Genomic DNA, 41,757 nt, shown 5'->3' on the forward strand with positions numbered 1-41,757 from the left:
GAGGAAGCACCTCGTGGCGCGGCCGCGCGTCGTCGTCGCCACCTTGGCTATAGGCCTCCTCGGTCTCGGCGCCATCCAGCTCTTCACCACCCGCCCTGGCCACGTCCTCCTCGTCCGTGCCGGCTGGCGCGATCCCTTCCTCGAGAGACTCGCGGTGCAGCTGGACGTGGCGCTGGCGGAGCGCTTCGTCTCCATGGGACTGCTCCGCGCCGATCTCAAGTCACGGCGTCTCGCCGAGGAGCAGGGCAGCGTGCAGGAGTACAGCTTCCGCGCCCCGGCCCACCTGACGCCGACCCAGTGCAATCTCTGGCTCACCCAGAGCGCCATCGCCGCCGGCGCCGAGGTCCTTGCCGCCGAGGAACTGCACACCCAGGGCGGCGAGGTCAGCATCGCCCTCGGCTTCGCCGCGCGCATCACCCATCGCCTCCGCGTGCGCCCCGCATCCCGCACTCCGGAGCGGCCGGTGGCGCGTATCGCCCTCGTCATCGACGATCTCGGCCACAACTTGAACGACATCGCCGAAGGCATCCTGGATCTCGGTGTGCCGCTGACACTGGCGGTGCTGCCCGATCTGCCGCACAGCGACGACGTCTTCGCCGCCGCGGAGAAGCGGGGTTTGCCTGCGCTCCTCCACCTGCCGATGGAACCGGAAGGCCACGAGAATGCCGGCCGGCACCCGCTGCGGGTGGGCATGGAGGAAGGAGCGATCGACGCCTTGCTGGAGAAGTACCAGCGCAAGTATCCGGGCTTCGTGGGCATCAACAACCACATGGGCTCGCGGGCCACCGCCGATGCCGCCACGATGGGCGCGCTGAGCGCGGTGCTGGCGCGCCGGGGCCTGCTCTTCCTGGACAGCGCCACCACGGCGCGCAGCGTGGCGTTGCGCGCCGCCCGCGCCCAGGGAGTGTGGAGCCTGCGCAACGACCTCTTCCTCGACACCGACACCAAGTCTGCCACCACCGTGTCGGCGCGGCTCGAGCGGCTGGCCGCCTTGGCGCGGCAGCGCGGCGTCGCGGTGGGGATCGCGCATCCGCGTCCATACACGTTGGAGGCGCTCCGGGCCCTGGTGCCCCGTTTGCAGGCAGAGGGCATACGCTTCGTCACGCTGGAGGAGCTGCGCGGCACCCCCAAGCCTGCCACCTCCTGAGCCGCCCGCAGCGCTTGACTGCCCCCAGGCGGGCCCTATAATGGCGGGGCTCTGACGCCCGGGCGCGCATCCTGGTTCGATCCGGATCCCGCTCCTTCCGTTCGACGACTCAACGCGACGACGGCCGTACGCACCGATGGCCAAGGTGGGCCGCCGTGCGCCAGTGCTGCGACCGTCGAGAGGACGCATGGACCGCAACCTCACCTTCCGGCTCCTGGTCATCCTTTTCGTCGTCGGTGTGAGCTTGGTCCTGCTCTACCCGACCTTCCGGTACTTCTCGAAGTACCGGAAGCTGACGCAGGAACAGGTCATGGCTCTCTCCGAGGGTGAGCGCCGCGAGATGCGCTCGGTCCTGGAGAAGTCGATGAAGCTGGGGCTGGATCTCCAGGGCGGCATGCACGTGGTCCTCGAGCTCGACCGCGGCAGCGTCCGCGAAGCCGATGCCCGGGACGCCCAAGATCGGGTCATGGAGATCCTCTCCACCCGGGTGGACCAGTTCGGGGTCACCGAGCCCACGCTGTCGCGGCAGGGAACCGACCGCATCATGGTCCAGCTCCCAGGGGTGGAGGATCCGGAGCGGGCGAAAGGCCTGCTGGGCGACGTGGCACAGCTGGAGTTCCGCTTCGTCCGCGATCCCCAGGACATCGTCAAGGCGGTGCAGGCCATCGACGCCGTCCTCGCCTCGGAGGCGGCCACCGACACCACGCACACCGCCGCGACTCCCGGCGACACGACGCAGGCCGCCACCAAAACGCCCGGGAGCGCCGCCGCCACCGACACCGCCGCCGCCGAGGCCGCGGACTCGCTGCAGCTGCCCGAATTGCCCAGCGTCAAGGCCGCCGCCGAAAAGCCGGGTAATTCTTTCAGCAGCCTCTTCGTCACCCTGCAGTTCGGTGCCCTCTACGTTCCCGACGATGGCTTCCGCGTGCAGCGCGTGCGGGAGCTCTTGGCGGACAGCCGCGTCCGCGCCGCCATCGCCAGCGCGGTGCCGCGGGCCGAGTTCCTCTGGAGCAGCGAATCGGATCTGCACACCCAGGACGGCGTGCCCGTGCGTCTCCTCTATCTCGTCGGCACGGAGAAAGAGCTCACCGGCGAGTTCCTGCAGGATGCGCGCACCGGTCCCGACCCGGACCGTCCGGGCTCGATGCTCATCAACTTCCGTCTCGATCGCCGCGGCGCCCGCACCTTCTCGCGCCTCACCGCGGACCACGTGGGCAAGCAGCTCGCCATCATCCTCGACAGCGTGGTGAAGTCGGCGCCGAGCATCCGCAACCGCATCCCCAACGGCGAAGGACAGATCAGCGGCTCCTTCACGGACCAACAAGCCCGGGACCTGGCCATCGTGCTCCGCGCCGGCGCTCTGCCGGTGACGCTCACCATCGTGGAGGAACGCACCGTGGGTCCGACGCTGGGCAGCGATTCCCTGCGCCGGGGACTGATGGCGGGGGGCGTGGGGCTCGGCCTCAGCATCGGCTTCTTGGTGGTCTACTACCAGCTCTCCGGTCTGGTGGCGGCGCTCGGGCTCGCCGTCAACCTTCTCATCACCCTCGCCGCCATGGCGACCCTGCGGGCGGCGCTCTCGCTCCCCGGCATCGCCGGCCTCGTCCTGGCGGTGGCCATGGCGGTGGACGCCAACGTGCTCATCTTCGAGCGCATCCGTGAGGAGCTGCGCAAGTCCAAGACCGTGGCCGCCTCCATCGAAGCCGGCTACAAGGGGGCGCTCTCGGCCATCGTGGACTCCAACCTGACCACGCTCTTCGCCGGCATCGTGCTGCTCTACTTCGGCACCGGCCCGGTGAAAGGTTTCGCGGTGACGCTCTGCATCGGCATCACCACCTCCATGTTCACGGCCCTGTTCGTCACGCGCTTCGTCTTCGACCTCTTCACGCGCCGTCGTCGCCTGGAGAAACTGAGCATCTAGAGGCCCTCGGCCGCGGATCGGACCCATGCTGACACTGATCAAGGAAACGAGCTTCGACTTCATCGGCCGCCGCAAGATCGGCTTCATCATCTCCCTCGTCACCTTGGTGATCGGCCTGGGCTCGATCGCCTTCCGCGGCGGCCTGCGGCTGGGGGTGGAGTTCACCGGCGGCGTGCAGCTGGAAGTGGCCATCGCCGGGACCACGGCCGCCGACATCGCCGGCATCCGTACCGCGGTGAGCGCCGCGGGCTACGACAACCGCAGCATCCAGCGCGTCGTGTCCGGCGACCGCGCCTCTTTCCTCATCCACTTGCCCACCACGGAGGCCGCGACGAGCGCAGCCAGCGCCGGCGCCGAGGCCGCTCGTACCGTGGCGGCCACCAGCGCCGACGCCATCTTGCAGGCGCTGCGCCAGCATTTCCCCGACAAGACCGTGACGCTGCTCTCCCTCGATTCGATCGGGCCGAAGGTGGGAAGCGAGCTGCGGCTGGCGGCGCTGCAGGCGGTGTTGCTCTCCATCCTGCTCATCTTGATCTACATCGCCTGGCGTTTCGAGTGGCTCTTCGGCGTCGCCACGGTCATCGCCCTCTCCCACGATCTGCTCCTCACCCTGGGGCTCTTCTCGCTCTTCAACAAGGAAGTGTCGCTCTCCATCGTCGCCGCCTTCTTGACCCTGGCGGGTTACTCGGTCAACGACACCATCGTCATCTTCGACCGCATCCGCGAGGAGCTGAAGCTCAAACAGCGCCGCGAGAGCGTGGACAACATCTTCAACGGGGCGATCAACAAGACTTTGTCCCGGACGCTCCTCACCAGCACCACCACGATGCTCGTGCTCATCTCCTTGCTGTTCTACGGCGGCGACGTCATCTACGACTTCGCCTGGGTGCTGGCGATCGGGATCGTCGTCGGTACCTACTCTTCCGTCTTCGTCGCCGCGCCGCTGGTGATCGAGTGGTATCACCGCACGGCCAAGGCGGAGACGGAGCGCGTGAGCGCCTAGAGTTTCCGGTCGCTGCCCATGCCCGATGCCCTCGTCTCTTTGGCCAAAGCCTTGCTGCTCGCCGGCGGCGCCGCGGTGTTGCTGCTGCACGCCTTCGGCCTGCCGGCCAACTGGATCCTCCTCGGCCTCGCCGCACTCTATGGTTTGCTGACCCACTGGCACCCCGTGGGCGCATGGACCCTGGTGGCGCTGGCGGCGCTCGCGGGCTTGGCCGAAGGGCTCGAGTTCGCCGTCGGCGTCGGCTTCACGGCGAAGCGCGGCGCCACCCGCGCCGGCGTCCTCGGCTCCTGCCTGGGCGGTTTCGCCGGCGGCCTCGCTCTCGCGCCCGTGGTGCCGCCTCTCGGGGCGCTGGCGGGTGCTTTCCTCGGTTCGTTCCTCGGGGCGGTGGTGCTGGAATACCGAGCCCGGCGGCAGCTGGACCAGGCGTTGCGGGCCGGCAAGGCCGCTTTCATCGGCCGCGTCCTCGGCGCCTGCGTGAAAACCCTGTGTGGCCTGTGGATGTGGTGCGTTCTGGCCTACCGGATCCTCTTCGCTTCCTGAAATCCGGGAGTCAGGCGGTGCGCCGGCGGCCGTTGGGGCGCCGCGGACCCTGCAGGTTCCTGCCGCACCAGGCGCAGAAATCCCAGTAATCGCTGGCCACGGAAGTGCTGCAGTGGGAGCAGCGGTCGAGCAGCCGCCGACTGCGCCAGGGGCGCCGGCGCGCGTTGCACCAGGGACAGCGCTGCATGTGCGGCAGCAGGCGCACCTCGCCGCAGCGGCTGCAGCGCCCACCATAGTGCGGATCGCGACTCGGCACGGTGGAGATGTGGGCGAAGCGCGGGCCGTAGCACCAAGCGCAATAGCTCCAATCCTCGTGCACCCCGTGCTCGCAACGATGGCACACCTGGGGGAAGCGGGTGATGCCGGTGAAGGAGTTCTTGCGATAACCGCACCACGGGCAGACGCGCATGAACTCCGAGACCGCCCCGGAGCAGCGGTGACAGCGGAACGCCAGCTGCAGGTGCCGACCGTAGCGCGTTTCGAACTCGTGCTGTCGGTACGCCCGCCACGACAGCCGCCGCGGCCGCGTTTCCTCGGCGACCTCGCCGTTGGCCACGCCGGGCACGGCAGCGTGCACGGCGCGCAGCATGCTTTCGGCATCGCGGTAGCGATGTTCCAGATCGAAGCTCGCAGCGCGACGAATGACGCGCGCCAGCGCCGGCGGCACCCGGGCCATGAACAGTTCGTTGCGCTCGAAGGGCCAGCGCAACGGCCAGCGCGGCAAGGTGCGCGTCACCATCTCGTAGAAGACCAGGGCCAAAGCGAAAAGGTCGGAAGCGAAGGTCGGCCGCCCGTAGGCTTGCTCCGGGGCGCGATAACTCGGCGTGCCGGTCGCGGTCGTGTGAGTGACCGGACGGTCCATGAGACGGGAGACGCCGAAGTCGGAGATCTTCACCCGGCCGTCCCGCCACACCAGGATGTTCTCGGGCTTGATGTCGCGATGGATGATGCCGTGGGCGTGGGCGCACGACAGCCCCTGGAGGACCTGGTCGAGCACGTGCACGGCGTAGCGCACCGGGCGCTGGCGCGCGAAGGCCTCGAGGAGCGTCCGTTCCCCCAGCTCGGAGATCATCACGAATCGATCCCCCAGGATCTCGGCGGTCTTGAGACGCACGATGTTCTTGTGGTCCAGCCGCGAGATGACCCGGACTTCGTGGCGGAAAACGTTCTGGCTCAGTTCCGGCAGGGGCTGGGCGAAGACCTTGAGCGCCACGTGCACGCCCTCGACGGTGTCGTAGGCTCGGTAGACGCGCGCGAAGGCCCCCGCACCGAGGAGCTTCTCGACGCGGTACTTGTGCAGCATCTCGCCGCGACGGAGAGGCGCCGTGGCGCCCCGGGTTCTTGCCGATGCGTGTGCGGGCATGGACGTTTTCGAGTTCGCTGAGGGGTGAACGCGCTCTGTGGCGCGGCACCGATCCACTATACCCGATCCCGCCGCGCTGGCGGCGTCCTGGTGCGCTAGACTGAGGCGCCGCCAGGGAGGGTAGGTTCCATGCGCACCTGGCTCCGCCTGCTCCGGATCCCCTGGCTGCTGCTGTGCCCCTGGACCCCGCTGCTCGCCGCCCCCGGGCCGGAGGCGGCGGAGCCGTCCGCGGTCTTCGACAGTCTCGAAGCGGCGTGGGGGCGGGGCGACGTCCGGGGCGTGGTGGCGCTCCTGGGGGAGCGCAAAGTGTCGATCGCGTTGCCGGAGCTGGAGCCGGCAGCGGGAAGCTTCTCGCCCCGTCAGAGCCGCTGCATCCTGGAAGCGCACTTCGCGCGCCACCGCGTGCTGCAGTTCCAGTTCCTCGATCGTCGCCCGCCCGATGCCGGCCGGCCGCTCGCCGTGGCTCTCGCCATCCGCCGGTACCGCGCCCTGGGCAGCGGTCCGGTGCTGCAGGATCGGGTTCTGGTGATGCTCGTGCGCGAAGAGTCCCGCTGGGTCCTCGGTGAGATCACCGCCCTGCGCTGACGCGGGAGAATGCAGCTCCAGACGACATGCAACCACGATTCCTGAGCATCGCCGCCGGCTTGGCCGCCGCCCTCGGACTCCTGCTGGAGGCTGGAGGAGCGTGGCCGCACGACCGTGCGCCTGCGGCCTGGCACTGGCTCTTCTTGGCCGCGGCGGCCGCTGCACTCCTGCAGCTCGGGCTGCGACGAGACGGCAGTGCGGCCGCGCGTCTCCGCCGCCTCGCTTGGCTCGTGCCCGTCGGGCTCGGTCTGCTCCTTCCTTCCCTCCTGCGCACGACACCGACGGAAGCGTGGCTCGCCCGAGGGGATGCACGCCTGCAGCGTCGCTTCGAAGTGCTGCGTGCCCGCGTTCTCGGACTCGAAGCGAGCGCCCGAGCGCTGGGTGACTCCGCCTTGACCCTGGTGGATTCCATCCCCGTCGCTGCCGGTCCGGAAGCGCGGGTGCGGCTCTTCGACGCTCTCGAGGCGATGCAGCGCGTGCGCCCGGCGGCAGCTCCCGCCGCACCCAGCGTGCGCCTGTTCGACGCGCGCGGACAGCTGCTGGCCTGGGCCGGCACCACCCATTCCGGGGCGAGCGGCGTGCGGCTCACCTTCTTCGCTCCCGGGCCGCGAGAGATCTACTTCCGCCGTTCCGGCGCCGGCATCTTCCTCGTCTACGACCGGCAAGACGGCCGCGATGACGCCACCCCCGCCGATTCGGTGCACACCCCGCGCGTGCTGGTGGAGATCCCGATGTCGAGTTTCGGACGGCCACGGGGCGAGCCCGTCGCGAGTCGGGCCGGCGACGACGACGCGGTGGAATGGAACTATGAGGCCCGTCTGGTGCCGCCGTATCTGACGCAAAAGGACATCGAAATCCACGGCGACCCGGAGCGCGGTCTGCAAGGGGACTTCGTCATCCGCGGCGCCGACGGCGTGCCGCGCCTGCTCGGGCGCCTGAGCGCTCCTCCTCGTGACGACGAAACACTCCTCCAAGCGTCCCGCGAGCGCCGGATGCAAGCATGGCTCGTGCTCGTCGCCCTCGGCCTCGGCGCCTGGGCGGTGTGGAGCGAGACGGCGCGGCGGGCGCCCTGGGGATCGCTGTGGGACCGTCCGTGGCCGCTCCTCGCGGGACTGTGGATGGCGCGCCTCCTCCTCGGCTTCTTGCATCTGCCCTCACCCTCCCTGCAGGGGCCCGGGGTGCTGCAACCCGCCGCCTTCGCCATGGATGGTTTCTTCGGCGTCTTGCGCACGCCTCTCGATCTCCTCCTCACCGCCCTGGTGTTGCTGGCGAGCGCCGCTCTCCTTTTCGTGCAGCGTTTGCGCCGCCAGACGCGCCACCCGGAAGCCGCGCCCGCGGGCACGCTCCGCACCCTTCTCGGGTTGCTGGCGGCAGCCGCCAGCACCGTCCTCGCTGTCCGCCTCGCTGTCGCTGCGGCGGTGCGCGTGGCCCAGAACACCAGCCTGCCGCTCCTCGGCACCGCGCTGGACTTGCAATCGCCGCCGGCGCTCTGCCTGCACGCAGCGCTGCTTGCCGGTCTGGCAGCGCTCCTGCTCCTAGCGCTGCTCCTCGTCGCCAGGCTGACCCCACCGCGCCCGCCGCGCTGGCTCCTGGCCCTGGCCGCCGCCGGTGTGGCCCTCGCTCTCGGACTGCAGTCGTTGCCGCTCGCCGCGCTCGTGGGCATCGTGGTGCTCTGGGGCGGCGCGCGCCTGCACGCTCTCTTCCTCGACGAGCGCTTCACCAGCTTCAGCCTGGCGACGCTCGTCCTCGTGGCGCTGGCCGCGACGCTCACCAGCGAAGCCCTGCAGGGCGAGGACTTCCACGCCCGGGAAGAACACGTTCTCGCCCGCGCCGATGAAGTGCGCCGGCTCGTCGACGAAGAGCGGCCTTTCGTCTTGAAGCACGTGCTGCAGGACTTGGAAGCCGAGGCGAACCTGCTCGAGGAGCTGACCCCGGGGGACGCCACCGCCAGCGCCAGCGCTTACGAGATCTGGTCGGGAAGCTTGCTGCGAGGTCTGTCCTGGCCCTGCCAGGTACGGGTGTACGACGAGCTGGGCCAGCTCGCCAGCGAGTTCTCCATTGGCCTGCCGTACCCGCCGGAGCTGCCTACCCTGGACAGCCGCGAGCGCGCCAGCATCACCGGGGCGCACATCGAGCAGACCGAGATCGAAGCGCGCTCCGTGGGCGTGGTGCGTTTGTACCGCGGCTCCTTGCCGGTGCACGCCGGTCGTCTGGGACAGCTGCGTGGCTACGTGGTGATCGACCTCCCCTTCGCGCACGAGAGCCTCGTCCTCGCCGCGAACCCGCGCCTGAGCCCTCCCGAGCTGCTGCAGGCCGGTAGCGGCAGGGGCGTGGGACCGCGGGTCGGGGAAGCGCAGCTCTACCTCCTCGCCTGGTTGCAGGGGGGGTTCGTGAGCGAGAGCTCCACGCCCTATCTCGAGGTGGGAGAACCGCTACGCGACGCCGGCCCGGCGCATGCGGGCTGGAAGCGCCTGCGTCTCGCCAACGGCGCCTATTTGGCGACGGAGATTCCCGCCGGGGAACGCACCTTGCTCGCCGGTTTCCATCTGCTCTCGCCGCTCGAGCGCCTGCTGCAGTGGACGCAGATCGCCGCCCTCGATTTCGCCGGCGCCGTCGCCGTGCTCCTGGTGCTGATGGGACTGGGGCGCAGCCGCGCCGCGGCGCGGGCGCTGCCGGCGCTCCTGGTCCCCAAGCGCCTGGGATTCCAGCAGAAGCTCATGGGGGCGTTCCTGGTGGTGGCGCTGCTGCCGAGCGTCGTCGTGTCGTTGGCGACGCAGCGGATCATGGCGGAGCGCAGCAAGAGCCGTAATCGCGACGTCGCGGTGGACAAGGCGCGCGCCGCCGAGGCGGCGCTCACCAACGTGGTGCGCCGCGAGCTGCAGAGCGTTCTCACCAGCGAATACGTCGAATGGTACCTGCGCAACGCCACCTGGTACATGACGCCAGGCCCACCGCCGGCCCGGGACATTCCCAGTTTCAGCACCGTCACGGTGTTCAGCGGCAGGGGCAGTCCCATCCTGGACGAGACGCTGAGCGACTTCTCCGACGCGGAAGGCTTGGCGTTTATCACCGCCGCGCCGCGACGTGTTTTCGCCTCGCGGGATGGCGTCAACCACCTGGCCCTCGGGGCCCTGGAACCGGTGTGGTTCACCCCCGAGGCGCGCCCCGGCGCGGCGCCGCAACTCTTCTACCTCTATTACCGCCGCCGTCTCGACGACGGCATGCTGCGTGAACTGGTGCCCATCCTCAGCACCGACATCAGCGCTTTCCTCGGCCCGCGGCTGGTGGTGTCGAGCCAGAAGAGCCTGGCCGCTGCCGGGGTGCTGCCCTTGCTGCTGTCGCCTGCCGCTTACAAGTCGGTGCTGTTGCGCAACAATCGCTATGCCGTGGTGGAGGAATCCGCGGGAGAGCAGCGCTACTTCTCGAGCTATGTCCCCCTGGAAGATCGCTTCGGCGAACGCCTCGGCGCCTTGGCGGCGCAGCAGCTGCTGCAGCCCGACGAGTTCGCCGTCGAGGTGGATCGCACCCGCGCCCTCGTCGTCGGCTTGTCCACTTCCATGTTCGTGCTCACCTTGGCTCTGGCGGTGGCTTTCGCCGCCCGCATCTTCGACCCCCTGCGCAGCCTCATCGAGGGCACCCGGCGCATCGCCGGCGGCAACCTGGCCTTCCGCCTGCAGGCCCGAGGCCGCGACGAGATCGGCGAGCTGGAGCGCTCGTTCAACGACATGGCGGCGCGCCTGCAGACAGCACGTCTGGTGCTGGAGGAACGGCAGCGCTACCTGGAAGCAGTGCTCGGCAACATCGCTTCCGGCGTGGTGGCCACGGACGTGCAAGGACGCATCACCGCGGCCAACGCGGCGGCCGAGCGCCTCCTGCGCCTGCCGCCCGAAGGTCTCGAAGGCCGCACCTGGGGCGAGCTGGCGGCGGCAGCCAAGGACAGCGGCGTGCGCGACTTCTGGGCCCAGGTCGGTACGGGGGCCGAAGGCGCCATCCACGAGCTCAGCATGCGCCGCAGCGAGGGGCGCTTGACGCTGCGCCTCATCGTCACCGATCTGCGCCCGTCCGGCGTGGACGAATCCCTGGGGCGCGTCGCCATCTTCGAGGATCTCACCGAGATGATCCGGTCGAAGAAGCTGGCAGCCTGGGCCGAGATGGCCCGGCAAGTGGCGCACGAGATCAAGAATCCCCTCACCCCGCTCAAGCTCTCGGCGCAGTTCATGGAGCAAGCCTTCCGCGACAAGAGCGACAAGTTCCCGGAGATCTTCAGCGAGGGCATGCAGACGATCGTGCAGCAGGTGGACGTGCTGCGGCGCATCGCCAGCGAGTTCTCCGGCTTCGGCCGGGTCAGCAAGCGGGAGCCGCAACCCTTGGACTTGGGTGCGGTGCTGCGCCGCGTCACCGCGCCGTACCGCAGCGTGCAGGGTCTGCAGCTCGACCTCGGCACCGACGGCAGCGACTCTTTCCCCGGGGACGGACTCGTGGTGCGCGGCGACGAGGAGGGGCTACGCCGGGTCTTCACCAATGTCCTGGAGAACGCGCGCGAGGCCATGGGGGGCACGGGCCGGATCGCGCTCAGCGTCGAAGCCGCCGAGGCTGGGCAGGTGCGTGTGCGCGTCACCGACGAGGGCTCGGGTCTCACCGCCGAAGCGCGAGAGCGTCTCTTCGAACCGTACTTTTCTACCAAATCCACGGGCACCGGTCTCGGGCTCGCGATCACCCGCAGCATCTTGGAGGAGCTCGGCGGCTCGATCAGCCTCAGCAACCGTCCGGGCGGAGGCGCCGAGGTACAGATCACGCTCCCCACCTGAAGGTGGAGGACGCTGGCAGGTGGTCTTGAACGAGCGGGTCCTGAACGAGCAGGCAGGGAAGAGGGGTGGGTCAGGCGTGGACCGGCTTCGAGCCTCACCTCGGGCCACTTCGCCCGAAAAGAGCCGCACTGCCGGCCTCGAGAGGCCGGCGCCCGGGCGCCTCCCTGGCGGGAGACCGACCCTGGGCCTATTTTATGCTCGAAACCCCCGTGGGCGTTATCATTACGGTGAGGGGACCACCCCCGCCGGGTGGAACCCCTGAGGTCTCGCCGCGTACCAAGGCTGGAGTCGTAGCCCGCCTGGAAGGTCCATGGGAGCCGCACGGAGCACACGCCCGGCAAGCGGGGAGCTTTGCCTTCTCGGGGCGATTTTCGTTCTCTGCCTGGGAGCCTCGGCCCTCCCCGGTGCGGCCGAGGAACCAGCCCAAGAAGCCTGCATCCACATCGGGCGCCTGCACTACGACGGCGGCGGCGACTGGTACTCCAACCCGAGCTCGCTGCCGAACTGGATGGTCGCCTTCCAGCAGCGGACCGGCATCGTCACGGTGCACGAGGAAGTGGTCCTGCGCCCGGACGATGACACCCTGTACCGCTTTCCCATCGTCTACATGAACGGCCACGGCATGGTGAAGTTCTCCGAGGAGGAAGCCGCGCATCTGCGCGACTGGATGCTGCGTGGCGGCTTCCTCTGGGCCGACGACAACTACGGCATGGATCGCAGCTTCCGCCAGGAAGTCCGCCGGCTCTTTCCGGATCGGGAGCTCGAGGAGCTGCCCAACGATCACCCGCTGTACCGCTGCTACTACACCCTGCCGGGCTTGCCGAAGATCCACGAGCACGACGGCAAGCCGCCGCAGAGCTTGGTGATCCGCGACAAAGGACGGATCGTGCTCCTGTACACCTATGAGTCGGACATCGGTGATGGCGTCGAGGATCCCGAGGTCCACAAAGATCCGCCGGAGCGCCGGGAAGCGGCCATGCGCATGGCCGTCAACGTTCTGGTTTACGCGCTGACGCATTGAGCCGGCGCGCGGCCGCGGGGGGAGCCTAGGATGACCACAGCGGCGGGGGCGGAGAACAAAGTCCAGGAACGCGGCGCCCTGCTCGTGGCGCTGCTGCGTCATGGGAAGCGCCGGCACGCCCGGCGCGTCTTGCTTTGGGGCGGTCTGCGCATCGCCTGCCGCCTGGGACTGGGGCTCGCCGCCCTGCTCTGCCTGGCGGCCGTGGTCCCGATCCTGCCTAGGCCGGTGGGGTGGCTCCTGGGGCTCCTCTTCTGGGGCGGGGCCGCCGCCCTGGTGTGGAGATCCTGGCTGCAACCGCTGCAGGCGGTGCCGAACCTGGCGGTGTTCTCCCGCCTGGTGGAGGAACGGCGGGATTTCCGCGACATGCTGCGCGCGGCCCTCGAGTTCAGCCAGCGCGGTGCCCCCGGCAACACCTCGAACGACCTCGTCGCCGCCACCATCGACCAGGCCTACGGCGAGGCGAGCCGCCTCGATCTGGTGCGGCTCTTCGCTTTCCCCCAGCGGCGCCGGGATGGCGTCGTGGTGGGCGGCCTCGCCCTCGCACTCCTGGCCCTCGCGCTCCTGGCACCCTCGGTGCCGCGGCGCGCCGCGCAGGCCCTCGCCTTCGCTTACCCCTCGCCCGCTTCCATCGTCTACGGCGAGCTCGAGGTGCAAAGCGGCGACGTCGACATCCTCGCCGGCGACGACTTCATGGTGCGGGTGGTCGATCGCGGCCCCTTGGCTCCCGAGATGCTGCTGCGTTTCAACGACACCGGCGACCTGTGGAAGACGCGGGCGCTGCAGTCGCAAGGCGTGGGGCCGCCGTATGCCTACGAGTTCCGCTTCGAAAACGTGCGCGACGCTACCTCCTATCGCTTCGAGAGCGGCAAGCGCCACACCGCGGAGCACCAGATCCGCGTCGTGCAACGCCCCAGCGTCGACCGCTTCACCCTGCGACTGGTGCCGCCGGCCTACACCCGGCGCGAAGCCCAGAGCCTGGAGGAAGGGCGCGGCGACGCCGTCGCCCTCGTCGGCACGCGGATCGAGATCGAAGGCACCGCCTCTTCGCCGCTGGAGCGGGGATCGCTCTTGCCGGAAAGCGATCCCGCGGCGGCGGTGACGCTGCCGGGGCCGCTGCGTCTGTCCCTGGACGGCGCCACCTTCCGCGCCGCTTTCACCTTGCGCGGCGACCTGCGCTATCACTTCGAGGTGGAAGATTCCCTCGGTCACGGCAACGCCGATCCGGTCACCTACCAGCTGAGCGCCATCGAGGACCGCCCGCCCTTCGTGGAACTCCGCGCCCCGGAGGCGGACGCCACCCTGCCCAAGTCGCTGCAGGTGGAGCTCCAGGTGCATGCCGACGACGACTTCGGCATCTCCCGCATGACCCTGGTCTCCCGCCGCGAGCGCGAGGGCGAGGACCTGCAGGAAACCGAGAAGCGCACCGCCCTCGTCCTCCACGACGGCACCGCCGTCGATCCCGACGGCAAGCCCGTGGGCCGGGAGGGCGCGGCGGAACTGCTGAAGAAGCACGCCTGGGACCTGAGCACGCTCGGGCTCTTCCCGGGCGACTTCGTTTCCTACTGGATCGAAGTGGAGGACAACGACGCGATCTCGGGCCACAAGACGGCGCGCACGCCCACCTATCGCCTGCGGCTGCCTTCCCTGGGCGAGCTCTACGCGGAGCTGCACGACCAGGACGAGAACCGCCTGAGCGAGATCGATCGCGTCCTCGAGGAAGGCAAGCAGCTGCAGCAGAAATACGAGCGTCTGTCGCGGGAGCTGAAGAAGAATCCCGAGATGGACTGGAAGAAGGAGCAGGAGATCCAGAAGTCCCTGGAGAAGCAGAAGGAGCTGGCGGAGAAGGTCGGCGACATCGCCGAGCAGCTGCAACACGAGGTCGAGAAGATGGAAGAGCAGCAGCTGGTGAGCTCCGAGGTCGCCCAGAAGATGGAGGAAATCCGCAAGTTGCTCCAGGAGGTCCAGGACGACACGCTGCGCGAATACATGCAGCGCCTCCAAGAGGCGATGAAGCAGATCTCGCCCGACGAGATCCAGCGGGCGCTGGAGAAGATGGAGCTGTCGCAGGAGGAGTTCCTGCAACGCCTCGATCGCACCAAGGCGCTCCTGGAACAGCTGCGGCGCGAGCAGAAGCTGGACGCGCTGCTGGAGCGCACCGCGGAGCTGCTGCGGCAGCAGGAAGAGCTGACCCAGCGCACCGAGGCCCTGGAGAAAGGCGAGACGAGCCGCGCCGATTCGTCCTCCGCTCAGAAGGACGGCAAAGAGAACACGCCGCAGCAGGAAGGCGAGCGCCTGACCCAGGAGCAGTCCGATCTCGCCGAGGACTCCACGGAGATGGAGAAAGAGCTCCAGGAGCTGCAGCAGGAGATGGAAAAGGCCGGGCGGCAGGAGCTCGACAAGGCGGGCGAGGAGGTGCAGGCGCAGAAACCCTCGGAACCCATGCGCGATGCGGCCGAGCAACTGCAGCAGCAGCAGATGCAGCAAGCCCAGCCGCAGCAGCAGAACGCCGAGCGCCGCCTGCGCGCTCTCTACCAGCGTCTCATGAACGCCCAGATGGCGATGAGCGCCGCCATGGCCCAGGCCACGCTGGAGGCCTTGCAGAAGGCCGCCCGGCAATCCCTAGACGTCTCCTTCCGCCAGGAGCTCCTGACCCGCCAGGCGGTGGACAACGGCGACGCCGAGAGGAGCGGCGACCTGGCGCGGTCCCAGCAAGCGCTGCGGGCAGCGACCCACAAGGTGACCGCGGATCTCGAGGCGGCGGGCAAGGAGTCGACCCAGATACCGCGGCAGGTCACGGCGCTCTTGGTGCAGGCGATGGGGAAGATGACTCAGGGAGTGGAGGGCTACGAAAAGGGCAACGCCCTCGCCGGCCGGCTGCACGGTGAGGACGCCTACGCCGATCTGAATCGCGCCGTCATCGAGCTCAACCGCTCCACCCAGGGCTGTCAGGGGGGGAGCGGCGGCAATCCGTCGGCGAGCCGGCGCCTGGGGGATATGGTGGGCATGCAGCAGAAGCTCAACGACGCCACCCGGCGCCTGCAGCAATCCATGCCCACGCCGGGGCAGATGTCGCCAGAGGAGCGGGCCCAGATGTCGCGCCTGCTGGCGGAGCAGCGTTCCATCGAGGCCGAGCTGCGCGACATCGACCGTCAGGCCCAGGACAAGCGCGACACGCTCGGCCGCATGGACCGCATGCTCGACGACATGAAAGAAGTGGTGGAGGACATGGAGAGCGATGGCGTCGACCAGGAGACCTTGGATCTGCAAGATCGCATCGTCTCGCGCATGCTCGACGCCAGCCGCTCCCTGCACAAGCGGGATTACAACAAGGAGAGGGAGAGCCGCAGCGCCGGCGATGTCTACAGCCAGGGTGGCGGCCCTCTGCAAGAGGACGAGGCGCACAAGAAGCTGCGCCGCGATATCTTGCGCGCCCTCGAATCGGGGACTCCGGAGGAATACCAGGAGCTGGTGCGGGAGTACTTCCGCGCCATCGCCGAAGCCGAGGAGCCGAAGCTGCCGTGAAACGCCGGCTCCTCACCCTGGCGGTCATCTGCCTGGCCTGGGCGGCTCCCGCTGCGGCGCAGCAACGGGGCGCGCCGCCCGCCGCCCCGCGCGAACCGACCTACAGCGCCGAGCAGCAGGAGCGCCTGCATGCCGGGATGCTCGAGCTGCGCCGGCGCCAGCGGGAGAACGATCGGTCCGGGGCCATCGAGGTCGGCGAGCAGCTGCGGCGCGAATTCCCTGGCAACCGTCGGATCGAAGACGCCCTCCTCGACCTCTATCGCGTCGAACGCCGTCAGGACAAGCTGATCGCTCTGCTCGCCCAGCGCATCGAGCGCGATCCCGCCGCCCTGGACGAAGTGCGCGAGCTCTGCACCTACCTGCTGGCGCAACGGCGCACCCACGACGCCCTCGAGGTCATCCAGAAAGTGATCGCCGCCAATCCCGCCGACGAAGCCCGCTACCGCCTGGGGGCGGGGCTGCTGCGCAGCCATGGCCAGATCGATCTCGCCGCCGAGATCTACCGTCAGGGTCGCAAGGCCATCGGCAGGGAAGGGATCTTCGCCACCGAGCTCGCCCAGATTGCAGAGGGGCGAGGCGACTACGAAACCGCCATCAGCGAGTACCTGCTCCTGGTCATGGACCCCGAGCAACGGCCACGGGCGCGGCGCAAGATCCAGCGCCTGATGGAGCGGGCCGACGACCCCAAGGAAGTGCTGTCACGCATCGAGAAGCTCCGCGACCACCACCACGACTCGGCGGCGCTGCACGATGTCGCTGCCCTCGCCTACCTGCAGGTGGGAAAGCTGGAGGAGGCCTTCGCCGCCGTGAAGCTGGCGGACCGGTATGCCGAGGACCAGGGCGAACACCTGCTCGAGTTCGGCAAGCTGGCGCTGCAGCACGAGGAGGGCGAGCCGGTGGACCTGAAGCGCACCCGGCTCGGTGTGCGCGTCCTCCATCTCCTGCCGGAAGCGCATCCACAGAGCAACCTCTTGCCCGAGGCCTCGCGGCTTCTCGCCGAAGGTCTGGTCGCCGTGGCGCGCCAGGCCCCGGACGAAGCCTCGAAGCGCGAGCTCCTCCAGGAGGCCATTCGTTCCCTGGACCAGAGCGCCCAGGACTCGGGTTTCGCCAGCGTGCAGCGCGATGCCTTGGCGCTGAAGGCGCTCATCCTCTACGAGGATCTGGGGCAACCCGAAGCGGCGCTCTCGACTTTCCAGGAGCTGCTCGACCATCAGAAGACCCAAGGCGAGCCGGACCAGATGGTGCGGGTGCAGATGGCGCTCTGCCTGGCCGCCATGGAGCGGTTCGACGAGGCGCGCAAGCTGCTGGTGGAAGCTGCCTCCGCGCCCGCCGACAGCGATCCAGCCGAGGCGCCCCGTCCGCCGGGGATGCGGGCCCAGCCGACGGTGGAGAACATCGGCCGATCCCGGGCGCGCTACCACCTGGCCGAGCTGGATCTCGCCGAGGGGAAGTACGACCAGGCGCGCGACGGCTTCGCGGCGCTCGCCGAAGAAGCGCCGGAAGACCGCCTTTCCAACGACTGCCTCGACCTGGCGCTCACCCTCAACGAAGCGGCCTTCTCTCAGGATCCGGGCTTGAGTCGCTTCAGCCAGTATCATCGGGCCATGCTCCGCCGCCAGCCGGAGCAGGCGCGGGCGGAGCTGGAAGCCCTAGTCACGGAGCAACCCAATTCCTCGCTGCATGCCCTGGCGCTCTTCGAGCTCGGGAAGAACGACATGACCGCAGGGAAATACGACTCCGCCCTGCGTCGCTTCGCCGCGCTGGTGGCGGGGCAGCCGCAGCACCGGCTGGCGCCCCGAGCCCTGGAGGCGACGGGGGACCTGCAGCTCGAGAAGCTGCAGCAGCGCGAGCAGGCGGTCGCCACGTACGAGCGCATTCTCCTGGAGTACCCGGAGGATCTCTTCCAGGACGACGTGAGGAAGAAGCTGCTCGCGGCCCGGGTCGAGACGAAGGAGGAAGACAGTGCCACGCCTTGAGCCCCGACGACCCTCCCACCCGCTCCTGACCTTGGGGGTCGCGCTCCTCCTCCTGGGCGGCTCGCTCGTCGTGGCCGCCGCGGACGACTTCATGCTGATCCCGATGGACCTGCAGCAGACGAACCACCTGAAGGCTTACGGTCTCGCCTTCCACATGCTGAGCCAGGGTGTGCAGGTGGAGTGGCTGCTCAACTACCGGGGCGGCAGCTTCCTGGCGCGACGCCACCAGGATCTGGAGCTGGAGGCCCGCATCCGCGGCGTGCTCTACCAGGTCACGAGCGACGCGGATATCGCCACCATCAAGGCGGAGATCGAACGGGAGAACATGGACGTGGTCCTGCTCGAAAAGCCGCCACGCCTGGCGGTGTACACCCCGCCCAACGCTCAACCCTGGGATGACGCCGTCACCCTCGCGCTCACCTATGCCGAGATCCCCTTCGACAAGGTCTACGATCGCGAGGTCCTGTCCGGGGAGCTGGAGAAGTACGACTGGTTGCACCTGCACCACGAGGATTTCACCGGGCAGTACGGCAAGTTCTTCGGCACCTACCGCTTCGAGTCCTGGTACCAACACGACGTCGAGGTCAACGAGGCGCTGGCGCAGGAGCTCGGCTTCACCAAGGTCTCGGAGGAGAAGAAGGCGGTGGCCCGGGCGATCTGGAAGTACGCCTACGGCGGGGGCTTCGTCTTCGCCATGTGCTCCGCCACGGATACCATCGACATCGCCCTCGCGGCCACAGGCGTGGACATCGTTGCCCCAGAGCTCGACCACGACGGCATCACCCCGGGCTTCGAGAGCAAGCTGCAGTTCGGACTGTGTTTCGCCTTCGAGAACTTCAGCCTGGTCACGAACCCGCTGGTCTACGAGTTCTCCAACATCGACACGAGCAACTACGCTCGCCTTCGCGGCCCCGAGGCCGACTACTTCACCCTCTTCGAGTTCGCCGCCAAGCACGACCCCGTGCCCACCATGCTGACACAATGTCATGTCAGCGTGATCAACGGCTTCCTCGGACAAACCACCGGCTTCCGCCAGTCGCTGGTGAAGAAGGCCGTGGTCGTGCTCGCCAAGGTGGAGGGGACAGACGAGGTCAAGTACGTGCATGGAAACGTCGGCCGCGGCACCTTCACCTTTTACGGTGGCCACGATCCGGAGGATTACCAGCACCAGGTCGGCGACCCACCGACGCGGCTCGAGCTACACGTCAACTCGCCCGGATACCGGCTCATCCTGAACAACGTCCTCTTCCCGGCGGCGCGGAAGAAGGAGCAGAAGACCTGAGCCTCGCGCCCGTTGTTCCGCCTGGAGCTTCATGGGCGCTGTCTGGACTCGCGCGCGCCCTCCATCACCCGCTTCTTTCCCGACTCGACTCCCCCCATACCCGCGCCTGGAGCGCACTTCCGCTCGGTCGATGTTTCCTGCTTCCCTTGACACCTCAGGAAGCTTGCGAGGATGATCACAGAAACCAAGGGGGCTTGGGTTCCCGAACGCACCCCCGGAGTTGGGTCGAGCGCGCAGGGGGAGGTGAGTGGCTCCGGCTGCAGCAGCGTTTCTCGGGTTGGGCTGGGGCTTTTGATGGAGAAGATCGATTTCCCGGATTGCAGGAAGTGCGACAACGGGGTCCTGCTGCCGTTGTCCGACTACGGGCGCGACGGTGCGCCCATCACGTACAAGGCCTGGGTCTGCACCAACCCCACCTGCGGGTTCAACATACGCATCGACAATGGGGAGATCAGCTTCGGGCGGCCTTTCGGCCAGTCCTCGAAGTAGGTTTCTCGATCCTGCCGCGCACGTGGCTCGTTCCTAATCACGCCGGCTCCGCGTCGTCCTGATCCCTACCGCCACGACGCAGGAGCCAGAAAGCCATTCCCAGCAGCAAGGGCGCGCCGATCAACACACCCGGCTGGAGAGCCAGGCGGGTGAGTGCCGGCGTGTCGACGTCCCCGGTCCGGGCCAGCTCCAGGTAGCCGATCAGGTTGAAGAGCGCGTGGCCCAACCAGGCCGCGGTGAGCGTGCGTGTCATGAGGACGAGGAAGCCGAGAACGATCCCGAGCAGCGAGAGCGGCAAGAGCGCCCAGGGGGCGAGGTGCGTCATCCCGAAGAGGACGCCCACCACCACCGCTGCGACCCAGGGACGCAGGAGGCGTCCCATGGTGCCCAGCAGGAGGGCACGGAACAGGACCTCCTCGCCGAGCGGCCCCAGGACCACGACAGCCACCAAGCCGCCGGCGAGGCTCACGGCGTCCGTGGGCACCAGATTCTGCTGGAACCGTAGTGCCTCCGCGTCCGGCGCGACGAACCAGAGGTTGGCAGCGCTCAGAGCGTAATCCAAAGGCACCGTGCCGAGGATCGCGAGGACCACGCCGAGGCCCTGCCACCCATCGAGAGGAAACAACCAGAGCTCGGAGCGGACGGGGCGGCGGAGCGAGCGGATCACGAGCGCGATAGGGACCAGGATTCCCACCACGGGTGCCAGGGCCAGCCCCCACACCGCCACACCAGGGCGCCCACCCCAAAGAACACCTTGGAAGAGAAAGTAGAGCAGCAAGCACCCGGTGAAGAGGAGGAGCAGAGCTTGGGTCCCGAAGAGGTCGTAGAAGCTCGCCGCTGCTTCGCCATCCGGAGGGCCGCTGGAGGCGTCCTCGCTCCCGTGGTCTTCAGGGGCTTCGTGCATAGACTGTGATCGTACGGCAGCACCGACATCGCATCCTAGAGATGCCTCAGAGGTGCCTTCGTTGACCCCGCGGCCGCGACGCCCGTAGGCTGGCGGCGGAGAAACCGCGTGAAGCTCGTCACGGCGCAACAAATGCAGGCGATCGACCGCCGCACCATCGACGGCGGCCTCGTTCCGGCACTCGTTCTCATGGAGAACGCTGGTGCGGCGCTCGCCCGCGAGGCCCTCCGACTCCTCCGCCGCCCGCGCGGCGCCCGGGTCGAGATCCTGTGCGGGAAGGGAAACAACGGGGGCGACGGCCTCGTTCTCGCCCGGCTCCTGGCCCGCGAGGGGGTGCGGGTGTGCGTGCACCTCTGCCACCCGGCGACCGAGCTCAGCTCCGATGCACGCGCCAACCTTTCCAGACTGCGCCGCTCCAAGGTCAGCATCAACGTCCTGAAGGAGAACTTGGCCGCTACTCCCGCAGCCGAACCGGTCGGCCGGCGACCGCGCCCTCTCCTGGTGGCGGCAGACGTCCCCGGCCGGCGAGACTCCCTCGCCTCACATCTCGTACGGGCCGATCTTTGCGTCGACGCTCTCCTCGGTACCGGGGCAGCCCGCCCGCTCGCACCGGCTTACGCCGGCCTCGTCGATCTCCTCAACCGCACCAGCCGGCTCACCCTCGCGGTGGATATCCCGACCGGGGTCGATGCGAGTTCCGGCGCCCTCCTCGGCACCGCGGTCTGGGCCGACGTCACGGTGACCTTCGGTCTCCCCAAGCTTGGACTGGCCTTCCATCCCGGGCGCGAACGGGCCGGCCGGATCGAGGTGGCCGATATCGGTTTTCCGGCCGAGGTGCTGGGTGACCGGCAGAATGAGTGGTCCTGGGTGGACCCGGCCTGGGCCAGAGCGCTGTTGCGACCGCTGCAGCCCACGGCACACAAGTACTCTCGTGGAACCGTCCTCATGGTGGCAGGCAGTTCCCGCTTCCCAGGTGCGGCGGCGCTCGCTGCCGAGGCGGCGCTCCGCACCGGTGCAGGCATGGTGCATCTCGTCGTTCCCGGTTCCATCCGCGACCTTCTGGAGGTACGGCTCCGCGAGGTGATCATCCACCCCTGTCCCGAGGACTCTGAAGGCAACTGCACCGATGCCGTCCTCGACCTGGCTTCGACGCTTGCGAAGCGATGCGATGCCCTCGCTCTTGGCTCGGGCATCCAGGCGGACGACAGTGTGCGCCGGTGGATGCGAGAGCTGCTGGCGACTCTGGCGCTTCCCGCCGTGGTCGATGCCGATGCCCTCCTGGCGCTCCCGCCCCCACCTCATCCTGCTCCCCGCGTCGCCACACCTCACGCGGGAGAGCTGGCGCGCTGGCTCGGACTCGAGGCGCGCCTCGACGAGAAGGAGCGCGTGACCACGGCAGCTGCAGCCGCCACCCGCCACCAGGTGGTGGTGGTGGCGAAGGGAGCCCCGAGCGTCGTGGTAACACCCGCCGGGGAAAAGCGGGTCAACAGCACCGGACACACCGGACTCGCCACCGCCGGATCGGGGGACGTCTTGGGCGGAATGCTGGGGAGCCTCCTCGCGCAGGGCCTCGAGGCTCCGCCGGCAGCGACGCTCGCGGTGTACCTGCATGGCCTTGCCGCGGAGCTGGCTTGCGAGCAGAGTTCCCCCCGCAGCCTACTGGCTGGAGACCTCCTCCCCGCCATCGGTTTGGCGTACGCCACACTCGAGCGTGGATGAGCTGGGCGTCCTGGCCACTTGACCACCGGGCGCTTTCGTTGACCCACCTAGCATGCCATTGTGGCAGCAATAACCGCCAGTAGAGGCTGCCTTCCTGTCCGTGTTCTGTAGATGGATGCCCACCACAGTAATGTAACCAAATTACAATAAATGGTTTAGTGGATTCATAGAGCCGTGGCACAGGACTTGATTTAGTCCTTACCGCGAGCGGCATGAGGTGACGCCCAGAGTGCATAGATGGCAGTCACGGCCGCGAAGAAAGAATCGTCCCGAGCCGAGCTCGGGCAGGCTTAGGAGGTATGGAAATGTCTCTCGTCAGGTGGAAGCCCAGGAACGGTGACTTCATCGACCCGTTCTTCGATCGATTCAGCCAGCAAGTGGGCGCCTTGCTCGGCGACTGGCCCTTCGAGAGCGCCAAGAACTGGTACCCGGCGATGGATCTCGTGGAGGAGAAGGATCGACTCCTCGTTCGTCTCGAGCTGCCCGGAATGGACCCGAAGGCGGTCGAGATCCAGTTGCAGGGCAACCTGCTCACGGTGAGCGGGGAACGCAAGGACGAGGCGGAAAGCTCGGAAGGCACAGTGCTCAAGCGCGAGCAGACCTACGGCGCCTTCCAGCGCAGCTTGCAGCTCCCCTACCGCGTGCAGGCGGAGAAGGTCAAGGCCACCTACGAAAAGGGCGTCATGACCATCAGCTTGCCCAAGGTGGAAGAGCAAGTGGGCCGGCAGATCCCGGTCGAAGTGAAGTAAGACTCGAAGCACGAGGACACTCGAAGCAAAGGAGAGCGAGAACCATGGTCGTGCGCTGGATGCTCCCGGTGACGGGAAGGCAATGCGAGCCGCAGGAGGGTGTGCGTCGGGCGACCCTCACACCAGCGGCGGACGTCCTGGATGACGGCGACAGTTACCACGTGATGGTGGAGCTGCCAGGAGTCCCGAAGGAGAACGTCTCGCTGACGCTGGAGGAGGATTTCCTCCTCGTCAGCGCCCCGCGCCCCAGCCGTCCCGAGGGCATGCAGGTGCTGCACGATGGCCGGCAGAGCGAGTGGGTCTTCGAGCGCCGCTTCGCACTCGGTGATGGCGTGGATCGCGACCACGTGCAGGCCCGTCTCGAACACGGCCTCCTGCACATCACCCTGCCCCGGCGCGCCGAGGAAAAGCGCCGCCGCATCGAGGTGGAGCCGGCGGGGAACGCTGTCTGAAGGAGCCTGCAGGAATCTGCAGCGTGCGACGGAGCGCATCGTGCACGGGGGCCTAAGGGAATCGGCCCCCGTCACACTTTCCGGCCCACCGGGGTGCCGACCTCGTGCAACGCTTCCTGTTCCCAGCGCAGTGCTGCCACGTGTACGACCTGCCCCAGAATGGTTCGCGCCACGCGTGCGAAGGCGTCCACGTCCCCGGTAGTGCGAAACTCGTGCTGGGGAGCGGTCGTTGTCCCAGGCTCTCGGCGCTCGAGCCATCGACCCAGCTGGCGCGCCACTGCCGGAGCCGGGTCGATGACCTGCACCTCCGGCCCGGCGACCTTCTCGATCACCGAGCGGACCAAGGGATAATGAGTGCAGGCGAGCACCAGCACGTCCGCTCCCGCTTCCAGCGGGGCGCGCAGGAAAGTGCGCAACGATCTTTCCAGTTCCGGTCCTTCCAGGGTTCCCGCCTCGATGCTCTCCACCAGACCTGGACAGGGCTCGCACAGCAAGCGGAGCTCCGCGGCATGGCGGGCGATCGTGCGCTGGAAGAGCTCTCCCGCCAGCGTGGTCGGCGTCCCCAGGACGCCCACGACCTTGTGCTTCGAGGCGAGGGCTGCCGGCTTCACCGCCGGCTCCATCCCCACGAAGGTGCCAGGGGAGAACTCGTGGCGCAGGTGTTGGAGAGCCGCCGCCGAGGCGGAGTTGCAGGCGACGACAATCGCGGTGCAACCGCGCGCCAGGAGATAGCGGGTGATGCCGCGAGAGAAGCCGAGGATCTCGGCGGCGGAGCGCGCCCCGTAGGGGATGTGAGCCTGGTCGGCGACGTAGAGCGTGTCGACGCCGGGGTGCTGGCGCACGATCTCGCGCCATACCGACAGACCGCCGACGCCCGAATCGAAGATCCCTACCCTGTCCCCCACCGGCCCACCTCCGGCCTCCATTCTGCCACTCCGCCGCCCCCCTGGCGAGCAACGGCTTCCGCTCCCTCCGGCGGCGCGACACGACGCGCCGCCCGCGGGGTTGACCGCGCGGGCGATCGGTGTTCCTCTCTTGGAGGCGCAGGTTCTGCTTCATCCAGCCGGACCGATCTCTATCCACAGGGAGACTCGAAGCGATGCGAGGCGGGAACCGGTGTCGACACTGGCTCCTGGTCGGTCTCTGGGTTCTGGCGCCCGCGGCGGTGTCGGCGCAAGACAGCGACGCCCGCCGGCACACCACGCCGGTACTCGATCGTCTGGTGCGCGAGGCCACCGGACTCCTGAGCGCCCGCTACACGCGCCCCCTCGGTCACGTGGTGGAGCGCCAGCGCGGCCGCATCTTCGTCGCCATCGACGGCGACCCACCCGAGCTCGGCGACGTCCTCGCGGTCACCCGCCCGGTGGCGGATTCACTCCGCGGCGACGAGATCCCCATCGCCCAGCTGCAGGTCTCCCAGGTGAGTCCGGGCATGGTGGAATGCCGGGAGATCAACCGTAGCGGCAAAGAACGGGTGCAGCGCAACGACAGCGTGCGCGCCCACGGTGAACCCATCCGTGTGCTCCTCGCCCCGTGCACGGCGCTCTTGGACCTGCCCGCCGTCCTGCCCGAGGTCGTCGGCGAGAAGTTGCGCGCCGCCTTGCGCCGGCGGCGGGAGCTGCAGCTGGCCGGCGGCGCCGAGCGCGAGAGCTTGGCGGTCGCGGCCTACGCATCCCGCCTGATCACTCCTTTCCTGCAAGCGCAAGAGGACCTCGACGAAGTCCTGTTTCCGGTGCTCCTGCGGACGCCGGAGAAGATCGTTCTCAACGTGGAATGCTTCTCCGTGACCCGCGCCCGGGCGGTGGACATCGCCGTGGCCTCCGTCGATGTCGACGACATGCTGCGCTCCTGGTTCACCGCGGCCACGCCGGCCCGCGGCGCTCCCCCGGGCTTCCGCCTGCTGGCGGTGCAGGAATACCCCTGGGACACCATCGCCCTCGTGGGCACGAGCCCGGGAACGCTCTTGTCCGTGAGTCCCGACTCGCTGCGCATCCTGGAGTTCGAGCACCCCGGCTTGCGGCCCGCCGAGGTCGTGCCGCTCGGGGCCAAGGATCTGCCGCGTCGGGCCCCCTATGCTCTCCTCGTCGGCGCGGAAACGTTGCGCGCTTCGAAGTCCCCGGTGCCCATGGGAGCGAGCCTCTGGGTGTTGAGCGAGGAGCGCTGGCCCCGCGCCGGCGTTCCGGGGAGCGAGGGAAAGCGCCTGCAACTCGGCCCCGCCGGCACCGGTGTCGAGTTGCGCCCGGCGCTCGAGGCCTTGTGGAAGGCAGCCGGTGGACCGGCGGATCTCGCTTCGCGCTGGTGGCCGGCGCCGGGACGGGGCGAGCGCCCGGTGATCGCGCCGCTCTTCGCCGATCTGGACGGCGACGGCCGCATGGACCTGGCCTGGAGCGACCGGCGCGGCACCTTGCTGGTGCAACGCTCGTCGGCGACGCAGCTCGACTCCTATCGGGGCTTCGGCGACGTCAAAGCCGTGCAGCCCGGCGGCGAAGCAGGAACACGGACGGTTTTCTGGCTCACCGATCCGGTGTGCTGCGACCTCGGTGATCGTTTGCATGCGGCGCAGCTCGAAGACGACTCCCTGCGTCTCGTGTGGAGCAGCACACGGTTCACCGGGACGCTGACCGCAGTCGCCAGTCATGATCTGAACGGCGACGGTGCCTTCGACGTGGTCGCCGCCGAGCACTGTCCCGCGGGCACCCGCCTGCATGTCTACTTGGCGCTGCCGTCGGAGCGCACCGCGGCTCGCGGCTTGGCCTGGAAGGAAGGCCCGACTCGATGACGCTGCAGTGTCCACGAAGAGGAGGCGCAGTGCACTGGCTGCTCCGCTGCTGCGGGCGGCGCCACCGTACCGCCGGCGCGCTCTTCACCGTATGCCTCCTTGCCTTCTGCCTCCAGTCCGTCGCTCCGCGCCGCGTCTGGGGCGGACGGCTGGCGCGCTACGGCGGCTCGCTCCAAGTCGCTCTGCCGCTACGCCCGGCGGATCTGGCGCCGCCAGAGCCGCTCACCTTGTGGGGCGACGATGGCGCCTTGGTGAGCGCCTGTCTGTACGAGGGTCTGACGCGCTGGGGCAGCGGCGGCGTCGAACCGGATCTGGCGGTGCACTGGGTGCGGAACGACGAAGGCACCCGCTGGTACTTCCAGCTGCGGCCCGAGATCCGCTTCCACGATGGCACCCGCTGCGATGCGCAGAGCGTGAGCGAGTCGCTGCATCGCCTGGCGGACCCGCGCCGCTCGCCGCACGCCTGGCTCTTGCGCGAGCTCGTGGGCATGCAGGACTACGTCGCCGGCGAGACGCAGCAGATCGAAGGCATCTACGTCCTCTCCAGCACCGAGCTCGAACTGCAATGCGACACCCCCGTACCTGACCTCGCGGCTCGATTGGCCTTGCCCGAAGCCGCCATCGTCCGCGGCCAGGGAACGGCCGCGCTCGGAACGGGACCCTTCCGCCTGGTGAGCGCCGTGGCGGAGACGTTGCGCTGCGCCGCCTTCGAGCAGCACCATGAGGGCCGCCCCTTCCTGAACGCCGTCACCTTCACCGGCATTGCGCGGGACGCCGCACGTCCCCGGGAGGCAGCGCTGTTGCGGAAGCTCGATCCCGCCGCGGCTCCGCCGGCGGGAGCGGTGCGCGTGCGTGTGCCGGCCCGCCGTCTGGCTCTCGCCCTCCTGCATCCCAAGAGCGCCGTGTTCGCCGATGCCGCGCTGCGGCGGCGGGTGGCGGCGACCTTCGACGCCGCGGTGTTCGTCCGCGCCGGACTCGCCGGGGACGGCGAGCCCGCCTTCGGGCTCTCGCCACAGGCAGCGACGGTGCGCGCCACTCCACCGGCAGTGCAGGAATCGAAGTCGCCGCCACGGCACCCGGTCAAGATCCTCGTCCCCGCAGCGGAACCGGTCCTGGTGAAACTGGGCGAGCGCCTGCAGGTGCAGCTGGCGCAACTGTCTCTCGACGCGGAGGTGGACAGCCGGCCGCCGGCGACGTACACGACGGCGTTGCGGGCCGGCGCTTTCGATCTCGCCGTGCTCGGCTGGACACCGCCGGCGGAGGATCTGCAGGAGACCGGGCGCGTGCTGCACTTGCTCAGCACCTTGCTCCTTCCCGTTCTCGGCGACGGCATGCCGCCGGCGTGGCGCGATCTCCTGGAGGGACGCGGCCGCGCCACCGAGGTCGCCCTCGGCGCTTCGGGGCACTTGCTGCCCCTCGTCTTCTTTCACGACGTGTGGCAAGCGCCGGACACGGTGCAGCCCCTGCGGCCGGCGCCGGAGACGGCGACCTTGGGGCTTCCGGACGCGCACGTCCGCCCCGTCATCCCCTGACCAGCGAAGGGAGCCCCGCGGTGAAATCGCTCGTCCTGCTGCGCCACGGTGAGAGCACGTGGAATCGGGAGAACCGGTTCACTGGCTGGACCGACGTCGATCTCAACGACAAGGGCCGTGCGGAGGCGGAGGAGGCGGCCCAGGTGCTGCGCCAGCAGGGGTATGCGTTCGATCTGGCTTTCACCTCGGTGCTCAAGCGCGCCATCCGCACCCTCTGGCTGGTGCTGGACGGCATGGATCTCATGTGGATTCCGGTGCAGCGCAACTGGCGCTTGAACGAGCGTCACTACGGCGCGCTGCAAGGGTTGAACAAGGCGGAGACCGCGGCGAAGTACGGCGCCGACCAGACCCATCTGTGGAGACGTAGCTACGATGTGCAGCCCCCGCCGCTGGACCTCGACGACCCGCGTCATCCGCGGCACGACCCGCGCTACGCCGACCTGCTCCCGGAAGAGACACCGCGGACCGAATGTCTCGCCGACACCAGAGCCCGCTTCCTTCCTTACTGGCACGAGAGCATCGCGCCCGTTGTCCGCGCCGGCCGGCGCGTCCTCATCGCGGCGCATGGCAACAGCCTGCGCGCTCTGGTGATGTATCTGGATGGGATCGCGCCGGCGGACATCGTGAGCCTCAACATCCCCACGGGCGTTCCTCTGGTGTACGAGCTCGACGACGACCTGAAAGCACGGCGCCACATGTATCTCGGGGATCCGGAGAAGGTGAAGCAGGCGACGCAAGCCGTGGCGGACCAGGGGAAGCCGAAGTAGTGCCCGACGTCATGCCCGCTCCGACACACGTGCGCGGTGTCGCCGCCACGCCTTGCGGCGGCGCCGCCAGGACGCACGACCCTTCCCAGCGCCGCCCCCAGGGAGCCTCCCCGCCGTGGCCGCCCCGCCGGCCCGGTGGACAGGAGCCGCAGGCCATGCCTAGAATGGAGCCTCCTCGGAGCGCGAACCGGGGAGGCACATGGATCGTGTGATCTTGAACGGCATCCAGTGCAGGCTGCGGGTGGGAGTCTCGCCGGAAGAGCGCCGGGAACCTCAGGACTGCCTCGTCGATGTCGAGCTGGATTGCGACCTCTCGCGAGCAGCGCACAGCGATGACCTGCGCGACACGGTGGATTACTCGCGAGTGTTCGAATCCGTGCAGCGACTCTGCCGCGAAGAGGATTTCGCCTTGCTCGAGAGGTTCGCCGGTCGTCTTGCAGAAGAAATCCGAGACAGCGTGCACTGCGATTCCATGCTGATCCGAGTGCAGAAGCTCCATCCCCCTTTGCCCGGTTCCCTCGCCTTCGCGGGGATCGAGATCCGCCGCTGACGCCCGCGGGAGTTGGCATGCACATCGTGGCGAAGACGGACGTCGGTCTCGTGCGCAAGCGCAACGAGGACTACTTCGTCATCTCCGACCAGCATGGGCTCGTGGTGCTCTGCGACGGCATGGGCGGTCATCCCGGCGGCGACCTGGCGAGCCGGATGGTGGCGGAGGAGGTGCAGCGCATCGTCTCTCAGGGCGGCAACGGCGCCGTCACCATCCAGGGCGCCTCCGGCACCAGCACCTCCCTGCAGCCCTTCACCCCCCTCCTCCAAGGGGTGTTCGCCGCCGATCTCAAGCTGCGGGAATACGGCGCCAAACATACGGAGTACCAGGGCATGGGAACCACGGTGGTGGCCATCCAGGAGCACCAGGGCACTGTCTGTGTGGCACACGTCGGCGACAGCCGCGCCTACTCCTTCAAGAACGGCGAGCTCACCCAGGTGACCCACGACCACAGCGTCGTCGCCACGCACCCGGAGTACGCGCACCTGGCGGGGATGCGCAACATCTTGACCCGTGCCATGGGGGTAGGGGACGAGCTCGAGATCGACTTCTCCGTGCTGCCCGCCGACGCCGCCGAGGTGTTCCTGCTCTGCACCGACGGATTGCACAACTACGTCGAAACGGAGCACATCGTGGAGGTCCTCGCCTCCTCGGCTTCGCCGGAGGAGCGCGTGGACGCCCTGATCGAGGCCGCCAAGAAGGGCGGCGGCGGCGACAACATCACCCTCTCCCTCGCCTGGGGCGCCAAGCCCAAGGCGAGCAAGCCGGTCCCGGTGAGGGGCGTGGTCGCAGAGACCGCCACGGGTCTCCTGGTGCACATGGCGGACGAGGACTCACCCTAGCTGCCCAGGCCCCTCGCCCTCGACCCACCAGGCCCTCCAAGCCAGCCGAGAGAATTTCGCAACACTGCACCGTACACCCACGATACGGAGTCGCCCCCAGAATCGGCAGACCCAAGAGCAATATCATGACATTGTGGCCGCTTTGACAGGCCGTCGTGTCATGTCCGGTCCCTTCTTGCCCCTTCCAGAGGACATTTCACGCTCGTCCAAACCCTAGGACCAGGAATCCCTGGGCCGGTCCTGTGTATTCAATGGATGAGAACGCCCTCGGATGGAGTTCCTTCAGGGAGTAGCCCCCGGACCGCGAGATTCGGTACGCCGGTTGCAATGCCTGGGCTACGACCCTCCACTCGTCCCTCGGCAAGGGGTTGACCGATGAAATCCTCCAGGCAGGCAGCGAGCCCCGACACCCTCGGGATGTACCTGCGGGAGATCCGCAAGATCCCCCTCCTGACACCCGAGGAGGAGCGCGAGCTGGCGCGGCGGGCCAAGCACGGCGACGAGGAGGCGATGCACGAACTCGTGCGTCACAACCTGCGTTTCGTGGTTTCGGTGGCGAAGCAATACGCCAAGAGCGCGGTGCCCTTCGAAGACCTGGTCAACGAAGGCAACCTCGGATTGATCCGCGCGGCGGAGCGCTTCGACGTGGACCGCGGCTATCGCTTCATCTCTTACGCGGTCTGGTGGGTGCGCCAGGCCATCCTGCAGTACGTCGCCGAACAGTCGCGCACGGTGCGCTTGCCGCTCAACAAGTCGGCGAGCCTGATGAAGGTCAACCGGGCTTCCATCCAGCTCAGCCAGCACCTGGGACGCGAGCCGACTCACGAGGAACTGGCCAAGCATCTGGGCATGAAGACGGCGGAGGTCGATACGGTACTGAGCATGCCGACCACGCAGTACTCGATCGACGAGCCCGCAGAAGGACGCGATCACGAGTTCCAGGTGGACACCCTGGCGGACGAGTCCGCGCCGGGACCCGAGGCCTCCACCATCGAGTCGGCACGCAACGCGGACATCGCTCATGCCTTGGCCGGACTGAATGCCCGCGAGGAGGACATCCTCAAGCGCTACTTCGGGCTGGGCGGAAACGAACCGCACACCCTCGAGCAGATCGGGAAAGTGTACCGGCTGACGCGCGAGCGTGTCCGGCAGATCCGCGATCGCGCGATCTGGCGGCTGCGCAACTCACCGGAGACCACGGCTCTGTCGGAGTACGCGCAGTAACGGCAGTCGCAGAACACTGCTTTCGCACTCCACGGCCGCATCGATGACCCGTCCCGCGACACCTCCTTCCCACGGGACGCAAGGACGCCGAGACCCTCGGCGTCCTTCTTTTTCGGCCCCGGGCTCGCAAGGCAGGCGACTCAGTAGCGCGCCAGCCAGCGCGATTGCGCGCTCACCACGTGGGTCTCGTGACCGCCACCCTGCAGGAAGAAGCGGATGCGCCACACCAGTTGCCCGGGATAGCGCTCCGGCTCGGCGTCGTAGGCGAGGAGAGCTTCGAAGGTGTTGAGGGGCACCCCTTGCTGGTGCGGTCCGGTGGCCGCCCAGATGCGCGAGCTGTCGTCCCATTCCGCCGGCAGCGGCCGCAGGCGCGCCGCCATCGAGTCGGGGACGGCCGCCGTCTGCACCGTGCCGTCCGTGTCGACGCTCACATCGAGCCCCTTGCCGGACGCGGCGCTCCGGTAGGTCAGGATCCAGGAGCCACCGCGATCCGGGAGCCAGCCCTCGTTGCCGACCCCGTTGCCCGTGACGCGGCACAACAGTGCATCCCGCGCCCAGCGCACCGCGGCGTCCGTGGCCAGCGCCTGGGCCCAGCGCGCCGCGCCGCCCGGCTTGCTGCGCTCCGGGAGCACCGGCGCGCAAGCGACCAGGAGGAGCACGAGCAGCGCTAACGCCGCCACCGCACGCACCCAGCCGCCATCGGCACGCACACCGCCAGGCGCTCGCATCTTGCTTCCCTCTGCTCTCACCCTACCTCCATCCGCGCGCACCCTGTCAGGCACTCGCACCTCGCCGTCGCTCGCCGTCCATCCCCATCAATGGGGCTCGGCGCCGGTCTCGAGCTGGCGCAAGGCGCGGGGCGCCAGCGTGTCCGCCGGATCCAGAGCCAGGATGAAGCGCCATGCCGGCACCGCCTCGGGACGACGACCCTGGTTGGTGAGCAAGATCGCCAGGTTCGTCCACGCCGGAAGATAGCGCGGGTTCGCGGCGATCGCGGCGCGAAACCCCGCCTCCGCCGCCGGCGCATCCCCCTGGGCGCCCCGGAGCGCTGCCAGGTTGTTGAGCGCTTGCTCGTGGCCCGGCACGATGGCTAGCGCGCGCCTGTAGGCCTGCGCCGCCGCCGCGGTGTCGCCCAAAGCCCGCCGGCATTCCCCCAAGTTGTTCCACGCCGCTTCACGCTCGGGCTCGAGTGCCACGGAGCGCTCGTAGGCCGCCGCGGCCTCCGCCACTCTGCGGCTTCGCCGCAGGACGTTACCCAGGTTGTACCAGCCCCGGGCGAAGTCCGGGTGTTCGCGCAGCAGGTCGCGATAGAGCACCAACGCCAGACTGTCCTGCCCGGCGCGGGAGAGCATACGCGCCAGGCCGTCGCGGAGATCGGGATTCGCGGGCGCGGTGCGCAAGGCCTCGCGGTACTCGGCGATGGCAGGACCGAACCTCTCCGCCTGGGCGTATCGGAGGGCGCTGTGCACGTGGATATCGCGCCCGACCCGGGCGCGGTCCAGATTCAATCGCGCCGGCGAGGTGAGCACGAACAGCGCCGCGGTGGCCAGGAGGAGAGCCGCTGCCTGCGCGCGCTTTCTCTGCCACAGGGCCTCGCAGATCCGGCGGCAGACATGGGTTGCCAGCACGATCAGCCACGGGGTGACGGGGATTCGATAACGATCGGTGACGAAGAAGAGAACGATGGAAGCCACGTAGAGGAGCGCGCAAGCACCGATGAAGCCCAAGACCGCTTCTGCTTCTTGCCCCGCCGCGGCGCCGCGGCGCCAGGCCCGCCACGCTTCGATCAGCGCCCACAACGCCCCCAGGAACCCCAAAGGCAGGACCGCATAGCTGTGCCAGAAGGGCAAGCGCGAGAGCGGCAGGCCGCGGGTGGCGGTCTCGAAGCACTCCACCTGGGGAAAGTAGAAGCGGTTCCAGAAGAGCACCCACTTCCAGCCGAGGAGATCCAGCGCCCGGAGCGGGTGCTCGCGCACCCAACGCTGCGTTCTCTCCACCCAGAACTGCGCCGCCACGCTCGCTGTCGCGCGCTGCCCCGTCTGCCGCTGCACGTAGCGGAGCGCCATGGGGTCATGGGCCATGTCGAAGGACTCGGGCACGAAGAAGAGGCCCGTGGCCTCCGGTCCGTTGCCGATGTACAGATTGAAACCGGCGTTGGCGGTGAGCAACAGGGGCTGCTCCGCGTGGCGCGCGTTGTAGATCCAGAGCGGCGCCAGCACGGCGGCGCACCCCAAGAGGCAGCGTCCTGCCTGGGCGAAGGAGGCCCCGCCCCGGCGCCAGGCGAACCAGGGGAAGAACACCAGGAGGAGCGCCAAGTTGCTGCCACGGCCGAGCACCGCGATGCCGAGCAGTGCGCCGGCGGCCAAGGCGTGCAACCGGCTGCGTGGGGCGCGTACCGCCACGAAGGAAGCGGCGAGCAAGGTCAAGAGCACCAACCACTCCACCAGCAGCAAAGCCTCGTAGAACACCACCGGTGCGAAGCTCGCCATGGCGAGTCCTGCCGCCGCCGCCCAGGCGGCGGGCATGGCGCGCCGGGCCAGGAGGAAGACGAGAGGCGCCGCCAGTCCGCCCATGAGGAGCTGCACGGCATAGGCCGTGCTCGCCGAGTCGCCGGCGAGGCGGAAGACCAGGCTCAAGAAGAGCGGATACAGCGGGGTCATGAAGTACGAGTCGGTCGGATTGGGGAGGCCGCGCACGAGATTCAAGGCCTCGTCGTGATAGTAGGACTCGTCCATCATGAAGACCTGCGCTACCAGCGTCTCTCGAAAGGTGAACCAGTGCAGGGCGCGCAGGGCGAGGGCGCAGACGTAGAGGCACCAGGCCGCGGCGTGGGTGTGGCGCTGCAGCCAGGCGTCGAGGTGCAGAAGGAAGCGCGGCAGGGTGGGTGCCGGCGCGCCGCCCGCGGCAGGTTGTCGGGGTGCGGAATGCATGTGCCGCCGCGTGGGCTGGGTCCCGCCGGGCCGGCGCCCAGCGCGAACTCGCGTCCGGCGCGCATGCTAGCATGTCGCCTAGGGCACCGGTGAGCCGACGCCTCGGCACCATCGGCGAGGACGTTCGACCATGTCAGAGATCTTCCTGAGCGGCGACCAGTTCATCCTCGTCAATCTGCTCCTGCAGGTCGGCTTCATGGCCAGCCTGGCGAGCCTTCTCATCACCACCCGTTTCTACCAGCGCCTGCTGCGGGAAGAAGCGACGCGCCGGCGCGACGCCACCCTCTTCGGCCTCACCTTCGGCCTTTGCCTCGGCGTTGCCGTGGGCATGCGCTTCCTGGCGGGCTACGCCGGCATGGATGCAAGCTTGCCCGGCGCCCTTCTCGCCGGTCTGCTCTGCGGCCCGGTCGGCGGGGCTCTGGTGGGCTTCTTCGTCGGCGGCGCCGGCTGGACGCACGGCGAATGGCTCGCCTTGCCCTTCGGGCTCCTCTATGGGCTCGTGGGGGCGGCGATCTGGCGTTTCCCCGGCAGCCGGCGGGGGCTCTGGGAGTACTCGCCCTTCCCGCACGTGAACGTGTGGAAGTTCATGCGCGCCCGCAATCGCCGCGACATCGTGCCCCTCGGCATCAGCGCCGTCTGCGTCGGCCTCGACGTGGCGCGTCACTTCACCACCAAACATTTCGGCACCAATCTGCTCTGGAGCTTTCAGCCGCACCACGGCTACGTGCTGGCCCTCGCCTGGGTGACGAGCTTGGTCACCATCGGCGTGCCCTTGCACCTGTGGAACAACACCCGCCTGGAGATGCTGCTCAAGTCGCAGGAGGGCCTCGCCGTCCGCGCCCGGCTCGACGCGCTGACGCAGCAGATCAACCCGCACTTCCTCTTCAACACCCTCACCTCGATCAGCGCCGCGACCCGGCGCAACCCGGACCTCGCCCGCGATCTGATCCACAAGCTGTCGACGATTCTCCGCCGCGTCCTCTATCGCAAGGCGCTCTTCGTCTCCTTCGCGGAGGAGCTGGACTACATCGACTCGTACCTGGACCTCGAGGTGGCCCGCTTCGGCCCGGAGAAGCTCCGCATCGTCAAGGACATCGAGCCCGAAGTCCGGCCGCTCCTGGTGCCGTCGATGATCCTGCAGCCGCTGGTTGAGAACGCCGTGAACCATGCCATCGCGCCGCGGCCCGCGGGCGGCACCGTGTGGATCCGGGCGCTGCGGGAGGGCGAGCACTTGGCGATCGAGATCGAGGACGACGGTACCGGCTTCGACGTCGCCAAGCTCGACCTGGACGGCAACGGCCCAGCGCGGCCGCGCCGCGGCATCGGCCTGACGAACGTGCACCAGCGCCTCAAGATGGCCTACGGCCAGGGTCTGGTGCTGCGGTCCGCGCGCGGCCAGGGAACCCTGGTACGCCTCGTCCTCCCCTGCACGACCTCGGCGGAGCTCGTCCCGGAGGCAGAGGAGAAGGTCTGATGGAAATCCGCACCATCGTGGCCGACGACGAGAAGCCGGCCCGCGACGAGATCACCTACCTGCTCCGCGCCGTCGACGGGATCAAGCTGGTGGGGCAGGCGGACAACGGTCTCGACGCCTACAACCTCATCGAGGCCGAACAGCCCGACCTGGCTTTACTCGACGTCCAGATGCCCGGGCTCGACGGCTTCCAGCTCGTGCGCGAGATCCGGCACCTGGAACGCTCGCCGTTCGTCATCTTCGTCACCGCCTACGATCGCTATGCCATCCAGGCCTTCGAGGTGAGCGCCCTCGACTATCTCCTCAAGCCCGTGGTGCGCGACCGCTTGGTGCAGGCCATCGACCGCGTGCGGCCGTTGCTGGAGCGGCAGGCCGGCCAGTCCGAGCGGCTATCGCGCTTCCTGGAGCACGGCCCGGCGCGGCCGCGCTTCGTGGGCAAGGTGCCGGTGCGCCGGCGCAAGAACCTGCTGCTCATCGATGTCCACGAGATCGTCTACAGCAACGTGCGCGACGGAGTCGTTTTCATCGCCACCCAGGAGCATCAGGACATGGTCTCCTACCGGACGCTGGACGAGTTCGAAGCCGAGCTCGATCCGGAGGTCTTCCACCGCGTCCACCGCAGCTATCTCGCCAACGTGAACCACATCCGCGAGATCATCCCGCAGGCCTCGGGGAACTACGAGCTCCTCATGGACGATGCCGCGGGCACGCGCATCCCGTTGTCGCGCCAGCACGCCCGCGAGCTGCGCCGCATCTACAAGTGGTGAGTTCCCAGCCCGACAGCTACACCGGCACGCCATTCCATCCGGTTGCACCGAGGGAGACTTCAGAAGACTTCGGTCATGGCGAAGAACCAGCCCTTGGAGCCGTCCCTGCCCCAGGCGTGATCGATGGCGAGATTGGTGTTGGAGCGTTTGTTGAACTTGAGCCGGAGGCCTGCACCCCCACCCGGGTCAGGGCGTCCGAAGGTCTCCGTCTCTGGGAGCGACGTGGCGGTGAGGTTGAAGAATCCGACCGCGCCCAGCAACCCGTCCCGCCGCAGTTGCATGCGGTACTCGGTCTCGAAGTAGATCTGATCCTGTCCGCGGATCCGGCCCTGCAGATAGCCGCGCGCGCCGCGTCCCTGGGTATCCCAGCCGTTGGCCGGTAGGCCGAGATAGGGAGCCGGGCCGAAGGACATCCAGCTGTAGATCCAGAAGGCCAGGACGTTGTTGCTCTGTCGTGGCACGTGCGGGTACATGCGGACGTCGAGCCAGAACTCCTGCCAGTTGCGCTCGGACCCGAGGGGCTCGATGTAGTCGCGGAAGCTGCCGCTCAAGTAGTAGCCCTCGGTGGGATTGACCAGGCTGTTTCGCGTGTCTCCGAGCAGGTTGAGCGAGATCCCCGCTGCCTTGGTGTGGGTCACTCCGGCGCCGCTGTAGGTCGTGAACGGTGTGCTCTCGCCGAGGGCGGCGCGCTCGTCCTCGATGTCGGAAAACTCGTCGAAGTGGTAGCCCAATCCAATGTACGTCGAACCTATGGTCCGCCGATACACGGTGCCGTACAAACGCACCAGGGCGAAGTGCATCGGGTATTCCTGCTGGCCCTCGCCGATGGGGCCCAGGCCCCAGGTCGAGCGATCCGTGTCGAGGTAGCGCACGTCCGCCCGCAACAAGTAGTTGTCGGCGCCGAGGAAGAGGTCGCTGCGGAACTGGAACTGCACCTGGCCGGTCGTTGAGTAGTTGCCGGAAAGGGAGAGCGCCGAGGGCTTGGACTCGGGATCGAGGCCGCGCTTGCCGGCGCCGGAGAAAGAGGCGCCGAAGGCCAACCCGTAAACGGGGTTGTAGCTGAGCGTCGGGAGGATGGACCAGGCGATCCCAGGACTGAACTCTCCCTGGGCCGCGGGTTCGAGGCGGCGATGGAAGATCCACTCCTGCAGCACGTCGAGGATATCGCGCTGCGCCACGGCGACGGTGTCCGTAGCCGCCTTCGCCGCGCCCGCGGTGTCGGTGGCGGCTGCTGTGGCCGCGGGCGTTTCCTGGGAACGACTCACGGTCGCCGCAGCGACGAGGATGAGCCCCCAGAGCCAGGCGCCGGAGAGGGGCGCGCCCACAATCCTCATGCCAAGGCTCCGAGAATCTTGAGCAGCACCTCTTTGATGGGAACCTCGATGCTGGCGGCCACCAAAAGCGGCAGGACCGCAGGTACCAGGAGCGCCACCAGCGTCGTCTTGCCGATCGGCACCGACCGCATCCCGGTCCCGAGGGCGTAGAGCGTGGCCATGTCCGCCGCAGGGCCGATTTCCGGCGCGGCGAGAATCGCGTCGTCTTCTACCGGCCGGCCGAGCACCCAGCGCTCATGGACGCCGCGCACTTGCTTTCCGGCGAGAGCGCCGTATTCGAAGCGCGCGCGCAGGCGGGTGCGCCGGAGTGGTCCGGAGAAAGCCGTGAGGGGCGAAACGAAGAGCACGGTGAGGAGGACCACCAACCCGGCCGCGAGGGCCTTGAACTGCATCACATGGGCGCCGTGCGCCAGGATCTGATGGGCGACGGAGGAAGCGACGACGCTCGAGAAGGCCAGCACCACCAGGGTGAAGGCGAGGGGGAGCTGCTCGGTGAAGCCGAGGCCGCCGGCGCGGTCTGGGTGGGAGGGCACGAGTTGCAGATCCAAGGCGGCGAGCCGGCGGCAGAGAAGCCAGGTGAGCAGCAAGCGCCAGAGCCAGAGGATGGCCATGAAAAGGAACAGGGGTCGCGTTACGAAGAAGAGCCAGGTGCCGCCGAAGCCCACACCTTCCGGGGTGCGAGCCCACGCCACTACGTCGTCCACCGCCCCCTGCCAAGGGCTCGAAGCGATCACCAGCACCACGATCGCGGCCAAGAGCGTCCAGATCCATCTCGAGTCGCGCCAGCGTTCGACGGAACGCAGAGCACCGGCAAGGTGCGCTTGCTCTTCTGGGCGGACCAGCCCGGAGGGAACGAAGTTTCCCACGATGATGCCGAGGATCCGATCCGACCAGGGTTCCGAGAGCACGAAGAGCGGGATCGCGAGCAGGCAGCGGACGTGAACCCCCAGATGGCGCCACAACGATTCCGGATCGCTCCCGTTCTGCAGCCGCCCCGTCGCTCCCGCCCAGACCACGAGGGGTAGCCAGCCGAGGAGGGCGAAGAAGACCGCGCGCCGCCGGGCTCCGAGACCTTCCCGGGGCGCGAGCCGCAGCAGACGCTGCAGGCGCAGCCACGGATCCTGCACCAGAGAGAACCGCATCTCTTCCGGACCAACGCTCACCGGTTCCCTCCTCGGTGCCATCCTAGCAGACGAACGGGACCCCTTCCGAATTCCTGGAATCGTCCCCGAGTGAAGCACGACTTCGCAAGCGATCGGAACGAGGGCCGCCATAGCCGGCACCGATGCCGGCTTCAGTGGGAATGGGCCTGGTGCAGGAGACCGCTCAGCAGCAGTCCTGTGAGCACCGCCACCAGATTGTAGAAGCGACGTTCGTGGTGGGCGTGGGCGTGCGGCAGCAGATCCGAGGTGGCGATGAAGAGGAACGTGCCCGCCGCCACACCGACGGTGAGGCCGAGCAGCGTCGGGCTGGCGTGGCGCAACGCCACCAACGCGACCGCACCACCGAGCGGCGTCAGCAGCGAGAAGATCAGGAGGAGGACGAGGGCCTGCCGGCGGCGGAATCCGAAGAAAAGCAGGATGCTGCAGAGCGAGAACGTATCCGGAATCTTGTGCGCCAGGATGGCCCAGACCACGGCGGAACCCAGGGCCGGCATCATGACGCTGGACCCGAGCGCCACTCCGTCCAGCAGGGCGTGCAGCGAGATGCCGGTGTAAGCGGCGAAACCGCTGCGTCGCCCGGCCAGCTCCTCCGTCTCGTGCGGGTGGATGAGGACGAACTTCTCCAGCGCCAAGAGGAGCATGAATCCGAGGAGCACGGCGGGAAAGAAGTGACGCGACAACTGCAGCGACTGCGGCAGGAGATCGAAGAACACCACGCCGAGGACGATCCCGGCGCTCAGGCTGATGAGGAGCTGCAGCTCCCGATGCGACCAGCTGCGCAGCAGAGGGATGAGCCCCGAAACGAAGGACACGGCGAAGATCCCGGCCGCGTAGACCAGGTAGCGCAGCGCGACGTGTTCCACGGGGCTCCTCGGGAGGATCAGGGAGTCTGGAATGACCTGCTGAGACCGGCCCAAGATCCGCGCCGGCAACGGGCGCCGTCAAGGGCCTCCTGGGAGAACCCCGGGAACAGGCTCGCCACCAGGAGCGAGACTCTGGAACAGTCGTTCGACGCTCTCCATGTTGCGTTCCCAGCAGGCACGCTCCGCCACCAGGGCGCGGTTCTTCACCGCCGCCCGCGCCCGCAACTCGGCGTCGGCACAAGCGCGCTCGAGGCAGCGGGCCAGGGCCTCGTCGTGACCGCAGGGGAAGAGGAGCCCGTTGTCTTCATGCCGGATCCACTCGCGATTGCCGGCGATGTCGGAGACCACGGGGAAACAACCGGCTGCCATCGCCTCCAAGAGCGACACCGAGGTGCTGTCGCTTCGCGCCGTGGAAACGTAGACCTGCGCCGCCAGCAGCTCGCGATCCAGCACTGCCGGCGCCAGCCAGCCGAGGAAGCGTACCGGCGTGGCCGGTGGCCGTTCGCGGAGCCGCCGCTGCAGGGCTTCGGCCTGCGAGCCCGTGCCCGCGAGGCGCAGCTCGGTCCGCGCCGCCAGAGCCGCAGGCAGGCGTTCCACGGCGCGCAGTAATGTCTCCACGTCGTACACCGGCTCGAGCCTCCGGCTGCTGAGGAGCACGAGCGGCTCCGACGGACGGGGTGGCGGTGTGGCGAAGCGCCCGCTTTCGATGCCGAAGGGGACGACGAGGAGGCGCGCCGCGGGAACGCCGAAGCGCACGATGGCGCGCCCCAGCATCTCCGCATCCGCGGTCACTCGATCGCAGCGGGCGAGAACGTGTCGCGTGCGCCAGCGATGCAGCGGCGATTTGCGTGGCACGAGCAGGATGTCGCTCCCCAGCGTCGTCAGCACCAGCGGCCGCGCTCCGAGCCGCACCGCCATCCAGCCGTAGTTGGGCAGGAAATGCGCGTTCACCACGTCGGGCCGGAAACGGCGGAGCTCCGCCGCCGCCGCCGGGAGGCTGGCGGTGTAGCGCAGGAACCGCGGCAGCCAGGCACGGGGCGGCAGCGACACCACCGGGCAGGCCCCGGTCTCGCCCGTTTCTAGGCTGAGGAGCAAGCAGGCGTGACCGCGGTGCGCGAAGTATTCGACCCAGCGCCGGGTGTGGGGAAGGGAAGCGTCTGCGAGGAAGGCGAGCCGCACCGGGGCATGCTACGCAATGCGGGGGGCCGGCGCCACTCTCTGGCGCCGGCAACCCCGGGAAAGGCTATCGATAGAGATTCTTGACCTGGCTCCAGGTCCTGTCGTGCACAGCGGTCGAGCAGTCCGCATTGAAGCTGAAATCGCTCCCGGTGACCGCGACGGGTGTGAAGATAGGGTTGTCGCACAGGAGCAGCATCGGGCTCAAGTACGTCGGATTACTCGGTGGGTTCGCGATCACGAGATGGATCTGGTGGCCCGGTGCGAAGTTGGTCGTGAAGGGAATGCCCGACCGCAGCTCGACTTCGGCAATGAGGGTGAACTCCGCCTGCTGACAGCCCCCGGGTTGGTCCACGTCCCACGTGAGGTTGTAGCGGCGAACGATATCGCCTCCCGTCGTAACCGGGTCGCTGATGTTTCCGACCGGAATCGTCCCAGCGGGCGGCCTCACCGTCTTGGTCCACCCTGCCGGCAGCTGCGACCCCGTCTCGAGACCATCGATGTAGAACTCCGCAGAGCTGATCCCGGCGAGAGAGGTCCCGGCCAGGCGGGCGTACACCCGAATGATGGCGAGGCCAACGAAGCCGTTGAAGATGGGGGTGACGTGGACGCCACAGCTGTCGAAGTACGTGGCTCCAGCCGACCCGTCCGGATTCACCGCCGCTGGGCGAATGACGATGGAGCCGTTTTCCTGGGCAAGAGCTGAACCGGCCCCCAGCGCCAAACCGAGGACCAGCCCCACGATGCCGATAGCAGATGCTCTCATGATCCTCCTCCCGAAGACGCCCAGGCAGAGGATACGCCTTCTCGCGTCTAGCGGTACAGTTCCTTTACCCGGCCCCAATCGGACTTCTCGGAGGCGATGCCGCAGCGCA

General features: G+C 68.4%; 32 protein-coding genes. 22 read left to right on the forward strand and 10 right to left on the reverse strand.

The window, feature by feature from the left end:
• The 4 genes from VFE28_02125 to VFE28_02140 all read left to right on the forward strand — a co-directional run.
• The coding region (locus VFE28_02125) for a divergent polysaccharide deacetylase family protein (GenBank protein ID HZM14774.1) at window positions 1-1,147 on the forward strand (1,147 nt) is incomplete at its 5' end.
• A 187-nt stretch (window positions 1,148-1,334) separates the two neighbouring features.
• The gene (gene secD, locus VFE28_02130; protein HZM14775.1) at window positions 1,335-3,068 is read left to right on the forward strand and encodes a protein translocase subunit SecD; all 1,734 of its coding nucleotides are present in this window, start codon (window positions 1,335-1,337) and stop codon (window positions 3,066-3,068) included.
• Window positions 3,069-3,093: 25 nt separating this feature from the next.
• Window positions 3,094-4,071: a protein translocase subunit SecF gene (gene secF / locus VFE28_02135; GenBank protein ID HZM14776.1), complete on the forward strand. Its 978-nt coding sequence runs from the start codon at window positions 3,094-3,096 to the stop codon at window positions 4,069-4,071.
• An 18-nt stretch (window positions 4,072-4,089) separates the two neighbouring features.
• Window positions 4,090-4,611, forward strand: coding sequence for a DUF456 domain-containing protein (locus tag VFE28_02140; GenBank protein HZM14777.1), 522 nt, complete (start codon window positions 4,090-4,092; stop codon window positions 4,609-4,611).
• Between the two features lie 10 nt (window positions 4,612-4,621).
• On the opposite strand, the gene VFE28_02145 is transcribed toward VFE28_02140, so the two are convergent.
• A complete protein-coding gene (locus tag VFE28_02145; GenBank protein HZM14778.1) occupies window positions 4,622-5,974 on the reverse strand; it encodes a serine/threonine-protein kinase in 1,353 nt (450 codons plus the stop codon).
• Window positions 5,975-6,103: 129 nt separating this feature from the next.
• Here VFE28_02145 and VFE28_02150 point away from each other — a divergent pair, with 129 nt between their 5' ends.
• The 7 genes from VFE28_02150 (at window position 6,104) to VFE28_02180 (ending at window position 19,657) form a co-directional block, all read left to right on the forward strand.
• On the forward strand, window positions 6,104-6,559 hold the full coding sequence (locus VFE28_02150; protein HZM14779.1) for a hypothetical protein: 456 nt from the start codon (window positions 6,104-6,106) through the stop codon (window positions 6,557-6,559).
• A 26-nt stretch (window positions 6,560-6,585) separates the two neighbouring features.
• Window positions 6,586-11,367 carry an ATP-binding protein gene (locus VFE28_02155; protein HZM14780.1) on the forward strand — a complete coding sequence of 1,594 codons (4,782 nt, stop codon included), beginning with the start codon at window positions 6,586-6,588 and terminating at the stop codon, window positions 11,365-11,367.
• A 310-nt stretch (window positions 11,368-11,677) separates the two neighbouring features.
• Window positions 11,678-12,388: a DUF4159 domain-containing protein gene (locus VFE28_02160; GenBank protein HZM14781.1), complete on the forward strand. Its 711-nt coding sequence runs from the start codon at window positions 11,678-11,680 to the stop codon at window positions 12,386-12,388.
• Window positions 12,389-12,418: 30 nt separating this feature from the next.
• Window positions 12,419-15,910 carry a DUF4175 family protein gene (locus VFE28_02165; protein ID HZM14782.1) on the forward strand — a complete coding sequence of 1,164 codons (3,492 nt, stop codon included), beginning with the start codon at window positions 12,419-12,421 and terminating at the stop codon, window positions 15,908-15,910.
• Window positions 15,907-17,886, forward strand: a complete 1,980-nt coding sequence (locus VFE28_02170; GenBank protein ID HZM14783.1) for a tetratricopeptide repeat protein — start codon at window positions 15,907-15,909, stop codon at window positions 17,884-17,886. Before VFE28_02165 ends, VFE28_02170 begins: the two co-directional genes overlap by 4 nt.
• Before the next feature lie 91 nt (window positions 17,887-17,977).
• Window positions 17,978-19,168, forward strand: a complete 1,191-nt coding sequence (locus VFE28_02175; protein HZM14784.1) for an asparagine synthetase B — start codon at window positions 17,978-17,980, stop codon at window positions 19,166-19,168.
• 171 nt (window positions 19,169-19,339) lie between these two features.
• Window positions 19,340-19,657, forward strand: coding sequence for a hypothetical protein (locus VFE28_02180; GenBank protein ID HZM14785.1), 318 nt, complete (start codon window positions 19,340-19,342; stop codon window positions 19,655-19,657).
• 37 nt (window positions 19,658-19,694) lie between these two features.
• Here the strand turns inward: VFE28_02180 and VFE28_02185 are convergent, their stop codons facing one another.
• Entirely contained in the window at window positions 19,695-20,561 is an 867-nt protein-coding gene (locus VFE28_02185; GenBank protein HZM14786.1) for a CPBP family intramembrane glutamic endopeptidase, read from the reverse strand.
• A gap of 108 nt (window positions 20,562-20,669) precedes the next feature.
• On the opposite strand from VFE28_02185, the gene VFE28_02190 reads away from it, so the two are divergent.
• The 3 genes from VFE28_02190 (at window position 20,670) to VFE28_02200 (ending at window position 23,481) form a co-directional block, all read left to right on the forward strand.
• Entirely contained in the window at window positions 20,670-22,280 is a 1,611-nt protein-coding gene (locus tag VFE28_02190; protein ID HZM14787.1) for an NAD(P)H-hydrate dehydratase, read from the forward strand.
• 305 nt (window positions 22,281-22,585) lie between these two features.
• A complete protein-coding gene (locus VFE28_02195) occupies window positions 22,586-23,029 on the forward strand; it encodes an Hsp20/alpha crystallin family protein (protein HZM14788.1) in 444 nt (147 codons plus the stop codon).
• 44 nt (window positions 23,030-23,073) lie between these two features.
• Window positions 23,074-23,481 (forward strand): Hsp20/alpha crystallin family protein, encoded by a 408-nt coding sequence (locus VFE28_02200; protein HZM14789.1) that lies wholly within the window; start codon window positions 23,074-23,076, stop codon window positions 23,479-23,481.
• A gap of 71 nt (window positions 23,482-23,552) precedes the next feature.
• Here VFE28_02200 and murI read toward each other — a convergent pair whose 3' ends face one another.
• Window positions 23,553-24,386: a glutamate racemase gene (murI, locus tag VFE28_02205; protein HZM14790.1), complete on the reverse strand. Its 834-nt coding sequence runs from the start codon at window positions 24,384-24,386 to the stop codon at window positions 23,553-23,555.
• A 194-nt stretch (window positions 24,387-24,580) separates the two neighbouring features.
• Between murI and VFE28_02210 the strand changes: the two genes are divergently transcribed.
• The 6 genes from VFE28_02210 (at window position 24,581) to VFE28_02235 (ending at window position 31,175) form a co-directional block, all read left to right on the forward strand.
• A complete protein-coding gene (locus tag VFE28_02210; GenBank protein ID HZM14791.1) occupies window positions 24,581-26,260 on the forward strand; it encodes a hypothetical protein in 1,680 nt (559 codons plus the stop codon).
• Window positions 26,261-26,289: 29 nt separating this feature from the next.
• On the forward strand, window positions 26,290-27,792 hold the full coding sequence (locus VFE28_02215) for an ABC transporter substrate-binding protein (protein ID HZM14792.1): 1,503 nt from the start codon (window positions 26,290-26,292) through the stop codon (window positions 27,790-27,792).
• Between the two features lie 20 nt (window positions 27,793-27,812).
• Window positions 27,813-28,559 (forward strand): 2,3-diphosphoglycerate-dependent phosphoglycerate mutase, encoded by a 747-nt coding sequence (gpmA, locus tag VFE28_02220; GenBank protein HZM14793.1) that lies wholly within the window; start codon window positions 27,813-27,815, stop codon window positions 28,557-28,559.
• A 199-nt stretch (window positions 28,560-28,758) separates the two neighbouring features.
• The gene (gene folB / locus VFE28_02225; GenBank protein ID HZM14794.1) at window positions 28,759-29,109 is read left to right on the forward strand and encodes a dihydroneopterin aldolase; all 351 of its coding nucleotides are present in this window, start codon (window positions 28,759-28,761) and stop codon (window positions 29,107-29,109) included.
• A gap of 17 nt (window positions 29,110-29,126) precedes the next feature.
• A complete protein-coding gene (locus VFE28_02230) occupies window positions 29,127-29,951 on the forward strand; it encodes a protein phosphatase 2C domain-containing protein (GenBank protein HZM14795.1) in 825 nt (274 codons plus the stop codon).
• A gap of 375 nt (window positions 29,952-30,326) precedes the next feature.
• Window positions 30,327-31,175, forward strand: a complete 849-nt coding sequence (locus tag VFE28_02235; GenBank protein HZM14796.1) for an RNA polymerase sigma factor RpoD/SigA — start codon at window positions 30,327-30,329, stop codon at window positions 31,173-31,175.
• A gap of 140 nt (window positions 31,176-31,315) precedes the next feature.
• On the opposite strand, the gene VFE28_02240 is transcribed toward VFE28_02235, so the two are convergent.
• A complete protein-coding gene (locus tag VFE28_02240) occupies window positions 31,316-31,903 on the reverse strand; it encodes a hypothetical protein (GenBank protein ID HZM14797.1) in 588 nt (195 codons plus the stop codon).
• 87 nt (window positions 31,904-31,990) lie between these two features.
• Window positions 31,991-34,105, reverse strand: a complete 2,115-nt coding sequence (locus VFE28_02245; protein ID HZM14798.1) for a tetratricopeptide repeat protein — start codon at window positions 34,103-34,105, stop codon at window positions 31,991-31,993.
• 130 nt (window positions 34,106-34,235) lie between these two features.
• On the opposite strand from VFE28_02245, the gene VFE28_02250 reads away from it, so the two are divergent.
• Window positions 34,236-35,579, forward strand: coding sequence for a histidine kinase (locus tag VFE28_02250; GenBank protein ID HZM14799.1), 1,344 nt, complete (start codon window positions 34,236-34,238; stop codon window positions 35,577-35,579).
• A complete protein-coding gene (locus tag VFE28_02255; protein HZM14800.1) occupies window positions 35,579-36,346 on the forward strand; it encodes a LytTR family DNA-binding domain-containing protein in 768 nt (255 codons plus the stop codon). The genes VFE28_02250 and VFE28_02255 overlap by 1 nt, the downstream gene beginning before the upstream one ends.
• Before the next feature lie 59 nt (window positions 36,347-36,405).
• Here VFE28_02255 and VFE28_02260 read toward each other — a convergent pair whose 3' ends face one another.
• From VFE28_02260 to VFE28_02280, 5 genes are all read right to left on the reverse strand, one after another.
• Window positions 36,406-37,680: a hypothetical protein gene (locus VFE28_02260; protein HZM14801.1), complete on the reverse strand. Its 1,275-nt coding sequence runs from the start codon at window positions 37,678-37,680 to the stop codon at window positions 36,406-36,408.
• Window positions 37,677-38,843 carry a hypothetical protein gene (locus VFE28_02265; protein ID HZM14802.1) on the reverse strand — a complete coding sequence of 389 codons (1,167 nt, stop codon included), beginning with the start codon at window positions 38,841-38,843 and terminating at the stop codon, window positions 37,677-37,679. Before VFE28_02265 ends, VFE28_02260 begins: the two co-directional genes overlap by 4 nt.
• Before the next feature lie 131 nt (window positions 38,844-38,974).
• Window positions 38,975-39,706 carry a ZIP family metal transporter gene (locus VFE28_02270; GenBank protein ID HZM14803.1) on the reverse strand — a complete coding sequence of 244 codons (732 nt, stop codon included), beginning with the start codon at window positions 39,704-39,706 and terminating at the stop codon, window positions 38,975-38,977.
• Window positions 39,707-39,784: 78 nt separating this feature from the next.
• Complete coding sequence (locus VFE28_02275) at window positions 39,785-40,885, reverse strand: glycosyltransferase family 4 protein (protein HZM14804.1); 1,101 nt, start codon at window positions 40,883-40,885, stop codon at window positions 39,785-39,787.
• A 64-nt stretch (window positions 40,886-40,949) separates the two neighbouring features.
• Window positions 40,950-41,648, reverse strand: coding sequence for a hypothetical protein (locus VFE28_02280; GenBank protein HZM14805.1), 699 nt, complete (start codon window positions 41,646-41,648; stop codon window positions 40,950-40,952).
• Between the last annotated feature and the right edge of the window lie 109 nt (window positions 41,649-41,757).

This window comes from Candidatus Krumholzibacteriia bacterium (assembly GCA_035649275.1).
In the GTDB taxonomy this organism is placed as follows: domain Bacteria; phylum Krumholzibacteriota; class Krumholzibacteriia.

Coding starts and splice junctions, on each gene's coding strand:
- VFE28_02175 (HZM14784.1), top strand. CDS start 17,978: ATGCTGATCCCGATGGACCTGCAGCAGACGAACCACCTGAAGGCTTAC.
- VFE28_02200 (HZM14789.1), top strand. CDS start 23,074: ATGGTCGTGCGCTGGATGCTCCCGGTGACGGGAAGGCAATGCGAGCCG.
- VFE28_02140 (HZM14777.1), top strand. CDS start 4,090: ATGCCCGATGCCCTCGTCTCTTTGGCCAAAGCCTTGCTGCTCGCCGGC.
- VFE28_02185 (HZM14786.1), bottom strand. CDS start 20,561: ATGCACGAAGCCCCTGAAGACCACGGGAGCGAGGACGCCTCCAGCGGC.
- secF (HZM14776.1), top strand. CDS start 3,094: ATGCTGACACTGATCAAGGAAACGAGCTTCGACTTCATCGGCCGCCGC.
- VFE28_02210 (HZM14791.1), top strand. CDS start 24,581: ATGCGAGGCGGGAACCGGTGTCGACACTGGCTCCTGGTCGGTCTCTGG.
- VFE28_02160 (HZM14781.1), top strand. CDS start 11,678: ATGGGAGCCGCACGGAGCACACGCCCGGCAAGCGGGGAGCTTTGCCTT.
- VFE28_02150 (HZM14779.1), top strand. CDS start 6,104: ATGCGCACCTGGCTCCGCCTGCTCCGGATCCCCTGGCTGCTGCTGTGC.
- folB (HZM14794.1), top strand. CDS start 28,759: ATGGATCGTGTGATCTTGAACGGCATCCAGTGCAGGCTGCGGGTGGGA.
- VFE28_02240 (HZM14797.1), bottom strand. CDS start 31,903: ATGCGAGCGCCTGGCGGTGTGCGTGCCGATGGCGGCTGGGTGCGTGCG.
- VFE28_02230 (HZM14795.1), top strand. CDS start 29,127: ATGCACATCGTGGCGAAGACGGACGTCGGTCTCGTGCGCAAGCGCAAC.
- VFE28_02245 (HZM14798.1), bottom strand. CDS start 34,105: ATGCATTCCGCACCCCGACAACCTGCCGCGGGCGGCGCGCCGGCACCC.
- VFE28_02165 (HZM14782.1), top strand. CDS start 12,419: ATGACCACAGCGGCGGGGGCGGAGAACAAAGTCCAGGAACGCGGCGCC.
- VFE28_02155 (HZM14780.1), top strand. CDS start 6,586: ATGCAACCACGATTCCTGAGCATCGCCGCCGGCTTGGCCGCCGCCCTC.
- VFE28_02235 (HZM14796.1), top strand. CDS start 30,327: ATGAAATCCTCCAGGCAGGCAGCGAGCCCCGACACCCTCGGGATGTAC.
- VFE28_02280 (HZM14805.1), bottom strand. CDS start 41,648: ATGAGAGCATCTGCTATCGGCATCGTGGGGCTGGTCCTCGGTTTGGCG.
- VFE28_02145 (HZM14778.1), bottom strand. CDS start 5,974: ATGCCCGCACACGCATCGGCAAGAACCCGGGGCGCCACGGCGCCTCTC.
- VFE28_02260 (HZM14801.1), bottom strand. CDS start 37,680: ATGAGGATTGTGGGCGCGCCCCTCTCCGGCGCCTGGCTCTGGGGGCTC.
- secD (HZM14775.1), top strand. CDS start 1,335: ATGGACCGCAACCTCACCTTCCGGCTCCTGGTCATCCTTTTCGTCGTC.
- VFE28_02255 (HZM14800.1), top strand. CDS start 35,579: ATGGAAATCCGCACCATCGTGGCCGACGACGAGAAGCCGGCCCGCGAC.
- VFE28_02195 (HZM14788.1), top strand. CDS start 22,586: ATGTCTCTCGTCAGGTGGAAGCCCAGGAACGGTGACTTCATCGACCCG.
- VFE28_02250 (HZM14799.1), top strand. CDS start 34,236: ATGTCAGAGATCTTCCTGAGCGGCGACCAGTTCATCCTCGTCAATCTG.
- VFE28_02180 (HZM14785.1), top strand. CDS start 19,340: ATGATCACAGAAACCAAGGGGGCTTGGGTTCCCGAACGCACCCCCGGA.